Raw genomic sequence first — 54,624 nt, forward strand, 5'->3', positions numbered from 1 at the left:
TCGCGTCCACTGCGACCGGGATCGCCCGGCTTTCCAGACAGTTCCGGCGCAATGCGCTGCCATTGCGCATCGTTCAACATCAATCGAATCAAGGCTGCCCTCCAGTTTTCAGCCTTGAATCAAATTTCCGATGATTTGGGAATCGTCCCAGCTACTATGATTGTAAACAGGCCTTAGTCGAGCGCGATCACCTGGCCGGTGATGGCGCCTTCGACGCTCTTCACATAAGCGAAGCCGACCCGCTCGGAGGACACGGGCACGTGGCCCGGGAAGAAGCCCTCATATTTCTTGGCCGAGGCCTGGAGCACGGTGGGGCTCACCACATTGATGCGGATGCCCCGCTCGAGCTCGACCGCAGCACTCATGGCGAAGGCGTTGAGCGCGCCGTTCACCGCCGAGGCATTGGCGCCCTTGCGGATCGGATCGCGGTCGAGGACCCCGCTAGTCAGGGTGAACGAGCCCCGGTCATTGATGAGCGACTGGCCGATGAGGACGATATTCACCTGGCCCATCAGCTTGTCCTTGAGCCCGATCATGAACTGGTCTTCGGTCATGCCGGCGAGCGGCCCGAAATAGGCATGCCCGGTGCAGGTGACGACGGCATCGAGCGCGCCCGCCTTCTTGTACATGTCGGTGATCGATCGGCGATCGAGCAGGTCCACCGCCACATCGCCCAACGAGCGTCCGGCGGTGATGATCTCATGCCGGTCCTTCAGCGCCGCGACGGCGGCCTGGCCCAGCGTGCCGTGGGCGCCGATGATCAGTATACGCACTATTCGTTCTCCGACGGCGCCTTCAGGCCCTTGAGCTTGGCGAAGACGGAATCGGCGTCATATTCCTCCTCTTCCGGCTTCTTCGCGGGCGCCTCCGCCTCGCTGGGCGGTGCGACGGGCTCCGGCGCCACGCTGGCGGCGGCCGGGATCAAGGTGCGGACCGGCTCGGCATCGGGGGCGATGCCGCGGCCCAACTTGCGCGCGGCCTTCTGCACGGCGAAATCGAGGTCGATCTGCGAGCACAGGCCCAGCGACACCGGATCCACCGGCTTGATGTTCGGCGTGTTCCAGTGGGTGCGGTCGCGAATGGCCGCGATCGTCGTCTTGGTCGTGCCGACGAGCTTCATGATCTGGCTATCGGAGAGTTCCGGGTGATAGCGCAGGAGCCAGGCGATGGCGTCGGGACGGTCGCCGCGCTTCGAGACCGGCGTATAGCGCGGTCCCTTGGTCGCCTTCTGCACCGGAATGTTGACCTTGGGCTCGAGCAGCTTGAGCCGGTAGTCCGGGCTCTTCTCGCCCTTCTCGATCTCTTCGCGGGTGAGCTGGCCGCCGGTCACCGGATCGAGGCCCTTGATGCCTTGCGCCACGTCGCCATCGGCGATGCCTTTGACTTCGAGCTCGTGCAGGCCGGCAAAATCGGCGATCTGCCGGAAGGTGAGCGCGGTGTTCTCGACCAGCCAGACGGCCGTCGCCTTGGGCATCAGGGGTGCGCGTGACATAGGTTAAAACTCCTTCAGAACCAGTGGCTCTGTGATCTCAAAGATCAAAAATCGATGGAATGCCGGTTATATAGGCGCGCCGCCCCTCAGGGCACAAGCATAATCTTGCCTACATGGGCGCTCGATTCCATGAGCCGATGCGCCTCGGCGGCCTCGGCGAGCGGGAAGGTTTTGTAGATCTGTGGCCTGATCTTGCCTTCAGCCAACAGCGGCCAGACCTTGGCCTCGAGCGCGCGGGCGATTTCGGCCTTCTCGGCCACGCTGCGGGGTCTCAGCGTCGATCCGGTGAGGATGAGGCGCTTCAGCATGATCGGCAGAAGATCGACCTCAACCTTGGAGCCCTTCAGGAAGGCGATGTTGACGATGCGGCCATGCATCGCCGCCACGGCGAGATTGCGCCCGACATAGTCGCCGCCCACCATGTCGAGGATGACATCGGCACCCTTGCCCTGGGTCGCATCCTTGACGATCTGGACGAAATCCTCAGCTCGATAGTCGATGCCGCGCTCGGCGCCGAGCTTTTCGCAGGCCCGGCATTTCTCGGGCGAGCCCGCGGTGGCGAAGACGCGGGCGCCCAGGTGATGCGCCATCATGATGGCGCTGGTGCCGATGCCGCTCGATCCGCCATGGACGAGGAACGTCTCGTTGGGCTTGAGCCCGGCGCGCTCGAAGACATTGGTCCAGACGGTGAAGAAGGTCTCAGGAATGCCGCCCGCCTCGCTCATCGAGAGGCCCTCGGGGATCGGCAGGGCATTGTCCTCGGCCGCGGCGCAATATTCGGCATAGCCGCCGCCCGGCACGAGGGCCAAGACCGCATCGCCTTCCTTGTAGCGTCTGGCCGATGCGCCTCCGGCGACGACCTTGCCGGCCACTTCGAGGCCGGGCGTCGAAGGAGCACCTGGCGGCGGCGGATAGCCGCCTTGCCGCTGCAGCACGTCCGGCCGGTTGACGCCCGCCGCCTCGACCTTGATCAGTATCTCATGGTCCTTGGGCACCGGCACGGCGATCCGCTGCGGCTTGAGGACGTCCGGCCCGCCGGGTTTCGTGATGGCGATGGCGGTCATCTCACGGGGCAGCGCGGTCATCCAGGGCTCCTCGAGGTTGCGGGGATCCGAGGAGAGTGAAGCGTTTATGCCGGCTTGTCGAGTTTACAATCCGAGTGCCGATTTGACGACCGGCAGTGCCTCTTTCCCGTCGAAGGTCGAAACGCCGTCGAGCCACTTGGCGAGCTTCTCGGGGTTGCGCTTCATCATCTCGCGCGCCGCATCCTCGGGGCTCTTGCCCTCGCCGATCACCATCTGCATGCCGTGATTTTCGTAATCGAGGTCGTAGACGAGATTGGCGAAGAGTTTTGCCGCATTGGGACATTCGGCCGAATAGTTCTTGCGCGCGATGGTGCGCACCGTGGCGCCGCCGAAATTCGGTCCATATTCGACATCGCCGCCCGCGAGATAGGTGAGCTCGTAATCGAGATTCATCGGATGCGGCTCCCAGCCGAGGAAGACGATCCACTGCTTCTCCGGCACTGATTTCTTGACCTGGGTGAGCATGCCGGCCTCGCTCGACTCGATGATCTCCCAGCCGCCGAGGCCATGGCGGTTGGCGGCCACCATGTCGAGCAGCGGCTGGTTCGAGCCGGGCTCGATGGCATAGATCTTCTTGCCGAACTGGTCGCCATGCTGGGCGAGATCGGCAAAGCTTTTCACGCCCGCATCGGATACATATTTCGGCACGGCGAGGGTGAATTTGGCGCCCTCGAGATTGGTGCCGAGGACTTCGACCGCGCCCTCTTCGAAATAGGATTTGTACTGCTCGTCCTGCACCGGGCGCCAATTGCCCTGGAACACATCCATCTCGTTGTTCTTGAGGCTGACATAGGTGACGTCGAGGCCGAGAAGCGTCTGCGTCGCATCGTAGCCCAGCGCATCGAGCAGCACTTCGGCGGTGCTGTTGGTGAGCATGATATCGGTCCAGCCGAGATCCGAGATGCGGACCTTCTGGCATTGCGGCGCATCGGCGGCATGGGCCGCCGTCGTGGCGCCGGCCGCGGCAAAGAGAGCGAGGGCAAGAAGCTTACGCATCGGATTTCCTCTCCTGGTTCTGGTTGTTTTCCATGAGCCTATCCGCCCTTTGCTTTATGTCAATATAGAAAATTATATGATCGTACAAATTGTTGGTTTAGAATAAAGTAGACCGATCATGCGCAAGCGAATCGACGAAATCCGCCGCGCCGAGCTCATCGAGGCCGCACATCGCGTCTTCCTGCGGGAAGGTCTTCAGGGCCTGACCACCGCGCGCATCTGTCAGGAGGCGGGCATGTCGCCCGGTATCCTGGCCTATTACTTCAAGGGCAAGGAGGAGGTCCTCTATGCCATGGTGCGCTTCAACAATCGCCTCCTGATGGAGGACGTGATCGCCCGCATGCGCCGGGCCACGACCGCATGGGAGCGCCTGGAGGCGATCGTGGAGGGCAATTTCCCCGACCACTCTTTCACCCGCAATGTCGCCATTGCCTGGCTCTCCGTCTGTGCTGCGACCAACGTCAATCAGAATTACGAGCGCCTGCAGCGCCTGTTCTACAGCCGCCTGGTCTCCAACCTCGCTTCTGCTTTCGGCGGCCTTCTGGACAAGGGACGCCTGAGGCAAGCCTCTCTCTCGCTTGCCGCGGTGATCGACGGGCTGTGGCTGCGCAAGGCGGTCGGCCACGAGATCGGCCGCGACGAGGCGGTGGCGCTCGTCCTGCACAATCTCGTCTCCCTGCTGAGCGAGGAGGAAATAATGGCGCTGCGTCAGCAAGGTACCGGCCGCTAGGCTTGCCAGCGCGGCATGCCGGAGCCAAACTGCCTCCGGTTTTCACATCGTCAAGGGAGCAGGCCCATGGACCTCGACGACATCCGTCCGATCAAGAAGCCCGAAATCGTCATCGGCGAGGATCTCGCCTTGCTGTCGGTGGCCGAACTCGAACACCGCGTTCATCTTTTGGAATCCGAGATCGTCCGCATTCGCGAGGCGATTGCCGGCAAGCAGTCGAGCAAGGCCGCTGCCGACGCCTTTTTCCGGAGCTGACCGGCCGTTCAGACTCTTTTTGCGTTAAGCAACCGTATCGTTAACCAATCAGTAAGGGATTCGGTTGTATTTTCATCAATGTAATCCAGTCATCTGGATTCTCCGAGTGGCTCCTGTCCACTCTGTTTGACGCCTCCCTGTTAGAACCTTTAGCCGCGCTTTCAGCGCGGCTTTTTTTTGGCCCGGCACTTGCTCGTCGATGCCTGCCGCCGCCATTTTCTGTGGATAGTGGCCGAAAATGAACCAAGATTAATGATCCGTTAATCCCGCTTCGCTGAGGGTGCGATGGAGAAAAGAACGAAAGAATCGATTCTCATGAAGGCTACAGGGGACAATTCCGGAAATGACCGCAGTGAGAGCCTGGTCGATTTCCTTGCACGCTTCACCGCGTCTGACCAATTTGCCGGAATATTCAAGGAGGGCATGGGCTTAGTCGAGGAAACGGCGAATTACCTGGATGGCCCCGGCCGCCAGGACGCGAGGCTCCTCGACCGCACCGGCGCCATCGCCTATGCGACCGAGAGCATGCGGCTCACGACCAGGCTTATGCAGCTCGCCTCCTGGCTCCTGCTGCAGCGCGCGGTGAGTGCCGGCGAAATCTCGCTCGCCGACGCCTCCAAGGAGAAGCACCGTATCAACCTGACCGAGATCGGCGCCGGCCACACCTTGACCGGCTTTGAACAGCTCCCGCCCGCCCTCAAGGACCTCGTCGACCGCTCCTTGCGGCTCCACGAGCGCATCCAGAAGCTCGACAAGATGCTCTCCGCCAAGGCCAAGTTCGTGAGCCCTCAGCCAAGCCCGGTCAGCCACCAGATCGACCGGCTGGCCCAGGTATTCAAAATGGCACGCCGCTAAGGCCGGCCGCGCCTTACCGGATGATCGAGCGTCAATTCGAGACGTGTGCTCTCGTTGGAGACCACCCAGCGCCGGCTCGTGATGATGAAGTCATGCGGCCGGTCCCTGGTCTCGAGCGAGACGAGATCGCCCGTCAGGCTCTCTGGGCCGAGTTCGATCTTCGCGAGCTCTTCCTCCACCTGATGCCGCGCCGCATAGCGCTCGGCGCTGTCGGTGAGGCGGATCGTGCATTTGCGCATTAGTCCCGTTTCGTCTTGAGCGTTATCATCATCGGGCGAATCGTCTGGGGGAGTTTCTGCCATGACCGTCCGTCTTTCCAAGATCATCATGTGCCTGTGCCTGGCGGCTTTCGCCTTTCTGGTGACTTTCGGCAACATCACCGATTACGGCTCGAACTTCGCCTTTGTCCAGCACGTGCTGAGCATGGACACGACCTTTCCCGGCAACCAGCTGATGTATCGCGCCATCACCAACGCGACTTTGTGGAACGCCGCCTATTGGTTCATTATCGCAGGCGAGGCGCTGACCTGCGTGCTGTTTCTCATCGGCGCCTTTCATCTCTGGCAGGCGCGCCAAGCGACGGCGGCAGCCTTCAATCAGGCCAAGCGTTTCGCCGTCATCGGCGCCACCATGGGCTTCCTCGTCTGGTTCTTCGGCTTCATGGTGGTCGGCGGCGAATGGTTCGCGATGTGGCAGTCTTCGACCTGGAACGGCCAGGATGCCGCCTTCAAGTTCTATGTCGCGATCCTGGGCGTGCTGATCTATGTCAACCAGCCCGACACCGACCTGGTCCGCTAACGCATGTGTCCAAGCCACGCCGTGAGCCTTGATCTTTCCCTGACCAGGCCATCCTGATTGAAGTGGTGAACACAAAAATGCGCCCATGAATCTTGGAACGCCATTTCCATGTCGCCCGTGACCGATGTGGTGCCGAGTCCGATTTCTGCGTAGGTGAACTCGAAACTGCCACTGGGACGCGCCAGCGCAATATGGAATGGCTGACCGGTGAACTCGTTGATCTTCGGCCTGCCGCGGCTGCGCATGACACCGGGTATCTCCACTCTCGCGGTTCTGTGTTCCAGGTCCGCTTCGAGATCGATCGGCAGGAACAGCGTGTGGCAAAATTCCGAACAGGTGGACGCGAATACGGCGAAGAGATTGCTCAGCGGCTCGCATGCCCCGCCCGAAACGATCGTTTCGAGCGCAGTCCGTTGCGCTTCATCCGCACGCTTGTCGATGACGATCTGGCGCCGGCCGTTTCCGTCCTTGATCTCGCCGGGCCATTTGTACAGCGCCGCCCAGTTCAGGCCCGCGAGCGGCGTATCGTTAAAGTGCCCCTCGACGATGTTGCCGACGAAGGCCGACTGGCAATAACCGTGGGTACTCGGCAGGTTGAACTGGCAACCGCAATTCATGGCACAACTGCAGTTGTCGTAGGTCTCGCTCTTGAACAGCCATCGATGAGCCATTTCACCGCACCCCTAGCGAATTGATGATCTAGTGTGCCGAGCTTCGTATCCAGCACACTAGCACAAAGACCGGGCGTCGTGCGATTCCAGCTAGCGATCCGTGTGGCCCAGGTCGCGCTCGGGGGCGACCTTGTCGCGCACCAGCTGCTTCAGCGTCTTGACATCCGGGAAGCCGCCGTCGCGCTTCCTCTCCCAGATCAGCGCATCGTCGCAGGTGATCTGGAAGACGCCGCCGGTGCCCGGTATGAGGGCGACTTCAGCGAGATCGGTGGTGAAGGTCGAAAGCAGCTCCTGCGCCATCCAGGCGGCGCGCAGCAGCCACTGGCACTGGGTGCAATAGGTGATGGCGATGCGGGGCATGATCGTGTCTCCACTAAGCAGGCTCCCGAAAAAGTTGCAGACTTTTCGGGACAAAGCCTGCGTCTTGTAATGAAAAAACCCGGCGCGACGGCCGGGTTTCGATGCTCGTTCGGGCTTCTGGCTTACTTGTTGAGGAAGCCGAATTTCTGCTTGAACTTGCTGACCCGGCCGCCACGGTCGATAAGCGTCTGCTGGCCGCCGGTCCAGGCCGGATGCGACTTGGGGTCGATGTCGAGATTGAGCGTGTCGCCTTCCTTGCCCCAGGTCGAGCGGGTCTGGAATTTGGTGCCGTCGGTCATGACCACATTGATCGTGTGGTATTTGGGATGAATATCCTTTTTCATGGCGTAAACTCTCTTGAGGCGCGCGTCCCGGCGCCGGAAAACTGCAAATTTAAGGGTTTCGGGCGGCGTCTATACAGGAGGGGGCCCCAGCTTGCAAGTGCGGCGGCTTGGCCCCTTCATAGGCCCCGGAGCCTGGTCTACAGCATCGGCCCGAAAAGCTTGTGGCCGGGTTTAACCCGGCCATCCCAGCTTTCGGATAAGTCGATGCGCAAATAACTGGAGCGCGATGGCCCGTTCATCCGAAGATACCGCCCCACCCCGGCCGGCCGGCAAGAGCCTCAAGCCGCTCAAGCGCTTCCTGCCGCTCCTCGGACGCTACCGCCTGCCCGTCGCTCTGGCCTTCCTGGCCTTGGTCGTCGCGGCCGTGGCCACGCTCATCGTGCCGCTGGCGGTCCGCCGCGTCATCGACCACGGCTTTTCCGCCGATGGCAGCACCCTCATCAACCAGTATTTTGCGGTCATGCTGCTGGTCGTCGCCGTGCTGGCTTTGGCCTCCGCCGCCCGTTTCTATCTCGTGACCTGGCTCGGCGAGCGCATTGTCGCCGACACGCGCGACCTCCTCTTCACCCACCTCCTCGCGTTGAGCCCGGCCTTCTTCGAGGCGAACCGCTCGGGCGAGATCGTCTCCAGGCTGACCGCCGACACCACCCAGATCAAGTCCGCCTTCTCGACCTCGGCCTCGATCGCGTTGCGAAATCTGGTGATGCTGGTGGGGGCTGCCGTCATGATGGTGGTGACGAGCGTCAAGCTCTCCTGCCTCGTGCTTCTCGCCATACCGCTGATCGTGCTGCCGCTCATCTTCTTCGGGCGCCGGGTGCGCTCGCTGTCGCGCAGCGCCCAGGACACGCTCGCCCATTCGGCCGCCTACGCCCAGGAACGCCTGCTCGCCGTCACGGCGGTCCAGTCCTTCCTCCAGGAGGCGACCGCGATCAAGGCGTTCCGCGACGCGACCTCGACCGCCTTCGCCGCCGCGGCGAAGCGGACGGGGGCCCGCGCCTTCCTCACCGGCGCCATCATCTTTCTCTCTCTGGGCTCGGTGACGATGGTGTTGTGGTATGGCGCGCGCGAGGTGATCTCGGGCGCCATGACGGCGGGATCGCTCAGCCAGTTCGTGCTCTATGCCGTGCTTGCCGCGAGCGCGCTCGGCGAGCTGTCGCAGGTCTGGGGCGAGATCCAGCTCGCCGCGGGTGCGGCCGAACGCATCGCCGAGCTGCTCGATGAGAAGCCGGCCATTGCCGCACCGCCGTCGCCCGTCCGCCTGCCCTCACCACCCAGAGGCGAGATCGCTTTCGATCGCGTCAGCTTCCATTATCCCACACGACCCGACGGTCCGGCTCTGGAGGGCGTCAGCTTCACCGTGGCGCAGGGCGAGACGGTGGCGCTTGTCGGTCCATCGGGCGCCGGCAAATCCACCATCTTCGCGCTTCTGCAGCGCTTCTACGATCCGCAAACGGGCCGGATCCTGATCGACGGTGTCGATGTGAAAGCGGCCGATCCCAAGGACGTGCGGGCGCGCATCGCTGTCGTGCCGCAGGAGACGGTGATCTTCTCAGGCACGGTTCTCGACAATATCCGTTTCGGCAGGCCCGAGGCCTCGCTCGCCGAGATCGGGGAGGCGGCGCGTGCCGCCCATGTCGAGGAATTCGCTGAAAGCCTGCCCAAGGGCTATGACACCGAGGTCGGCGAGCGCGGCATCACGCTTTCGGGCGGCCAGCGCCAGCGCATCGCGATTGCCCGCGCCATCCTGCGCAACGCGCCCATCCTGCTGCTCGATGAAGCGACGAGCGCGCTCGATGCCGAAAGCGAGGCTTTGGTCCAGGAAGCGCTCAAGGAGCTCACCCAGAACCGCACCACGCTCGTCATCGCGCATCGCCTGGCGACGGTGCGTAGCGCCGGGCGCATCCTGGTTCTCGATGAGGGAAAGCTGGTGGCGCAGGGCGAGCATGGCGAGCTCACCAAGTCCAACCCGCTCTATTCGCGCCTGGCCGAGCTCCAGTTCAGCGCGCAGTCCGCCTGAAACCCGTCAAGCTCCTGGGGTGAGCCGAGCCGCGTCACGGCTTTGCCCTGCGCCTCCTCGGCCGCGACCATGGTGCGGATCTCGGGCATCCACTCCTGATCGACGGTCCAGATCGTCTCGAACAAAGCGTCCATGTCGGGCATTTGGGCGATACCCGCCGGCGGATGGGCGAGCCGGCCCGAGGCCCAGTCGAGCTGCCGCCGGGCGGCGAGCGAGAAATGCCGCCATAGGGGCATGTCGATGAGGATGATGCGCGTGGCCCTGGCGAGACGCGCCGGTATGGATTCCAGCCGCCCCAGCCCGTCGATGATCCAGCTCTCCTCGGCGAGAAGCCGGTCATGCTCGGCCCCGTAGATATCCGCAGGCGTGAGGATCCAGCCCGGCTCCCACAGCAGGGCATCGACCTCGCGATAGGGCAGCCCAAGCTCCCGCGCAAGACCGCGCGCGAGCGTCGACTTGCCGCCACCGCTATTGCCGATGACCGCGATCCTCATCATGGCAAAATCCGTTTCTCATGCCGATATGTTGACATGCGGCGGCCGCCAAGTCGAACCGGCTGCCGTGCAGACGAGGAGAAGGAAATGATCGCACGTACATGGCGCGGCCGCGCCACAGCCGCCAAGGCCAATGACTATCATCGTCATTTCACCACCGAGGTGGTGCCCAATCTCAAAAGCATCGCCGGGCACAGAGGCGCTTATTTGCTGCGCCGCGAAGTCGAAGGCGGTGTCGAATTTCTTGCCGTCACGCTGTGGGACTCGCTTGCAACCATCAAGGCCTTCTCAGGCCCCGATCCGGAAGTTGCTCATATCGAGCCCCAAGGCCGCGCGGCGCTCTCGGATTTCGATGAGTTCGCGCGCAACTACGAAATTGTCGTCAATACGATCGAGGTTTAGCGCTCGGTCAGCTTGAGCTCGATGCGGCGGTTGCGTGTCTTGGCCTCTTCGCTGTCGCCGGGATCGAGCGGCTGGAATTCGCCGAAGCCCGCCGCCACCAGGTGCTTGGGGTTGACGCCCTGGCTGATCAGGTAGTTGACGACGGCGATCGCGCGCGCCGACGACAATTCCCAGTTCGACTTGAAGGCGTCCCGGATCGGCACGTTATCGGTATGGCCGTCGACACGAAGCACCCAGGCGATATCGGAAGGAATTTCCGCTTCGAGTTCCTTGACCGCGGAAGCGAGCTTGTCCATTTCCAATAGACCGGCCGGCTGGAGATCGGCCGAACCTGTCGGGAACAGCACTTCCGACTGGAAGACGAAGCGGTCGCCCACCACCAATATGTCGGAGCGCTGGCTCAGGATCTTGCGCAAGCGGCCGAAGAATTCCGAGCGATAGCGGGTCAGCTCCTGCACCCTTTGCGCCAGCGCCGAATTGAGCCTCTTGCCGAGATCGATGATCTGCGCCTGGTCGGTCTTGGAGCGCGACTCCGCATCGGCCAGGAGCCCGTTGAGGGTGGCGATCTGCCGGCGCAAGGCGGCGAGCTGCTGATTGAGAAGCTCGACCTTGGCCAGCGCTTCGGAGGAAATCTGCTTTTCCTCATCGAGCTGGGTGCGCAGGCCCGTGATCGTCGTGCCGGCGCTTTCGCCCTTGGCGTTCTCGCCCTCGAGCTGGAGCGCCAGATTGGCCGACTTCGCCTTCTCTTCATTGAGATCATCGCCCAATGTCGAGAGATTGAGCTCGAGCTCGGACTTGGCCGATTTCTCGAGCGCCAGCAATTCGGTGAGCTCGGCGATCTGCGAGCGCAATTGCCCGAGCGCGCTGTCCTGGCCTGAGATCTCGCGCGCCAGGAGGAATTGCGCGACGATGAACACCGAGAGCAGGAAGGTGATGACGAGCAGAAGCTGCGCCATCGCATCGACGAAGCCCGGCCAGTAGGGCGCCTCATAATGCCGCCGGCGGCGGGCAAGGGCTTGCGCCATGATTTATTCCTCGTCTTCGACGGCGGCGGCCTGGCTGAACCGGGTGGTCGAGCCCGGCACTTGCTTGGTGGTGCGCAGGATGAGCTTCTGCATCTCGTTCTGCTGCACCTGCTGGGCTTGCGCCCATTGCCGGACGATCTTCTGCTCCTCGCGCATCTGCTGGACGAGGCTCGCCACCGCATCGGCGAGCTTCTCCATCGATTCACCGTCCTGCGCCGAGATACTGGGCAAGCCGGTCGCGGACGCCGGTGCGGGCCCCGGCACGTCGGCCGTCAGCGCGTCGTCGAGCGTCTGGTTGATACGCTCGATGCCCTTCTGCAGGCCGGCGATATCGACCCTGAGATGGCCGGGCACGGCGAACGAGCCGCTGTCGCCCGCCTGGAGATCGGTGATCGTCGACAGCCAGTCCTCGAGATCGTTGTAGAAGCGGTTCTGCGCCTGGCTTGCCTGCAGCTCGAGGAAACCCAGGATGAGCGAGCCGGCAAGGCCGAAGAGCGAGGACGAGAAAGCGAGGCCCATGCCGGAGAGCGGCGCTTCGAGACCGGTCTTGAGCTGGTCGAAGACGGTCGCCGACTGGGCCGAGGAGACATCCAGGGCACGGATGGCATCGCCGACCGAGGTAACGGTCTCGAGCAGGCCCCAGAAGGTGCCGAGGAGACCCAAGAAGATCAGGAGGCCGACCAGGTAGCGCGAGATGTCGCGGGCCTCATCGAGGCGGGAAGCGATCGAATCGAGCAGCGAGCGCATCGAGAGCGGCGATAGAACCGTCCGGTTGGGCCGGTCGCGGAACAGGGTGGCCATCGGCCCCAGCAGCTTGGGCGTATGGGTGAGCTCGAGGCCCGGATTGACGATTCGGAAGCCATTGACCCAATTGATCTCGGGCCACAGCCGCCAGACCATGCGGAAGGAGTAGATCACCCCCAGGAACAGCGCCCCGATGATCACCCCGTTGAGGCCCGGATTGGCCATAAAGGCCCGTTGCATATGGGGAAACAGGACAACCGCAAGGATGCTCACGACCAGCATGAACACGAGCATGCGGACGAGATAGACTTTCGGCAGTTCGAGGACAGTATGCTCTTTTGCGTCGGCCATGGTCGCCTTCAGAACCCTCAAGCGGCGGTAAATGGCGTCAAATCTAGACGATTGCGTGGCGGGTTAACAGCGAGACGGTGAAGCCTGCCGATAACCTGATCGCCGCCCTGCCAAAATGGCAGATTTTACCCATGATACAGGCGGCGATGCCTATGACTCAACTGCCTCTTTCGAAATCGGGGAGCCCCTGCCACCGGTCGGGAGCTGGAAGACCCCGTCCCCTGCTCCCATATTAGCCCGGGCCTGATTGGTCCCGGGGCGAAAAATGGCGACGATTGCCGATTGGCTTATTCTCGCGGGTGTCGCTGGGCTACTCTCAGGTGAACCTCCGCCAGAGGCAAATGCCGAAGGCTATATCCGGGCACTTATCCCCGAGCAGCGGCTGGTATTCATCGTCAAATACGCGGCTGCGGCGTGGACCTATTCAGGATTCATAAAATTCCGGCAACCGCCCGCGATCTATCTTCGCTGCCCGACTACCGGTTGCGATCCTCATCCTTTGCGCATTCTCGATGACCTGCGATCCCGCGTGCCGGGGGCCTATGGAGCCCGCGGCGCCGAGCCCGACACCGCCCAGATCGAGATATATGTCGCAACGGACCCGGTGGAATTCGACAAGCGCGACCTCGAGGTCGACAAGGCGCTGCATATTGATGCCCATATCGGATCGAAATTTCTTCTTCCACCACGGCCGGCGCCCTGCCGCACGACGATCTACTTCGATCAGAAGCGCTCGACCATAGAGAAGACGATGATCTTCATCGACAGCGACGCATCGCCCCGAATGCAGTCTCTCTGCATGGGATTTGAGCTGGTGCGCGCGATCGGCGCAATAAATGTCGCTGGCCCGCTCTTCTATCACGAGTTCGAGAAACACTCCGGCTACGATCCACTACCTTATCTCGCCGCAAATGTGTTTCTTCACACATCCACCGAGATCCACGCCGGCGATCCTGTGGAAAAGGCACTCGCCATCTTCAAAGACCGATACGGCCTGCAATAGCGGCCTTATACATCGAGCGCCCAGTCGAGCCCGTCCGGCAATTTGCCGAAGCAATAATCGACATGCAGCACCCGTCTTCGGCGCGGTGATTTCGAGGCATCGCTGGCGTGGAGCGTCAGCGCCTTCATCGCGAGAATGCCGCCCGCCGGCGCGGCGCAGATCATGGCCGGACCACGCGCCGCGGCCTCGCGCACCTGCGCATCGCTCAGCCTTCCGAGGCGATGACTGCCGCGGATCACTTTCAATGCGCCATTCTCCGCATCGCAGTCGTCGATATGAAGGCGCAGGTTGAACATCGTCTCGAGCAGGCGCGCGGGTGCCTCGACATGCGGCTGGCCGTTCTTGACCGTCCAATTTCCGTAGTCCGCCAGATCGATGCGGCGCTTGACCGCGATCACCCGATCCTGATGCCAGGGCAGATGCCAATTGGCCTCCGGCCGCTTGTCGAAGGCCAGCACCCGCACCGGGCGCGCATCTGCACACGCCCATTCTTTCGCCTTCCGCGTGAGGATGCCCTCCGGCATGACGAGCTGCCTGATGACAGGCGACAGAGCAAAGGGACGCGCGCCCACGCGCACGCCCGCCTCATCGAACTCTTCCGCAAGCTTCTCCAGGATATCGACGCCGACGACCCCGGGGCTGAGCGCTACGCCATCACGCTCGTAATCGAGCATCGCCTCACATCGCCTTGACGATCTCTTCCGTCATCTTCTTGGCGTCGCCGAACAGCATCATCGTATTGTCGCGGTAGAACAGGCCGTTGTCGATGCCGGCATAGCCCGACGACATGCCGCGCTTGATGAACATCACCGTGTTCGCCTTCCACACTTCGAGCACCGGCATGCCGAAGATCGGCGAGGCCGGGTCGTCCTTGGCGGCTGGATTGGTCACGTCATTGGCGCCGATGACGAAGGCGACGTCGGACTGCGCGAACTCGGAATTGATGTCCTCGAGCTCGAACACCTCGTCATAGGGCACATTGGCCTCGGCGAGGAGCACGTTCATGTGGCCCGGCATGCGGCCCGCCACCGGATGGATGGCGTATTTGACCGTGACGCCAGCCTTCTTGAGGTGGTCCGCCATCTCGCGCAACGCATGCTGCGCCTGCGCCACCGCCATGCCATAGCCCGGTACGATGATGACCGAGCCCGCATTCTTCATGACGAAGGCGGCATCATCCGCCGAACCCTGCTTCACGGGCCTGGCCTCCGCACCACCCGCCGCAGCCGCCGTCTCGCCGCCGAAGCCGCCGAGGATGACGCTGATGAAGGAGCGGTTCATGCCCTTGCACATGATGTAGGAGAGGATCGCGCCCGATGAGCCGACGAGTGCCCCGGTGATGATGAGCGCGGTATTGGCAAGGGTGAAGCCGATGCCCGCCGCCGCCCAGCCCGAATAGGAATTGAGCATCGAGATGACGACCGGCATGTCGGCGCCGCCGATCGGCACGATGAGCAGGAAGCCCAGCACGAAGCTGATGACCACGATCATCCAGAAATCGAAGGCGCTCTGGCTGGCGAAGAAGCCGTAGATGAAGAACAGGAGCGCGAGGCCTAGCGCGATATTGATGTAATGCCGGCCGGGGAGGATGATCGGCTTGCCGCTCATCCGCCCGTCGAGCTTGAGGAAGGCGATGATCGAGCCGGTGAAGGTGAGGGCGCCGATGGCCGCGCCCAGCGCCATCTCGATGCGGCTCTGGGAATGGATCTCGCCATTGGTGGCGATGCCGAAGGCTTCCGGCGAATAATAGGCGGCGGCCGCGACGAAGACCGCGGCGAGGCCGACCAGCGAGTGGAAGGCGGCGACGAGCTGCGGCATGGCCGTCATGGCGATGCGTCTGGCGGTGACGGCGCCGATGGCGCCGCCGATGGCGATGCCGGCGATGATGAGGAGCCAGGCGAGCCCGCTCGAAGGTGCCGAGAGGAGCAGCGTCGTCACGATCGCGAGCCCCATGCCGATCATGCCGAAGAGATTGCCTTGCCGCGATGATTCGGGGCTCGACAGGCCGCGCAAGGCCATGATGAACAAGGCGCCGGCGATCAGATAGAGAAAGGCAGCGAGTGAGGCCGACATGCGCCTACTTTCCCTTCTTCTTGTACATCGCCAGCATGCGCTGGGTGACGAGGAAGCCGCCGAAGATGTTGACGGAAGCGAGGATGAGCGCGAGGAAGCCGAAGATCATGGCGAGCGTCGAGCCCGAGGCAATGGCCCCGGCGCCGACGGCAAGGAGCGCGCCCACCACGATCACCGAGGAGATCGCATTGGTGACCGACATCAGAGGCGTGTGCAGCGCCGGCGTCACGTTCCACACGACGTAATAGCCGACGAAGACCGCCAGCACGAAGATCGCGAATAGCGAGACGAAAGGATCGATCGCATGTTCCATGGGGAGGTCCTCAAGCCTTGAACATCTTGTGCACCAGCTCGCCGTCCTTGGCGACGAGCGTGCCGGTGATGATCTCATCCGCCCAGTCGATTTTCAGCGCCCCGTCCTTGATCAGGGGATCGAGGAAGTTCTGCAGGTTCCTGGCATAGAGCGGCGAGGCATTGCCGGCGAGCCTTCCGGCGAGATTGAGATTGCCCATGATGGTGACGCCGTCATGGGTCACGATCTCGCCCGGCTTCGACAGCGGGCAATTGCCGCCGCGCTCGACCGCGAGATCGACGATCACCGAGCCCGGCTTCATGGTTTCGACCATTTCCTTCGTGACCAGCACCGGCGCCGGCCGGCCCGGAATGAGGGCGGTGGTGATGACGATGTCCTGGGTCTTGATGTGCTCGGCGATCAGCGCCGCCTGCTTGGCTTTGTCTTCCGCTGACAGTTCCCGCGCGTAGCCGCCCGCGGTCGCCGCATCCGCCACGTCGGCGAAGACGAATTTGGCGCCGAGGCTCTTGACCTGCTCTTCCGTCGCCTTGCGCACGTCGGTCGCCGACACGATGGCGCCGAGCCGGCGCGCCGTGGCGATGGCCTGGAGGCCGGCGACGCCGACGCCCATGATGAAGACCTTGGCCGGCGGCACCGTGCCCGCCGCCGTCATCATCATCGGGAAGGCGCGGCCGAACTGGCCCGCGGCATCGATCACCGCCTTGTAGCCGGCGAGATTGGCCTGCGAGGAGAGCACGTCCATCGACTGCGCGCGGGTGATGCGCGGCATGAGCTCCATGGCGAAGAGGGTGAGCCCTTGCTTGGCCAGCGTCTCGAGCCCCGGCCTGTCGCCATAGGGGTCGAGAATGGCGGCGACGACGGCGCCTTTCTTGAGGGCCTGGGTGGCTTTGGCCTCGGGCCTTCGGACACTGAGAAGGATATCGGCGTCGTGCAGCGCCGCATCGCCCTTGCCGATCTTGGCGCCGGCCCCGGCGAAGGCGTCATCCGATATGAAGGCTCCTGCCCCGGCGCCCGCCTCGACGGCAACCTCCAGCCCCTTCTTGACGAAAGCCTTGATCGTGTCCGGGGTCACCGCAACGCGGCTCTCGCCCGGGTGAGTTTCGGCTGAGACCGCGATCTTCATATGGCGAAGGCCCTAACCGACGCTGATGGCGGTGATCAGTCCGAACAGCACGAGGACGCCCACCGACAGGAGCCAGCGCTGCGATCCCGATCGGGCATCGATCATGACGGCGATGATGCCGATGATGAGACCGGCGAAGCCCGTGAACACGTGGAGCGTGTGGCCGAAGGCGAAGGCGCACAAAGCGACGAGGACGAAGGCGCAAATCAGGCCCAGCGCCACCGAGCCGCGCACGAAATTCGCGTAGGTGCTGCGATGCGCCGCGATGTCCAGGTGATGGTCGACCGTATGCTCCGCCATGTCGGAAATCCCCTCGAAAGCCTTAGAATCCAAGGAGCCTAACTAGCCTAGAGGCTCCCCTGCCGCAAGGACTGAGGGCCGGCGCGGCGATGAGTCTCAAGGCGCCTTCAAATTCCCGCAAAGCCAGGGCAAAATCCCTATCGCTTCCCGCGCTTTGGACGGCTCATGCGACGGCGACCGGCAGTCTTCTGGCTTGCACTTGGCCTGTGGCTCACGGGTTCGGGCACCCTGTCTCTAGCCCAGGACGCATCGCCCCCGCCCGATATCCCCGGCCTCACGCAGCGTGCCGAAGCGGGTGATGCGGAAGCGATGATCGCCCTCGGCGAGGCCTATCTGGACGGCACCGGGGTCAAGCGCGACCTCGACATGGCCATCAGGCTGTTCACGCCCGGAGCTCAGGCCAATGACGCCAACGCCCTCTATCTGCTGAGCTTTACGCTTAGGGAAAGAGCCAAGCCGGGCGATCTCGACCAGGCCTTGCTCCACGCCGTGGCGGCGTTGAGCCTCGCGAGGCAGAGAAAAGGATTGGAGTTCGTCGAAGCCAATATCCAGTCGCAACTCGGCTTCATCTACGAAAGATTTGGCCGTTTCGAAGAGGCCGTCGTGGCCTATGAAGCGGCACGCCGGATTTTCGAGCGGAAGCTGAGACAAAAGCATCCGCAGGTCGCCGGCGCCTATATGAATCTTGCCAACGGTCTCGCCGGCGCGGGACGCCAGGAGGAGTCTCTTGCGGCAACGGAAAAGGCTCTGCAGCTTGTCGTCCGGCTGATGGGCAATGACAGCGAGCTGACGGCCAACCTCCACCAGAACAAGGCCATCAGCCTCATCAGTCTGGCACGCTACAGCGAAGCGTTGAATGCCCTGGATCAAGCCCAAGCCATCTATCTGAAGCTGGGTGGCCCTGAGTCCATGCGGATCGCCGACATCCTCAGGAACAGAAGCCGCGCCTATAATCTTCTGGGGCGCAATCAGGAAGCGATCGAGGCGGCGCAGTCCGCTCTCTCGCTCTACAACAAAGCCCCCTCACCCGATCAACGCACGCTCGCAGCGGCGCATGGAATATTGGGTCTCGCCTATCAGGGTCTTCGCCATTATGACGACGCCCGCAGAGAATACCGCGCCGCTGCTGAGATACTGGAAGGCCAGTACGGCGCCAACCACATCGAGATGATGCACCCGCTCATCAATCTGGGGAATGTGGATGACGATCTCGGACAGTTCGAGAACGCTCTGACGAACTATCAGAAGGCGTTCAAGATTATCCTCGATGCCTATGGTCCCGATCACCTCGAAGCCGCCAGTATGGTCGGCCGCCTCGGCAACACGTCACGCAAGCTCAAACGCTATGACATCGCTCTCGATTACGGCCTTGAGGCACTGCTCATTCAAACGGGTGCGACAAACGCCGATCTCGACAATCAGCGTTATACTTTCCGCATGCTGGCGCGCACTCTCCAGGCCAAGGGGAAAAGGGCAGCAGCCGTCTTCTTCGCCAAACAAGCCGTCAATGCGCATCAGGAAGTCCGCGCCCGCAACAGCAGCCTTTCGGATGAACTGCGCGCCACGCTCGGCCAGAGCTTTCAACCTTCCTATTACCTCCTCTCAGAGCTACTGCTGGAGGACGGTCAATTTTCTGAAGCGCAATTTGTAGGCAGCCTGCTCAAGCAGCAGGAGTTTTACGAATTCACTCAGAAGGGAAATGGCCGGTCTCCGGAAGATCCGGAAATCGAGCCGGGCAATATTCGTCTCACCGAGGCGGAGCTGAAGTTCTGGACGGAGATGCAGGCCTCCATGGCGCCTGCCCTCAAGATCGCTTCGGACATGCGCAACTTGATGGGCGCGAGGGAGACGACGGGAACGCTCTTGCCTGACCAAAAGGCGCGGCTGCAGGAACTGAAGGTCAAACGCGATCAAGCCGTGGCGGAATTCATCACATCTGCCCATGGTCTCATCGACCGCGCCGAGTCTGAAAATCTTCTGGCGCGCAAGATGGCATTCGATTCCGGACAACGCTATGCCGAGAAGATCCAGGTGGATTTGCGCGCCATGGGCCCCAACACCGCGCTCTTGCAGATCATGAGTCTCGAAGACGGACTGTATTTCTTCGTAAGCGCGGCTGGGCGAGATACGGTGCAACGCAAAGTGCCGGTGAGCCGTTCAGAGCTCGCCAGAAAAGTGTCCGCAGCCGTCAATGCTGTCAGAAACCGCGGAGATGACGCGATCCCGCAGCTGGCGGGACTCTATGATCAGCTCATCAGGCCGGTTCGGCCGGATCTCGATGCTGCAGCGACGCGCAATGGCGCTGAGGTCCCGGTCCTCCTCCTCGATCTGTCGGGCTTCCTGCGCTACGTTCCCTTTGCGGCGCTTCATGACGGCCGGCATTATCTCGTCGAGGATTTCGCCCCGGCGCTCTACAACCCTGCCAATCCGACGAAATTCACGCCGCTGCGCCGCGGCAGGATCAAAGGCGCTGGTTTCGGCGTTACCCGAGAGCATCCGGGTTTCGCAGCGTTGCCCGGCGCAGCCCGCGAGCTCACCGCCGTCCTGGATATCGTCGGCGGCAAGCCCAAGCTCGATGACGCCTTCAACGAAAAGAGCCTGGCCCAGGCCCTCTCGGCGAAAATCCAGATACTCCACATCGCCAGTCATTTCCGCTTCCGTCCCGGCAACGAAACCAATTCTTACCTGCTTCTTGGAAATGGCGACGGCCTCACTCTGAAACAGCTGCGCACGCAACGACAGTATCGTTTCCGCGGTACTGATCTTATTACGCTCTCGGCTTGCGAGACGGCGCTGGGAGGCGGAGCGGAAGGCGAGGAAATCGAAAGCTTCGGCATGCTTGCGCAAGCCAAGGGCGCCTCGGCGGTCCTGTCGACGCTCTGGCAGATCGCGGACGACTCGACCGCCGTGCTCATGACGGATTTCTATGACGGGCTCATCAAACAGGGCCTGGACAAAGCCCGCGCCTTGCGGATCGCCCAACTCGAGTTGATCCGGGGAAAGGCGGAGCCCACGCTTCAAGCCAGCCGGGCGATGACGGTCATCGATGATGCTTCTGGAGAAACGGCCGCGGTGCCGACCGCACATCCCTATTATTGGTCTGCCTTCATCCTGATGGGGAACTGGATGTAAGCCCCGCCGTTGCGAGCGCCGCCTCTTGCCGCGCCGCGACGCCGTCGACCGAAAAGCCTTCCAGCGCCTCGTTGAACAGGCGGTAGAAGTTGAGCTCGGCGCGCAGATGGATGAACACCCCGCCGAGGCCGATCGCGGCGCGGTCCATGAACACGAATTCGCGCGGCACCTTGACCGGTCCCTTCTCCTTCAACGCCTTGTGCACGGCGAAAGCCTGCTTGCGGCCATATTCGGCGGGCGAGACGTCGCCGGCGATGGCACGCACCCGGTCTTCCATCAAGGGGCCGTAGATGAAGCGCGCCCAGATATTGAGAATGTCGATCAGTTCGTTGCTGAGGCCCTCGAAGCCCCAGATCTCGTAAGCATGGACGATGCGCGCCCGGTCGTTTTCCATGAGGCCGCGATAGAGATCGACGACGCCTTCGACGAAACGCGGCGGGAAGATGCGGATGCAGCCATAATCGAGAAGATTGAGGCCTTTGGGCCGGCCCGTCGGATCGAGAGCCGCCGAATAATTGCCGAGATGGGGATCGCCATGGATCACGCCATGGCCGCAAAAGGGCGTCCACCAGGCCTCGAACAGACGCTGCGCCAGGAGATTGCGGGTGTCGAGATCATGCTCCTTGAATTCGAGCAGCTTGCGGCCTTCGAGCCAGCCCATGGTGATGAGCCGGCGCGTTGACAGTTCGGGCTCGACCACCGGCACATGGATGCCCGGGTGATCCTTCAGTATTTCCGAATAGAGCCGGATGTGCTTTGCCTCGCGGACATAGTCGAGCTCTTCGCGCAAGCGTGCCGCGATCTCCTGGGCGATCTCGCTGGTGTCGATCACCGGGTCCATGCGCTTATGCAAGGCGAAGACGACATTGAGCTGCCGGAGATCGGCCTCGACGGCCGAATCCATGTCGGGATATTGCAGCTTGCAGGCGAGCTGGCGGCCATCGAGCGACGTCGCCTTGTGCACCTGCCCCAGCGAAGCCGCATGCGCGGCTTCATGCGTGAAGTCGCCGAAGAGCGTGCGCCACTGCGGCCCGAGCTCGGCCGCCATCCGTCTTTTCACGAAGGCCCAGCCCATCGGCGGTGCCTGCGACTGCAGCTGCGCCAGCTCCGCCGCATAGCCGGCCGGCAGCGCATCGGGAATGGTGGCGAGAAGTTGCGCCACCTTCATCAAGGGACCCTTGAGATTGCCCAGCGCCTCGGCAAGGAGCTGCCCCTCCGCCGCCGATCCCTTCTCGGCGCCCAGGAACCGCCCGGCGGCAATGCGGGCGACCGCGGTGCCGACGCCGGTCCCGACATTGGCATAGCGCAGCAATCGACCGGTCAGGCTGTTCTCGTCGTCGGCCACACGATCCTCACTGCTTCCCCTCTCCCCCAACGGGGGAGAGGGGATTTTTATGCGGTTTCCATCGCTTCGAGCTCGTCGATGAAGCCTTCGATGACCTTGAGGCCCTTCAGCCAGAAGGTCGGATCGCTCGCATCGAGGCCGAAGGGTTCCAGCAGCTCCTTGTGATGCTTGCTGCCGCCGGCCTTCAGCATGGCGAAGTACTTCTCCTGGAAGCCTTCGGCGCTCTCGCGGTAGCGCGCATAAAGCGAATTCACCAGGCAGTCGCCGAAGGCATAGGCATAGACATAGAAGGGCGCGTGGATGAAATGCGAGATATAGACCCAGAAGGTCTCATAGCCTTCCGAAAAGGCGATGCCGGGGCCCAGACTTTCGCTTTGGACCTCGAGCCATATCGCATTGATCTGCTCGGCGGTGAGCTCGCCTTCCTTGCGCGCGGTGTGGATCTTGCGCTCGAAGGTGTAGAAGGCGATCTGGCGCACCACCGTGTTGAGCATGTCCTCGACCTTCTGGGCGAGCATGGCCTTGCGCTTCTTGGGATCCTTGGCCTCCTTGAGCAGCGCCTGGAAGGTGAGCATCTCGCCGAAGACCGACGCCGTCTCGGCGAGCGTCAGCGGCGTCTGCGCCATGAGCGCGCCCTGATCGGCGGCGAGCACCTGATGCACGCCGTGACCCAGCTCATGGGCGAGCGTCATCACGTCGCGCGTCTTGCCCATATAGTTGAGAAGCACATAGGGATGCGCCGAGGGCACGGTCGGATGCGCGAAGGCGCCTGAGGTCTTGCCGGGCCTGACCGGCGCATCGATCCATCGCTTGTCGAAGAAGCGCCCGGCGATCTCGGCCATTTCCGGCGCGAAGCCTCGATAGGCGTCGAGCACGATCGTCCTGGCGTCGTCCCACTTGACTTCGCGCGCGTCCTCTTGCGGCAAAGGCGCGTTGCGGTCCCAGTGGTCGAGCTTCGCCTTGCCGAGCCATTTCGCCTTCATCCGGTAATAGCGATGCGACAGGCGCGGATAGGCCTGGCGCACCGCTTCGACGAGGGCGGCCACGACTTCAGGCTCGACCCGGTTGGAGAGATGGCGGGCATCGGCGATGTCCTTGAAGCCGCGCCAGCGGTCCGAGATCTCCTTGTCCTTGGCGAGCGTGTTGGTGATGTGGGTGAAGAGCCTGAGATTCTTCTTGAAGCTCTGCGCCAGCGCTTGCGCTGCGGCCTTGCGCTTGGCCTCTTCAGGCGCCATCAGGAGCGTCAGCGTCGGCTCGAGCGACAGTTCCTCGCTATCGACAGTGAAACGCATTTCGGCGAGGCTCTCGTCGAAGAGACGGTTCCAGGCCGAATACCCGGTCTGCGATTTCTCCAGGAACAGCTCCTCGCTCTTGTCGTCGAGCTGATAGGGTTTTTCCTTGCGCAGATTGTCGATCCAGGGACCGTAATGCGCCAGCGCCGGTACTTTCAGTTTCAGCGCCAGCTCGTCATCCGCGATCTTGTTGAGCTCGAGCTCGAAGAACAACAGGATCGCCGAGATGTCGGTCTGCTTGGCGCTGACATCGCCGTAGAATTTTGCACGCGCTGGGTCGGTCGTGTTGCCGACATAATAGAGCTGCGCATAGGAGCCGGTGCGGCCGAGAAGATCGCCCAAGGCCTCATAGGCCCTGATGGCTTGCGCCAGATCCTCGCCCGAAAGCCCTGAGAGCTTGCCTTTGTAGGTTTCGGCGAAGCGTCTCGCCTCCTCCTCGCCGCGCTTCATGTCGGCGGCGAAGGCCGGATCATCGGGCGCGGCATAGAGATCGGCGAGATTCCATTCGGGAAGGGAACCGAGTTTTTTCGAGAGGGCGGCAGTGTCCATGGAAAAGGCATCCGGTCTGAGGTTTGTGCTCATATGGCCCATGCCCCCTCTGGCGGCAATAAGGGATGAAAAAGCCCCGCAGTGACGTAAGGCCAATTGACGAGGCGCTGGACAGGGGACGAAACTGTCCCCATTCTCGCCAGGTCCTTAATTGCCTCTTTACCCTTCTTTGTCACAGTCGGCCGCGAATGGGGGAGAGGCCACGGTGCGGCTGGGCGGCGCGCCTGAGGCAGCTTTCACCCCGAGCGGCCAAACAGCTGAGTGGTATCGGTCAAGCATGACAGCGCGCGTCCTTATTGTTGAAGACGACCCAGCCCAGCGGCGCATACTGGAAGAGATGATGAAGCGGTTCGGTTTCGATGCGGCAAGCGTCGAAAGCGGAACCAAGGGCCTCGATATATTGGCCGGCGCATCCGGCGGCCAGATCGAGCTCGTCATCCTCGATCTCATGATGCCGGGCATGGACGGGCTTGAATTCCTCGAGCGCATGGCGGGCGTGCGCGGCCACATCCCGGTGATCGTGCAGACCGCGCAAGGATCGATCGAGACCGTCATCAAGGCCATGCGTGCCGGCGCCGACGACTTCGTCGTGAAGCCGATCTCGCCCGAGCGCCTGCGCGTCTCGGTGCAGAATCTCCTGAAGGTGAACGCCCTTACCGAAGAGGTCAAACGCCTCAACAAGAAGGTCGGCGGCGCCCTTACCTTCGAGGATCTCATCGCCTCCTCGGCGGCGATGGCGGGCGTCATCCGGCTCGGCCGGCGCGGCGCCCAATCCAACATCCCGATCCTGATCGAGGGCCAGTCGGGTGTCGGCAAGGAGATCATCGCGCGTGCCATCCATGGCGAGAGCGAGCGGCGCGGCCGCTCCTTTGTCGCCGTCAATTGCGGCGCCATCCCGGAAAACCTGGTGGAAAGCATTCTGTTCGGCCATGAGAAGGGATCCTTCACCGGCGCCACGTCCAAGCATATCGGCAAGTTCCAGGAGGCCGACGGCGGCACGCTCTTCCTCGATGAGGTGGCCGAGCTGCCTTTGGACATGCAAGTCAAGCTGCTGCGCGCCATCCAGGAAGGCGAGATCGATCCGGTGGGCTCGCGCAAGCCCGTGAAGGTCAATATCAGGCTGATCTCGGCCACCAACCGCAACATGATCGAGATGGTCAAGGCTGGGCAGTTCCGCGAGGACCTCTATTACCGCCTCAATGTCTTCCCGGTCATGGTGCCGCCGCTCAAGGAGCGCAAGGACGATATTCCGGCTCTGGTCAATCATTTCATCACCCGCTTCGCCGCCGAGGAAGGGCGAAAGGTGCATGGCATAGACCCCAGGGCGCTCACCATGCTGCAGGCCTATAGCTGGCCGGGCAACGTCCGCCAGCTCGAGAACACCGTATTCCGCGCCATCGTGCTTTGCGAAGGCGATAGTCTCGAAATCCAGGATTTCCCCCAGATCGCCTCGCTGGTCGAAGGCTATGAGGTGAAGATCCCGGAATTGCCGCCTCAGCCTCAGGCTCAAGCCACGCCCGCCGCTAGCTCGGCGGCGCGCTCGAGCGGGACGGTCATCTCAGATGGCATGGCGCTCGGAATCCCGGCCGTCACCGATGGCGGCCACATCCGCAAGCTCGAGGAAATCGAGGCCGACATGATTCGACTGGCCCTCCACCGCTATCGCGGCCAGATGTCGGAAGTGGCCCGCAAGCTCGGCATCGGCCGATCGACGCTCTATCGCAAGATGCGCGATCTGGGCCTCGAAGATACCGAAAATGGACGCTCGACGGCCTGATTTTTGCCAAGCTGCGCCGGAAGTTGCGGCAAAAACGTTACACTCCCAGTTTAATGTGACGTTAAGGATGCGGGTACCGTTGAAATGCCACGAAGCCGCGGTTAGCTATGGTGTGACCATGGGAGTAGACCGACGATGCGGCTGACGCGGGGATTGGCGGGCACCTCTGCGCTCGTTCTGGCTTTGTTTCTGCTGGGCCCCACGGCGCAGGCGGAAACTGACTGGTTCGCGCCGCGTCACGACCCGGCGGCAAAGCGGTCCGGCTCGATATTCGAATATTTCAAGCGCAAGCGCTATGAGCGCCGTCAGCTGGAGCGCAGCCGGGAAGTCCGCCGCTACCGCCAGCCGGGCCCGCGCATCCAGAACGCGCCGGCGATCGAAAAGGACGTGCCCGAGGCGCCGCTGGTCTATCGGGCCGAAAAGCTGCAGACCTTGCAGGTCGACAGCTTGGCCGAAGCCCTGCCTCAGGAACCGCTGCCGGCGGCCATCTATCGGGAATTGCTGAACAAGGACACGACGCTGCGCGTCACGCCAGACGAAAAGGCAGCTATTCTGGACGTTTACCGCACGAGCGGCTTCAAGCCCTTATGGACGTCGGCCGACGGCCTCGACCGGCGCGGCCGGGACGTCCTGGCAGTGCTGGCGAAGAGCGCGGATGAGGCCCTGGAGCCCTCCGATTATCTGCCGCCGGTGCTCGGCTCGTTCACCGACGGCCCTGAGGTCTTCAAGGACGACATGATTCATCTCGCCCGTCTCGATCTTGGCCTTACCGCCATGACGCTGAAATATGCCCGCCATATCTCGGGCGGCCGCCTCGTTCCCAATCGCCTGACGAAATACAACGACATCACGCCCGACCCGGTGAATCCGGCCGCCGCCGCCAAGGTCCTCGCCTGGTCGCCCTTCCCGCTCGAATATCTGAAGAGCCTCGAGCCCAAGCATCCCGCTCTCGAATTGTTCAAGGCGGAGCTCGCCAAGAAGCGCGCGCTTTTGCATGTCGCCGAGAGCGAGGCGATCCCGCCCGGCAAAAGGGTGAAGCCCGGCGATGCCGATGATCGGCTCTCGCTGGTTCGCCATCATCTCGAAAGGCTGGGCTATCTCACGGCCGAGCCGTCGGCGAGCGGGGACACGGGCCCGCTCCTCGATCCGCAAATGTCGGAAGCGCTCAAGGCCTTCCAGGACGAGGCCCAGCTCAAGGCTTGGGGCGGTCTCGACCAGGCGACCGTCAAAGCCCTCAATGACCGCACCGAGGAGCGCAACGTAGCCAAGCTCGTCTACAATATCGAGAGGCTGCGCTGGCTGCCGAAGGATCTCGGCAGCAAATATGTCTTTGTGAATCAGGCCGCCTATCAGCTCGAGGTCGTCGCCGGCGGCCGCGAGGTCTGGCGCACCAAGGTCATCATCGGCAAGCCGCTCACCCAGACGGTCGCTTTCCACGACCGGATGGAAACGGTGGTCTTCAACCCGTCCTGGGGCGTGCCGCCGTCGATCATCCGCAAGGAAATGCTGCCCATCCTCAGGCGCGACCCCTCCTATCTCGACCGGCTGGGCTATCGTGTGGTCAGCAGGAACGGTCAGATCGTGCGCTCAAGCTCGGTCAACTGGTCGGCCTACAGCAAGGGCGTGCCCTATTCCATCCAGCAGCCGCCGAGCGACGACAACGCGCTCGGCGAGATCAAATTCCTGTTCCCCAACTCGCACAGCATCTATTTCCACGACACGCCGGCGCGCTCGCTTTTCGCGCGCTCGGCCAGGGCCTTCAGCCATGGCTGCGTGCGCGTCGAAAATCCACGCATTTTCGCTGAAACATTGCTCGGCTTGAGTTCCGAGGAAGTGGCCAAGCGCATCGACAGCGGCAGGAGCCAGAGCGCCAAGGTCAGGGGCGACATCAAGGTCCACATCACCTACTTCACCGCCTGGCCCGATGAGAATGGCAAGATCGTCTATTATGACGACGTCTATGGCCGCGATCAGCGCATGGAAACGGCGATTTCGGCAACCGCCGTGGCGGCGAGATAATCTGGATCGCTTGCGCTACTTGGTGGACGGATACTGGTCCATCGACGCCTCGAAGCTCATGAGGGGCGCGATGATGGTTCCATCCTTCTGTTTCTCTCCGCCGAGCGGGTCGACCGGCTGAATGAGGAAGGCGTCCTGTCCCGGATCGAGATTGGAAATGATGACGTCAAATGTCGTGGCACTCTGAGTTTCCGGCGTGAACCAGTGGATGTTGTCTATTGCCGTCGTCATCGGGGCGGCGCCCCCGGGACCAGTAACGTGATCGCCCGTCGGTCGGATGATCAGAGCACCATCCTTCTCGCCCACGCGGTCGAAGGTTCTGACACGGACCTTCCCGTCGATCACCATATGCGCGCTCGCCATATGCTTATGGCCATGCGGGGTAATGACGTGCGATGGATCGAACGTGAAAGTCGCAGCGGTGTAGGCAAGTTTCATGGGCATCCCGTTCTCGTCCCTGAAACGGATTTTCCGTTTGATGGGATCCCCCATGAAGCGCTGGCCGGCCGGCTTCACGCGCGCCCGCCTGATCTCGGCAACCAGAGAGGCGATATCGACCTCTTTCGCAAGCCGATTGACTTCATCGTGCCAACTCTTTTCTGAAACAGCGCCGGAACGCAGGCCCTGCGCCAGCTCCTCCTGGCGGTCGATCCATTGCCGAGCCGGAAGACGGCTGTCGAGGGCTGGAGCGGCGGCCCGCGCTTCATGCACAAGAGCGTAGACGGAAAACGCGCCGAGCATGCCGGAGACGAGCATCCGGCGACGGTTCATGAGTTGCCGCAGCAGCGGGTCATCGCAATCGACCGGAAAATCATCAGACAGATCTATGTGATGATGATCTATCATCGACGCCTCCCACAGGCTGGCCCTCTCGATCAAGGGTGACACCTGGCGGTGACAGAAGCATGCCATTTGCCGCTGCACGTGACAATCGGGGGGGCAAAAACCGGCTCCGGCGCATGGAATCGGGCTTTTGGCAACAGCTGTGTCGACAAGGTGACCTTGGGGCTTGTCCTAGAGTGAAAGGTATTTTTTACTTAAGCCCCTGTTAATCATGGTGATTTAGGATGGCTTTCGACAGGCGCTGCCTAAGAGTGGCCGTATTCTTGTCGCAAGGATGGAAGTGGTGTAAGCCGTCAGGGACGGACGGGTGCATCGTTTCGGGATAATAGTAGGGGAACCGGGGTTCCGGTCTAAAAGTAAGTTATGGGTTTGCTGGCCGCTGAAAACGGACACCACGCATCATTAGCCTCGCGCGCGAAGCGGATCGCCCTCTCCACGGCTTTGGCTGGCGCCTTGACGGCCGGCCTGTGGTTCGGGTTCGGTCACGATGCCTCCGCCGGCGGTGAAACCCGCACCCTCTCGCTCTATCACGTTCACACCAAGGAAAGCCTCACCATCACCTACAAGGTGGATGGCCGCTACATCCCCTCCGCTCTCGAGAAGATCAACTATCTGATGCGCGATTGGCGCCGCAAGGAAGTGATCCGCATCGATCCCAAGACCATCGACCTCATGTGGGAGCTGCATGCCGATTTGGGCTCGACGCGCCCCATCCACATCATCTGCGGCTATCGCTCGCCCAAGACCAACTCCTTCCTGAAGCGCATCGGGCGCAATGTGGCGAAGAAGAGCCAGCACATGATCGGGAAGGCCATTGACCTCTATTTCCCTGATATATCGACCGAAAAGCTGCGCAACAGCGCGCTTGTCCGGCAAGTGGGCGGCGTTGGCTATTACCGTTCGTCAGGCCCCAGCGGCTTCGTCCATATCGATTCGGGCAAAGTGCGCGCCTGGCCGCGCATTGCACCATCGCAGATGGCCCGGATTTTCCGCGACTACCGCAAGACGATCGGCGCGCGCATCAATCGCGATGACCAGATCCTGGTGGCTTCGGCCGAGACCGACAATAATGCGATGAACGCGAAACTCGCCAGCATCGCCTCGACCGACTATGACGAAGAGGACGCCGAGGAGACGGCGGCTGAGACCACAGCCCAGGTGGAAACGAAACCGGCGCCGACCCCGCGGGTGAAGCCGGCGCAGAGGCCCGTCGAGGTGGTCGACGAATATCCGGTCCCGCTGCCCAGGCCCAAGCCGATCGAAGTGCTCATGATGGCGGCCGCCAACATGCAGATCTCCCCTGCCGCCGCACCGCCGGCCGATGTCCAGACGAACTTCAAGTCGCGTTTCGATTCCGAGTCGCTGGGCGTCATCGCCGGCGCCGAATCGATGGCCGAGGAGCCGGACGTGACGCAAACGGCAAATGTCTCCGCCAAGGGCAGCTTCGCCGATTCGCTGCGTGACGGGACGGCTGACAATGTCCCGCTGATCAAACCGTTGAGCACGGCCTCGGCCGCCAATGACGATCTCTTCTGGTGGCCGAAGCAACTGACCTTCAGCCCTGAGCAGGCCATCCGCCGTGACGGTGCGCCGCAGGAAGTGGTGCCGGACGACAGCGAGACGATCGCCGAGATGGCCGCCCCGCAATTGTCCTCGTCGAGCACCTTGATGGTCGCCCAGGCCAATGCCGCGCTCCCGCCGAAGATGCCCGCGCTGCAGAGCGTGTCGAGCGGCAAGGGTGATCTCCTCGAGGTCAATCGGTCGACCAAGGGCAGCATGCTCACGAACGAACCGGTCGCGATGCAGAAGAAGCGCCAGTCGCTCGGCCAGTTCATCGAAGACGTCACCGACAGCAACTGATCGGCCGCCCGTTCCTATTTGGGAGCCGGAGAGCGGATGAGCACCTGCTTTCGGGAGAGGCGTTGAGCTTGCACTGCCCGCCCTCCGGCCGACTGCCCCGGGCTGGGACCAGGACAGGTGGCCGCGAGATAACCGGGGGCCGTCCGAAGATCAATCGCAAGCCTGTCGGAAGCGGCGGATTTCCTCCCCTCTGTGGTTTTTCTACAACAGAAAAAGCCCTTTTAATTCAGGCATTTCGTTCTGATCGAAGAAAGGGTGCGGCAGGAGCAAGATGGGGCGAGCGGTTGATTCTGTCATATAATCAGACTACGGATGATCAGTTCTGGATCAGCTCTGGTCCACGCTCTCGATCCGCTGCTCCGCGAGGAGTTGGTGCTCGGCGAGTGACAGACAGGCCGCCTGCCGCTCGATCGTCCTGGTGTCATGGCCGTCGGGAATTTCGACCCAGCCTGCGGTCGGATCGTCACGGACAAGCAGCTCTTTCGCTCGCGTCAAGATCAATCGCGCGCGCCTGTCCATCGCCTGGCTGTCTGGGCGGCTCTTGTTTCCGGAGGGGGTCATCGGACTGAGGTTGACCTCATCCGTCGCCCGGACGCTCGCTCACGCCAGACCGAGGATCTTGAGCGCCGGCAACACGATCAGGAGGCCTACGGTCAGGCCGCCGCCGGTCATCCGCAACAGCATTTCAAGGAATTCGGCTTTTTCGAAGGTGGGTCGGCTCAACGGATGCTCTCTCATGGTCGGGCCCTCGGATTTCCACTCGCCAACAATGCGCAAATACCGGACTGGTTCCCGGCGATTCACACCTATCCACAATTTTTTTCAGGAATCTGACGAACGGCCGGCATCGGGAATTTCTCCCTCGGCGGAGGCGCGCCCGACTTTCGCTCCGCTGAGCGTCAGCCGGCATTCAATGTCTTTCGTTGCGCGCCGGTATCGTCCGAAAAACGGTTCGTGATTTTTCACTTCGGCGCGCCAAGCGAACCGGGAGACTTTCGTTCAGCTCCGCGCCACCGGTCGGCGCTTGTGCAAAGCCTATCTCAGGCCGCTTCTTCCGCCGGCAGCATGCCCAGCGCATTCAGATAGAGATCGAGTATCGCCTCCTCTTCCTCGCGCTCATGCCGGTCCTTCTTGCGGATGGCAATGACCTTGCGCAGGATTTTGGTGTCGAAGCCATTGGCCTTGGCCTCGGCATAGATCTCCTTGATGTCACCCGCGATGACCTTCTTCTCCTCTTCCAACCTTTCGATGCGCTCGACGAGGCTCTTGAGCTGGCCTTGGGCGAAACTGGTCTTGGTATCCATGGCGGGTTCGGTCCTGGCTAGTGCTTGTGGGTGGATTTGAATTGGGCTTCCTGGACCGGGCTTGCTTCGCGCTGATATTTGGCCTTCCAGTCGGCATAGGGCATGCCATAGACATGGGTGCGCGCATCCTCGCGCGCGATCGCGAGACCCTTGGCCTTGGCGGCTTCCTCATACCAGTTGGACAGGCAATTGCGGCAGAAGCCGGCCAGGTTCATCAGGTCGATGTTCTGAACATCGGTGCGCTGGCGCAAATGCTCGACAAGGCGGCGGAAAACCGCCGCTTCGAGCTCGGTCTGGGTCTTCTGGTCGATCATCATGAACCACCTTTCATAAACGCTTCGAGGATCGGCGCCAGCCGCGAGATCCATTCATCCACACCTGTTTGCCGGGCGATCAGGTCCTGGCGGATCTCGATGAGGCCGTGCCTTAAGTCCCGGCGCGTCCCATGGGTATATAGGGTGTCGCCTTCGAGCGCGCCCGAATAGGGCTCGTTGTCGCCGACATGGAGATCGCCCTTTGCCCGGAGCGCGCCAAGCAGATGGGCCGCGAAACGGTCGTCCTGGTCCCACAGGATGCCCACATGCCAGGGCCGGGAGATGCCTTTCCAAGTGGGTGTGAAGCTGTGGATCGAGACCAGGAGCGGAGCCGTGCCTTCAGCCAGGGCGGCGTCGATCTCGGCCCTGATGGCGGCGTGATAGGGCCGGTGGAACCGGGCGAGGCGCTTCTCCCGTTCCTTATCGTCAACCAGGGCGTTTCCCGGGATGACGGCCCCGTCCGAGACCCGCATGATGAGGGTCGGATCATCGGCGCCGCGGTTGGGATCGATCAGGAGTCGTGAAAACGCCGCCAGGAGCGCCGGACAGCCGAGCGCCAAAGCCAGACCGCGTGTCACCGCCTCGACCCCGATATCATAGGCGATGTGCCGCTCGAATTGCTCGAGCGGCAGGCCGAGCGACCCGTATTCCGCCGGCAAGGAATTTCTGGCGTGATCGGCAATGAGGATGATTCCCCGCTTCAAATCTCCGGGAATCCGGGCAAAACTCTCATCGCGGCTTGTATTAAGGCTTGTTTCAAACATTGCGGGTCTTATAGGGGGTCCGAAATGACCAGTCATCATCTTGCCAAACTTGACGGCAGGACTAGTTGTGGCACAACGCGGGTGCGCCTGGAGGCCTGCCGGCGGTTGACGCCTGTTCATTGACAGGGAATGTTATGATCGATTCGATAGTATCTCTGGAGGCCACGGGACGAATGTCACAATGGTCGGCAACAATGGCTGCCGCGTTTCTGGCTTTGGCCTTCATGACCCAAGGCGCCAAGGCCGATCTCAAGCTGTGCAACAAGACGGAGAGCCGTGTGGGCGTGGCGCTTGGCTATAAGGACAAGGAAGGCTGGGCCTCCGAAGGCTGGTGGAATATCGGCGCCAATAACTGCGAGACCTTGCTCAAGGGCCCGCTCATCGCCCGCTATTACTATATTTTCGCCGTCGACTATGACAAAGGCGGTTCATGGGGCGGCAAGTCGATGATGTGCACCAGGGACAAGATCTTCACCATCCGCGGCATCGGCAACTGCCCCGAACGCGGCTATCAGAAAACCGGTTTCTTCGAGGTCGACACCAAAGAGGAAGTCGACTGGACGATTTCGCTTTCAGGTGAAAAGACCGCGACCGGTAATCAACCCCAGTGAGACGCAATCGCAGCGTCAAGGTCATCGCCACGCTCGGGCCTGCCTCCTCCAGCCCGGAGATGATCGAAAAGCTGTTCCTGGCGGGTGCGGACGTGTTCCGCATCAACATGAGCCATACCTCGCACAAGCTGCTCGAGGAGCTGCATGGCGCGATCCGCCAGGTGGAAGCCAAGCTCAACCGGCCGATCGGCATACTGGCCGATCTTCAGGGACCGAAATTGCGCATCGGCACCTTCAAGGACGGCGAAGCGCGCATCAAGGCCGGCCAGATCTTCACTTTCGACACCGACCCGGCGCCTGGCGATGAAGCCCGCGTCTATCTCGGCCATCCGGAGATCTTTTCCGCCGTCAAGCCGGGCGACAGCCTGCTCGTCAATGACGGGCGTCTCAGGGTCGAGATCACCGATGTGAAGCCCGACCGCCTGGTCACGACCGTGGTCTTCGGCGGCGTCCTGTCGGACAAGAAGGGCCTCAATTTGCCGGACACGATCCTGCCTATCCCGGCCTTGACCGAGAAGGATCGCGCCGATCTCGATTTGGCCGCCCATATCGGCGTCGACTGGATTGCGCTTTCCTTCGTGCAGCGCCCGGACGATGTCGCCGAGGCCCGCAAGCTCATCGCCGGGCGTGCCGGCGTCATGGCCAAGATCGAGAAGCCCTCGGCGCTCAATGCGCTGCAGGAAATCCTCGAGATTTCGGACGGCATCATGGTGGCCCGCGGCGATCTCGGCGTCGAACTGCCGCTCGAGACCGTGCCGGCGCGCCAGAAGCAGATCACCCGCGCCGCAAGGCGCGCCGGACGACCCGTCGTCGTCGCCACCCAGATGCTGGAATCCATGATCGTCGAGCCGGTGCCGACGCGGGCTGAGGTTTCCGACGTCGCCACCGCCGTCTATGAGGGGGCCGATGCCATCATGCTGTCGGCCGAAAGCGCCACCGGCAAATGGCCCGACAAGGCGGTGGCCACTATGGACGCGATCGCCCAGTCGGTCGAGAACGACGCCTTTTATCGCGGCATCATCACCGCGCAGAGAAGCGAGCCGGAGCCCACGAGCGCCGATGCGATCTCGGCCGCCGCCCGCCAGGTCGCCGAGACGCTCAATCTCGCGGCCATCGTCTGCTACACCGCTTCGGGCTCGACCGGCATTCGCGTCTCGCGCGAGCGGCCCGACGTGCCGATCATCGCGCTGTCGCCCATCACCGCGACGAGCCGCCGCCTGGCTCTGGTCTGGGGCCTGCATTGCGTCTTGACCGACGATGCGCATGATCTCGACGACATGGTCTCGCGCGCCTGCAACATCGCGCAGGCCGAAGGCTTCGCCGATCCGGGCGAGCGCATCATCATCACCGCCGGCGTCCCGCTCGGCACGCCCGGCGCCACCAACATGCTGCGCATCGCCTATCTCAGCCGCGATTGAGATCCCTTGCCGTAGTGCAAGGCGCAAGATGCCAGTTCGTTGTTCTCAACTCTTCATCTCCAACGGTGACGACAAGCCCGCCGTCAGTCAGCCGATTGGCTCGAGCCGGCCCCACGACATACTGCCCCTGAGGTGGTGACCAGATCGGCCGCAGTTTGTCTGCGACGATCTCGTAAATACCGTGTCTCCTGACAATCGCTGGCGTGCCGTTCGGCATCGTCACGGCATGGAACCAACCGGGATCGGATCTGTCTTCGGGAACGAGCTCGAACAGCGCAAGTTCGCCATGACGCGTTCCACGAATTTCATAGAGCCGGCCGCCGCCGTCAACAAAAGTACGCTCGCTCTCGATGGGACGGTTCATCCAGCCCCAGCCGAAAGGCGCGATGGCGGGCCCGTCAAGCTGTTCGACGGTTCGTCCGTCATACGAGAAGAGATGTCCATGCGCGTCGCTCATCAAAGCGGTGCCTGACGTCGTTACATCACCGTAGTGGCGGCGCATCCCAGTCCCCGGAATTGGGGAAAATACGCCATCAACCAGTTTCTCTTGATCACCGAGAAAGAGAATGGCGCCTAGCGCCGGGCTGACCCGGCGATCGCCGATCTTTGCAACCACGCGCGTTATGTTGTGCCGTTTTTTCAGCTCGGCTTGAATGCGCTGTCATATTGCGCTCCAACGCCATAGAACCAGCCATTGGGCAGGACCAGTAGATTGAGCCAGCCCATATAGTCGATTCCCGACATCGGGACCGGCAGGTTGCTGATGCTGCCATCGGCGCCGATGACCCGCATTGCGTTACTATCGAGTTCGATCCTTAGGCCGAGCGACGCCACATCCGTCACCAAAGGATGAGCCTCGGGCCGCCACCACGGCGGATCGCGATATTCCTGCTCCTTTGCCGTCGCTGGCACTGACGCGAGTTGCGTTGTGCAGTATTCCGCGGCTTCAGTCTCGCAAGCCGAAACCAGCGCGAGAACGATCCCAGTCACGATGGATGGTGCGCGGGTCATGATGGCTGGCGCTGATTCATTTTCCAGTAAAGTGAGAGAAGCCCGAAGTTGGACTAGATCGGGCGCTCTTCGCTCTCGATCTCTTCGAGCGCGCGCTTGGCCCCATCCATATGCGGATTGAAGCCGAGCGCTTCTTCGAAGGCGGCGCGCGCCGCGCCGAGATCGCCCTGCTGGCGCTTGATCATGCCGCGACCGGAAAGGGCGCCGAAATGCCGGGGCTCGAGCTCCAGCACCTTGTCGATGTCGCTGAGCGAATCATTGTAGCGGCCGATGATGAAATAGACTGTCGCCCGCTTGTTCCAGGCTTCGGCATAATCGGGATGCACCTCGATCACATTGTCGAGGATCGAAAGTGCGGCAGCGGTCTCATTCGCGGCGGAAGCCTTCATCGCCTGCGCGAGAAGCGCATCGGCCGTCGGGCTGTCCGACGTCATCCACAGCGACCAGATCGATTGCTCTATACGCTGGGCTTCCGCGTCATCGGCGCTCTTGATCAGGCGGGCGAAGAGCTTGTCGAGCTGCTCGGCCCGGATTTCCGCCGGCTTGAGCCGCGCCACCGCCGGGATGGGTTGGGGACTGTCGTCACGCCCCGACTGGGCCTCGGCACCGGAGGCGAAGAGGAGAGCGGCAGATAGGACGAGAAGACCGCGCCTAAGCGTCATGGTCCCATTATACAATGCGCCAGTGCGGCAACAAAATGATCACCGCCGCCGTGGCCCGGCGGCGGTGATCACAAAACCGTGGACGATGAGGCCTCAGCCCTGGCGGGCCTTGAAGCGCGGATTGGTCTTGTTGATGATGTAAATACGCCCCTTGCGCCGCACCAGACGATTGTCACGGTGGCGTTTCAGGAGCGATTTCAACGAGTTACGGATCTTCATGACAATCACCAAATAAATCGCACCCACCCCTTTGGGAAGGGTGCCTCTTTCGGAGGCGGGACCATAATGATATGGACCTTCCCTGTCAATTCCGGCTGGATCCGTTGCGATGCTCAACCCGCATTTCCTCATGACCCTCCTGGTGCTGGTGGCAGCACTTGGGGCTATTGCCCGGATGGTCGTCTTGGAGAAACGTCCGCGCGACGACCTCAATCCCCGCCTCATTCCGACGACGCCAGTCCTGCTCGTCAGCGGCTTCGTGGCCTTATTGGCCTTCATTCATCTGGTCAATCTCGTCGGCGTCCACACCGGCCGGTAACGCATGCGAAAGGCGCCCGTGCGGATGCACGGACGCCCCTTAAGTTCAACAATCGGACGCTGATTAAGCCGCCTTCTTGCTCTCGATCACCTTGGGCTCGCTCTTGCCGCTGGTGACGGCGATCGTGCGCGGCTTCATCGCTTCCGGGATTTCGCGCTTCAGCGCGATGTGGAGCAAGCCGTTGTCGAGTTCGGCGCCCAGCACCTGCACGAAATCGGCAAGCTGGAACCGGCGCTCGAAGGCGCGCTGGGCGATGCCCTGATGCAGGAACTCGGTCTTCGCTTCGGTCTTGTCGGCCTTCTTGCCGCTGACCGTGAGCGTGTTCTGCTTCACTTCGACCGTGATGTCGTCCTGGCCGAAACCGGCGACCGCCATGGTCACACGATACTCGTCATTGCCGACGCGCTCGATATTGTAGGGCGGATAGGCCGGGACCTCGAAGCTTCCGGCATTGTCGAGAAGCTGGGCCAGACGATCAAAGCCGACAGTCGAACGATAAAGGGGGGAAAGATCAAACATTGTGCACATCCTCCTTGAGCAAGGTGCAGTTGCATTGGCCCGCCAGAATGACCGGGCCGTTCACGTTGCGGACCCGCCGAAGCGGCGCCCGCACAACTCAAATAATTTTTTTGCGCGCGTTTTCAAGAGGTCAGCCCGGCTTAGATTCTTACAAATAAAACAAAAGCTTACCGGGCAAGCGGCGCGGCTTCGAATGAATGCAGAATGAACGCGGGCTTCGCATGCCGTTCAGTTACGAGGCCGTAATGTCGCGCCCATCGATGGCGAAGGCCATCACCCCGAATGATCGGTCAAGGAGAGATCAATGTTCAAGATTCTTGTCGCTGCTGCTGCGCTGACGGCTGCGGTTGTCACGACCGCGCCGGCTCAGGCGAAGACCAATATCGACTTCAACCTCGGTATCGGCGTCGGTGTCGGCGGCTATTATGGCGGCGGTTATTACGGTGGCGGCTATTACCCCGTCTATGGCGGCTATTATGACGGCATCAGCTGCTGGAAGGCCAAGAAGATCGTGCAGAACCACGGCTTCTACAAGGTCTACGCCATCGATTGCCAGGGCAAGCACATGCGCTTCAAGGCCAAGAAGAAGGGCACCCCCGTCATCGTCACGGTCAACCGGTGGGGCAATATCGTCGGCGTCAACTACATCTAATCCAAGCTTCAGTAGGAAGGGCGCTCTTCGGAGCGCCCTTTTTCTTTGACGGCGCGAACCTACATAAGAAGTGAACCGTGAATGAATTCCAGCGTGGGACGCGGTTCAGATGCAGTCTGACATGTTTGTGCGCAGACTGAGTATCGACGGAGCCGTTATGACTGCCAAATTGCGTTACACTTTTCTCCTCGCCGCCTTGTCACTACCGGCGGCGATCTCTTCCGCGGCCCATGCGGACTCCCAGAAAGGCGGTTACACTTGGCCGTCCACTTATGACTTCTTCATGCCCTATGGCACGAAGGATGGCGGCCCGGTCTATGCCAAGCCTGGATATGCCGGCGCGAGCTTGACCCTCACTTGCAAGGAAGCCACGGGCATTCTCAAGATGCGCGGCTATCGGGATATCGCGGAGCTCAGCTGCTCGGGCAATGTCTACCGCTTCGAGGTCAGCCGCGTGGAAGGCCGTTTCATCATCGACCTCGATCCGCGCACGGGCGACATCGTCAAGCGTCAGCAGATTTAGTCCGCGGGCCCCGATTCGGGCGGGAACTTTATCGAAAGCCCTGGATTTTCTCCAGCCTGTTCATGCCTTGAGAAGGCTTCGGGCCGCCGCATTTTCTTCATGATCCGCGCGCAACTTGGCGCCGTCCCATGGAGAAGTGCGTTGTGGTTGAGGAGAGGGGCATGCTTAGAACAATAATGGCGGCAGGGGCCTTGTCCCTTGGCCTGGTAGTGGCCAGCCCCATGCGTCAGGCGCGCGCTGATTCGTGGCGACTGCGACGACGACAGTGATGACTATCGAGAAGAATATGCGGGGAGTGGCGACGCTCTCGCCTTTTGAGGAAATATTGCCATGCTGATCAGGCTCGGACTCATCGCGGCAGCTTTGGTATCCATGACGGTGGCCTTCGCGGCCAGCGCGGATGCCGGCCAGCGCTGGAAGATGAGATATTACTCTTACGATCCGGACTATGATTTCTATTACGGTCCTGAATACGTGCCGCAGCCGCGCTACTACCGTTACTTGCGCGACCGTCCCGCCTACTACGAGGAAGACGAGGACGATTATGCCTATGAACCGGACTATTACGAGCCGGAATACATACCGCCGCGCAAGAAGCGCAAATCCTACGCCCGGCCGCAGATCGAGACGAAGCCTGCCCAAACGCGGCCCAAGACGCAGGCCGCCAAGAAGAAGCCGACCGCCATCTCCTGCGCCAAGGCAGGTCAGATCGTCTCGGGCTATGGTTTCAAGGGCGTCGAGCAGGTGAGCTGCAAGGGCCAGGTCTATGCCTTCAATGCGACCCGCGACGGCAAGCCTTTTTCGGTCAAGCTCAGCGCCGCCTCGGGCGAGCTGACCGAGGTCAAGAAGCTCAAACAATAATCTCGAGAGCAAGGAACGGAGCCCGCTTCCGTTCCTTGCCGCCGTGCCCGGCATCATGTAAGCGCTGTTGGAGGCCATGAACGAGCACCAGCGCTTGGATCAGATTCTGAAAGCCCCTTTGATTCCCTTGACCCCCCTTCCCGGCAACGGCCTGCCGGAAGGCCTGGTGAGTTCCACCGTCACCGCCAAGGACGGCCGCAAGCTCAGGGCCGCTTACGTCATACCGAGCTCGCCGAAGGGCACGGTGGTGCTGCTCTGCGGGCGCGGCGATTTCATCGAACGCTGGTTCGAGACGATCGCGGATTTCATCCGCCGCGGCTTTGCCGTCGCCACCTTCGATTTTCGCGGCCAAGGCGGATCGGAACGCGTTTACACCGACCGCTATCGCGACGGCGTCAAGAACTTCGCCGAATATGACGACGACTTCGCTTCCTTCATGACGCAGGTCGTCCTGCCCGACTGCCCGCCGCCCTTCTTCGCCGTCGGCCATTCGACCGGCGGCCTCATCCTGCTCCAGGCGCTGACGCGGCGCACCTGGTTCGAGAGGGCGGTTCTTTCCGCGCCCCTGCTCGGTGTCGATGTCGGCATCTGGCCCTTGCCGCTGGTTCGCTTCCTGTGCTGGACTTTTCCCAAAGTGGGCCTTGGCCGCCTCTTCCTGCCCGGCCAGAGCAAGCGACCGCTCGCGCCGCAGAATTTTCCCGGCAATAATCTGACCAGCGATCAGCGCCGTTTCCAGCAGTCGACGAAGACGCTGGTGGAACAGCCCGACCTCGGTGTCGGCGGCCCCACTTTTTCCTGGCTCCATGCGGCGCTCAAATCGATGGACCGGATGGCCGCCGAAGGCGCCAAGGCGACATTCCGCGCGCCGATCCTCATCGTGGCGGCGGGACGCGACCGCGTCGTCGACAATGAGGCGATCCGCCGGTTCTGCGCGGCGGCCACCGGCGTGTCGCTCGCCTTCATTCCGGAAGCCCGCCACGAGATCCTGTTCGAGCGTGACAGCATCCGCGAGCAGTTCTTCGCCGCCTTCGAAGCCTTCACGACTGGATAAGCGCAAGCGCCTCTTCGTGAAGGGCGTGCGAGCTGGCGGCGACCACATTGCCGCCCCGTGCCGCAGGACCCCGCTCCCATGTCGTGACGATGCCGCCTGCTCCTTCGATGATCGGAATCAAGGGCGCGATATCATAGGGCTGCATATGCGCATCGAGGGCGAGATCGGTCTGGCCGGCGGCGAGCACGCAGAAGAAATACGCATCGCCGCCATAGCGCGTGAACCGCGTGGCCTCGGTCAAGCGCTTCAGCACGGCTTTCTCGGCGGCGCTGCGATAAAGCTCGGGCGCGGTCGTGGTGAAGGTCGCTTGCGACAGGGGCCGCGCCGCGCGGGTGTTGAGCTTGCGGGACGTGCCCTGATGCAGCGACCATGCGCCTTGCGGATTGCCGTAGAAGGTCTCGCCCACAAAGGGCTGATTCATGACGCCGACCATGGGCCTCTCCTCGAAAGTGAGACCGATCAGCGTGGCCCAGGTCGGCATGCCTGAGATGAAGGCGCGCGTGCCGTCGACCGGATCGAGCACCCAGGTGAAGCCTGACCGGGCAGGCTTCAGCCCATATTCCTCGCCGTGAATGCCGTGATCGGGATAGCGCTCCTCGATCATGGCCCGCATGATTCGCTCTCCCGCCCGGTCGCCCTCGGTAACGGGGTCCCATAGCGCGCCGGATTTGACATCGATCTCTATGTCTTGGCGAAAGAAGGGAAGAATCGCCTCTGCGGAGGCGCGGGCGAGTTCGAGGGCGAATTGGGTGAGGTCGGTCCAGTTCTGCGCGGTCATGGCGGGCTCTGTTTCGGCGCTTTCGCTAAGCTTATGAATTCGATCAGTTTTATGGAGTTAGTACAAACTGGGGTCGGGTCCTTGTGATCTACGGGAACCCGGTCGATGGCTCAAGCGGTGAAGTTTTGCTGCGACGCAGCAGAATTATCCCCTGTCTCAGGCATGCATTACCCGCATATCCTTTATCCAAAGATGTATGGATATTTCCCGGAATAAGTAAATTTATGCAATTAAAACAAATAGATAACTCATATTTTGCCGATCTGCATTTTCTTAAAGATGTATAAGATTATTCACTTCGATTGACTCTTTCGCTTGAAATTTCGCTGCTGCACTGCCAAATAGACTGCGTGAGACGGAGACGTCTCGCATGCCCTTCCTGGGCGTTTCCTCCCTAGACTTGGGCCGGTTCACGAAAGTGATACCGGCCTTTTTTCTTGGCCTTTTCTGCTCCGCTCTATTCAGCCGCCTGCCGGCGCGGCTGCATGATGTCGGGCAAGGCGGCGAGCAGCCCGGCGAAGACCCGATGCAAGGTGAGCTTGACGGCGGCATAGCCGCGGCTGCGCTCGAGTGTCCGCTCGTCGAGATACAATGCCCGATTGATCTCGATCTGCAGCGCGTGCCGCTGATGCGCCGGCGAACCGTAATTCTGGGTGATGAAGCCGCCGGAGTAAGGCTTGTTGCGCAAGGTTCTCAAGCCCTGGCTGCGCATCAGCTCCTCGAGCGTGGAGACGATCTCATCGGCGCAGGCTACGCCATGCCGGTCGCCGATGACGATATCGACCCGTCCCATTGGCGAGGGTGTGACATGCGAGCAAGCGGTGGAGGGCATGGAATGGCAGTCGACCAGGAGCGCATAGCCGAAGGCCTCGCGCGCCCGGTTGATGAGATCGGCAAGGGTGCGGTGATAGGGCCGGTAGATGGTTTCTATGCGGGCGATGGCGTCGGTGAGCCGCAAGGGTCCCCGGTAGATCTCATCGCCCTCGCTGACGATGCGGGGAATGGTGCCGAGCCCGCCCGCCACGCGCATGGAAGAGACATTGGCAAATCCCGGCAATTCCTCGCGGAACATGCGCGGATCGAGCTCATAGGGCTCGCGGTTCACATCGAGATAGGCGCGCGGGAAATGGGCGTGCAGCAAGGGGGAGCCCAGATCGGCGACGAAGGCGAAGAGCTCGTCGATATAGCAATCTTCCGATTTCCTTAAGGCGTGCGGGTTGAGGCGCGAGGCGGCGAGGAAATCCTCGGGATAAGTGCGGCCACTGTGAGGTGAGTTGAAGATCACCGGCCGGGTCCATTGCCTGGGGGCGATGATGGCGAACGGCTCCATCTCAGAGGGTCTGCCCAATTCGCATGGCTCCTTGTGGCTGCATCATGGGCGAGTATCGCGGTCAAAAGCGCCGTTGTCCACAAGCAAGACGGGCTTTATAGGACATTTACCTGTCCGGCCTAGGCTGGCGGGCCGAAGACGCATGACAGAGCAAATCCCGCCAAAGGCCTGCCCCGGACCCGGGGTTGAAGACTTTGGCGATAAGGATTTACTCCAGGATATTGATTTGGCGCGAATCCTTTCGGCGAAGTGCTTCCACTTCGCCGGGATGCGCGCTAGTGAAAAGAGCCTCCAGGGACCCGGGACAACATGGCCAAGATCGTTTTGGCTGAGGATGATGAGGATATGCGCCGGTTTCTGGTGCGGGCGCTGGAGCGCGCCGGCCATGTCGTCATCTCTTTCGGCGAAGGCGCCAGCGCTTTCGAGGAGATCAAGCAGACGACCTTCGATCTGCTGCTGACCGATATCGTCATGCCGGAGATGGATGGCATCGAGCTGGCGCGCCGGGCGGCCGAGCTCGATCCCTCGCTCAAGATCATGTTCATCACCGGCTTCGCCGCGGTGGCGCTGCACCCCGATTCCCGCGCCCCCAAGGAGGCCAAGGTGCTGTCCAAACCCTTCCATTTGCGCGAGCTCGTGGCCGAGGTCGACCGCATGATGGCGGCCTGAGGGGGCAGCGCGCACCCCGGCGAGTAGTCCGGGGCAGGTTTTGGCGGGATTTGCTCTATGTCACAGGACTTGCGCCCGGGCCCGCTTCCCGATATACCCGGCCCGCTTCAGGCAAATGGCAAGGGCGGTTAGCTCAGCGGTAGAGCACTACGTTGACATCGTAGGGGTCACATGTTCGATCCATGTACCGCCCACCATCCTGCTTCGCACCCACGGCGCTTCGCAGGATTTGCAGAGGTTCCTCCACGAAGCAGGATGCCCTCCGAAGCTTTAGCGTAGGAGGGCTGCCCCTTCTCAGCACCCCCCATTTGATGCAGAATATGCCCACATAACGCGAGCTCGAAGAAAGAGCCGGCGGCCTAGGTGTCGCGTTCCCGAGCAGCCGGCCGTCGCGCTCAAGGGAGCAAACCATGACAGCAAAAGAAATCCGTTTCGGCGATGAAGCGCGCGAGCGCATGCTGCACGGGATCGACATTCTCGCCAATGCAGTGAAGGTCACTCTCGGGCCCAAGGGCCGCAATGTCGTGATCGACAAGTCCTTCGGAGCGCCGCGTACCACCAAGGATGGCGTGACCGTCGCCAAGGAGATCGAACTCGAGGACAGGTTCGAGAATATGGGCGCGCAGCTCGTGCGCGAGGTGGCGTCCAAGACCAGCGATGCGGCGGGCGATGGCACGACGACGGCCACCATTCTCGCCCATGCCATCGTGCGCGAAGGCGCCAAGGCGGTCGCCGCCGGCATGAACCCGATGGATCTGCGGCGCGGCGTCGAGCTCGCGGTGCGCAATGCGGTCGAGGATCTGAAAAAACGGACGAAGAAGGTCAAGGGCTCCGATGAAATCGCCCAGGTCGGCACCATCTCCGCCAATGGCGACAAGACGATCGGCGACATGATCGCCAAGGCCATGCAGAAGGTCGGCAATGAAGGCGTCATCACGGTCGAGGAAGCGAAATCGCTCGACACCGAGCTCGACGTCGTCGAGGGCATGCAGTTCGACCGCGGCTATCTCTCCCCCTACTTCATCACCAATGCCGACAAGATGATCGCCGAAATGGAGGATGCCTATATCCTTCTGCATGAGAAGAAGCTCACAGGGCTGCAAGCCATGCTGCCGATCCTCGAGGCCGTGGTGCAGACGGGCCGGGCCCTGCTGATCGTCGCGGAAGACGTCGAGGGCGAAGCGCTCGCGACCCTCGTCGTCAACAAGCTCAGGGGTGGGCTCAAGGTCACGGCCGTCAAGGCGCCGGGCTTCGGCGACCGGCGCAAGGCCATGCTCGAGGACATCGCCGTCCTCACCGGCGGCCAGGTGATCTCGGAAGAGCTCGGCACCAAGCTCGAGAATGTCACGGTGGAGATGCTCGGCCGCGCCAAGCGCGTGAAGGTCGACAAGGAGAACACCACCATCGTCGACGGACACGGCGAAAAATCCGCCATCCAAGGACGCATCACCCAGATCAGGCAGCAGATCGAAGAGACGACGTCGGACTATGACCGCGAGAAGCTTCAGGAGCGCCTGGCCAAGCTTGCGGGCGGCGTCGCCGTGATCAAGGTCGGCGGTGCCAGCGAGGTCGAAGTGAAGGAGCGCAAGGATCGCGTCGACGACGCGCTCAATGCGACCCGTGCTGCGGTCGAAGAAGGGATCGTGCCGGGCGGCGGCGTCGCCCTGCTGCGCGCCAAGAAAGCGATCGCGGCGCTCACATCGGACAATGCCGATATCCAGGCCGGCATCAACATCGTGTCGAAGGCACTCGAGGCGCCGATCCGCCAGATCGCCGAGAATTCCGGCGTCGAGGGCTCGATCGTGGTGAGCCGTGTGCTCGAGAAATCGGGCAATTTCGGTTTCGACGCCCAAGAGGAAGTGTATGGCGACCTCGTCGAAAAGGGCATCGTCGATCCGACCAAGGTCGTGCGCATCGCGCTCCAGGACGCGGCATCGATCGCCGGCCTCCTCATCACCACCGAAGCGATGCTGGCCGAAAAGCCGAAGAAGGAAACCGGCATGCCCGCCATGCCCGGCGGCGGAATGGGCGGAATGGATTACTGATCGATTCCCGGCCAGCGCTCTTTGAGAAATTCTCGGGCGCGCGTCCGTCAGCCGCTTGGCAGCACGATCAGCTCGCCCGTCATCGACGGCTGGTGGATACCACAGCGGAATTCAAACACTCCCGCCTTGTCGGCGGTGAAGGTTACGGTCGAAAGCTGGCCGCGCTTGACGGTGAAGGTGATGTCGTAGCCATCGATCACCGCCGGGTGCTCCGCGCCATTGACGCCCAGAACCTCCAGCGTGACCTCGTCACCCTGATTCACGATGATCTGGCTGGGCTCCCAGCGATAGGTCGACACTTCCCACCGCCCCTCGGCATTGGGCGCCTTGAGCTCGTAGCCCTTGCCCTCTGGCAGCGCAGTGGTGGGAAAGGGCTCTTTGTCCACTGTCGTTCCGCCCTTGGGCTCGACCGCCACCATGGTGATCGTGCGTTTCATGCCGGCAGCTTCTGCCGGATATGCCGCTGTCACGGTGAACGCCGCGGCCAGCGAAAGCATCATCGCCGGCATGCTTGTCTCAATTCCACGCCTGAACATTAGTGTATCTCCTGGTCAAGGGTATCCTCGCCAGCCAACGCGCAACGTCCCTCGACGATCCGTTGGGACGGCCACTGCATTTCAACGAAGCCGCACGCCGCAGGCCTCATCCTTTGGTGCTCTTGAGGAGGTGCGGACGATCAACGAAGATACGCCGGGGCAGGCGTGACTATTCCAGCCTTCGCTCGCGAAGCGTGCGAAGGCGGGCCTGTTTCCGCGAGCTACGGCTCGGCAAGCCATTTCCCCTAACCTCATCACCGTAAGCGTCCCCGAGCGCCCTGCCCGGCATTGGGCCATGGTCCAACTACCCGGGTCTCTCCTTTCGGGGGAGAATGCCCCGGGACGCGGGGAACCAGTGGCGGGGATGATCATGACGCGAAGCGCGGCTGCCAAGGGCTCAGCCAAGCGCTTGTTATGGGGCGCGTCCGCGATGGTGATGGTTCTCTGGAACAGCGCGGCGCAGAAAGCGGTCGCCGACGAAGGCGGCGTGAGCTTCTGGCTGCCGGGGCAATATGGGAGTCTCGCAGCGCTCCCCGGCAATCCCGGCTGGACGTTCACATCGCTCTATTATCATACCGAGCCCGAGGCCGGGGGCGGAGCCGAGTTCGCGCATGGCGGCGAAATCCGCGCCGGCCTCGCTGCCCGCGGCGATCTTGTGGCGCTCGGGCCGGGCTACATATTCGAAGAGCCGGTTCTCGGGGGCCAGTTTGCGCTGAGCCTGCTCGGCATCGTGGGCAACAGCAAGGCCTCGATCGAAGCGACGTTGACCGGACCCAATGGCAATGAGATTTCCGGCAAGCGAGAGGAGTCGCTTTTCTCCTACGGCGATCTCTTTCCCTCCGCCACGCTCAAATGGAACCACGGCACCAGCAACTACATGCTCTATCTCGCGGGCGACATTCCGGTGGGTGACTATGATCCGGACCGGCTTGCCAATCTCGGCATCGGCCATGGCGCGATCGACGGCGGCGTGGGCTACACCTATTTCAACCCCGAGACCGGCCATGAGTTTTCCTTCGTCACCGGCCTCACCTACAATTTCGAGAACGAACATACCGACTATCAGAACGGCATAGACTGGCACCTCGATTGGGGCGCCTCGCAGTTCCTGTCGCGGACAGCGCATCTCGGTGTCGTCGGCTATGCCTATCAGCAGATCACCGGCGACAGCGGCGATGGCGCGGTCCTCGGAGATTTCGAATCGCGCGTCTTCGGTGTCGGGCCACAAGTCGGTTTCCTCTTCCCGGCCTTCGGCATGCAGGCCTATCTCAATATCAAGGGCTATTATGAATTCGAGGCTGAGAACCGGGCCGAGGGCTGGAATGCATTTGTGACCTTCGCCCTCAGCCAGGCCAAGCATGAAGAACCTAATGTGAAGTAGCGTGCGGCAACCTCGGCGCGGGGAGAAACGGAATCCTCTGGTCCAAGCATCCGCCGCAGTAATTCAATCCTGCGCCTCGCGAGTGCCTGTGAGTTCGAAGATCTCGACCTTCTCCTCGCGTCCCTTGGCCTGGTGGAATCCGAGCGGCCGGAAAACGAAGCCCGCTTGCGCATGATCGCGCACTGCCCGGCTTGCCAGGATCGTCGTGCCGAACGCCTTGTTGATGCCCTCGAGCCTCGACGCGACATTCACCGTGTCGCCCATCGCGGTATATTGCAGGCGGTTCCTGGCGCCGACATTGCCGACCACGGCCGGGCCCGTATGGAGGCCGAACCGCGTGACGAGGACTGGCTTCCCCGCCGCGCGCTGGCTTTCGTTGAAGATCTCTATCCGGCGCGCCAGCTTCAAGGCGCAGAGACAGGCGTGATCGACATGCGCAGGGTCGCTCACCGGCGCGTTCCACATCGCATAGATGGAATCACCCAGATACTGGATGATCGTGCCGTGATTCTCTTCCACCGTTTCATTCATGAGATCGAAATAGCTCGACAGCCAGGAAACGACGTCCTCCGGCGGGTTGTCCTCCGAGATGGTGGTGAAGTCGCGGATATCGGTGAACAGGACGGTGACGTCCAGGCGTTCGCCAAGAGTGACCGATCCCTTGTTCGCGACGATCTTGCGCACCAGTTCGCGCGGCACATAAAGAGCGAAATTGCGGATGGCATCTCTCGCGACCGCCAGCGCATCCGAGAGGAGATTGATCTCCGTCACATAAGACGGCGAGGACGGGACCGTCCTGGTTTCGAGATCGCCGAGCTTGACCGCGTCGGCCGTCAGCCTTGAAAGCGATCGGGTGATGAAACGCGAAACGGCGATCGCCGAGGCGATGCCCGCCAGCAGCAGCGCCAGGGACAGGCCGACGCCCTGCGCAAGGAGGCGCTCGCTCTCCGCCGTGAAATCGCGCAACGGCGCCGCGATAGCGAGGACGTTGCCCTGGAGCAGCGGCGAGAAGGCGATCCGCGATGCGCTCACCAGGTATTTCTCTGGCGGCGCCGTGCCGCCGCCGACCGTCTCGATGCGGGCCTCGGAACCGGTTTCGGCTTTCTTCACGACCTCGAGCAGGCGCTCGTCCTCGGGCGACGGCGGCCCGGCACCGGTCGACTGGATCACCGGGTTTCCTTGCGCGTCGAGGACGAAGGCCTTGCCGCCCGGCGAGATCCGTTCCTGCGCCAGGAATTCGGCGATGGTGTCGAGCCTTATATCGGTGCCGATGACGATGCGTCCGTCCTGCGCATGGCTTTTGGCGATGGTGACGGCGAGCGACTTCGTCGTCGCGGTGACATAGGGACCATCCGCCACGATGCCCGGAACGGCCGAGGCGAGCTTGTACCAGGGCCTCACCCGCGGATCATAGTCGGCTTTTGACGGCGCCGCGGCGGCGATGGCCTGGCCGGCCTGGTTCAGGAACTGCCATCGCGAGACCCGATTACCCGCGTCAGTTGTCTCTATGATCCGGAAGGCGAAAAAGGCCTCTCCCGGCGCTGCGAGGGTCTTGCGCCAGGCGCCGCCCTCCTCGAGGCGGACAAGATGTACGAAGCTGCCATCGGGATAGGCGCAATAGATGCCATCGAGATGGGAGGCATCGGCGAGCGCCGCGACGAGCATGTCGCGTCGGGCGGTCAGTGTTTCGGGCGAGACCCTGGCGGTCGCATCCGCCGCCGACAGCACATTGAGGATCGGCACGGCATCGGCGAACAGCAGCCGGTAGCGGTCCATCGTCCGCTCGCTGAGCGCCGTCATCTGCCGGTTGGCATCGGCGATCGCGGCGGCCTGGCCGCGCTGATAGGACAGCCAGATCAACGGCCCGGAGATGCCGACCAGGAGCAGGATGATCAGCAGGCTGAGATGGAGCTTGAGCGGGCCGGACGGCCCATGCGACCTCAATCAGCGACCTCGTCCCAGCTCTCGTCCGGATTGAACCGTGTGATCCGCTCGGCGAGCTTGGCCGTGTCGGGGCCCAGATCCTTCTGGTAGATCGTGCCGTGATGGCTGACCAGGAAGGTCTGGATGCCCGTCTCGCCATAGCGCGCCGGCCAGGCGATGAGCGCGTATCCGGCGATCATGTTGCCGTTGATGACGTAATCATACTGACCGCCGGCGATATTCTTGCCCTGCCCCTTCAGGATGCGGAAGCGATAGCCGAAATAACCCTGTTCGGGGGGCACGCCCTGCTGCAGCTTCGCCTCGACGACGAAGGGACCGGCCGGGCTCTCATCGCCATCGACCGCCGGCCAATAGAGACCGTCATGGCTGCCTTCCGTGCTCATCAGCTTTTGCGCAAATTCGAGCACATTGTCGTCGTCGCGGTCGTCGCTCGCATAGGCCTGCTGCGCCGCAATGTAGTTGCGGCAGGTGTCGATGGCTTCGAGCTCGTTCTCGCCGATGCGCCGCGCCAGCACTTCCTCCAATCCGTCGACATTGTCGAAATGCCAGCCCTTGTCGGTCTTCACCAGCGGGAAGGGAAACGGCCAAAGCAGGTTGCCGAGCAGGATGATCCGGCGATCGGCGCCCGCTTCTTCGACCCCGACACGCTCTTTCGCGGCCTGCTGCAGGTTCGACAGACGATTGTCGAAATCCTCAGTGTTGGCGATCTCCTTGGCGTTGAGCCCGATCAGTTCGGCAAGACCGGGCACATCCTTGGCGATCATCTTCGCCTTGAAGGCATCGACGGCCTCCGAAGCTTCCTTGAAATTCTGCGGTGCCGAGCCCAGGAATCGCTCGATGCGATCCGCGGCCCAGGACGAAGAAACAAATGCGGCGCTGGCCAGGCAAGCCGCAGCAAGGAGAGTGAGTAAATGCTTGCGATACATAGTGTATCCTCCTGGAATGACTGCGCTGGCTGAGATCAACGCCTCCGGCCCCCACCACGACCGCCGCCGCCGAATCCGCCGCCCCTGGAGCGCTTAATGCGCTGGCCTCCACCGCCGAGCCCGCCGCCGCTGCTCATGCGGCCGCGCTGTGAGAAGGATTTGGTCTCGCGTCCGCGGCCGTAGTCGCCGAGGCCCGACACCTGCCGCGGCCGCTTGTCGACCTTGCCTGCCGGCTTCCTCGCCGGCCGGTTGGCGCTGGCCGCCTTGTTGCGGGCTGGCTTGTTGACCTGGCCACCCAGATTCTGCCCAGCCTTCCTGGTTTGACCGCCCAGATTCTGTCCAGCCTTCCGGTCGGCAACTTTTCCGCGGTCGCCGAGGGTCTGGCCTGACAGGTTCTTGCCGCCCTCGCGCCCTTTGTTCTTCAAGCCCTGCTGCACGTCGCGGCGCACATCGCGGCCGGTGATCTTGTTTCCTTGGCCGCCTAGATTGGAGAGTCCGCCACGCTCCCGGTTCGGCTTGCGGTCGAGGCGGGCGCTATTGTTGCGCCGCAGGTTGTCGGCGATCGAATCGCGGTCGAAGTTGAACTTGTCGTTGTCCCAGTTGATGTTGTTGATGTTGTTCTTGTCCCATTTGAAGTTGTTGATGTCGATGTCGTTGATGTCGATATCGATGTCATCGCCGCCCCAGGAGTGCCAGTCGTCCCAGTCGACGACCGCGCCGAAGACCGCGCCGGTGACGAAGCCCGCCCAATAGGGCGCGTAAGGATAGTAGTAGGACGGGTAAGGATCGCCATAGTAGACGGGAGGTGCTGAGGCCTCGACCACATAGGTCGGGCTGAGGATCACCGGGTCATATTGCGGCACGTAGGTCACTTCCTTCTTGGCCGGCTTGATGATCACATTGTCCTTCTGCTTCTCGACGACGACCTTGTCGTCCGACTTGATGATGTTATTGGCGACGGCCCTGTCGCGCAGCTCCTGGATCGCGACCAGCATGTCCTTTTGCTGATTGACCACGGCCTGGCCAATCTCCTCAGTCCAGTTGAGATCGTCATTCATCATCTTGATGACTTGCGGATAGTTGAGAAGCGAGATGACGCTGCCGTCCCAATCCGCATTCGGCTTGAGATTAGGCTTGCTCTTGACGTCGTCGAGATAGCGTTGGGCCTGGACGATCTGCAGCGGATAGAGCGAGCCGGCGAGAACGAGAGCTACGAGATCGTCCGGATAGAGCGCGATGCGCGCCACCAGGGTCTCGAGCTCTTCCGCCGACAGGAGCTCAGGCTGAGTTGCCGCCGCTTGCGGCGCCGTCGCCTGCTGGGTCGAGTCCTGCGCCAGGCTGGATTGAGCCGGCTGCAGCACGATCATTGCGGAAAGCGCGGCCGGCACTCCCAAGGTCTTCATCCAGGTGCTGAAGGGCATGATTACAACCTCCGAAAGTGCTCGAACCTCATGGCCGGCGAGACAGCTCCGGCCCATGGCAAATCATGTCTCGAAAAGCGCGAGGCCGGATAGTTGGACCAAGGCCCAATGGGCCTTAACCATCCGCCCTGCCGCTCTCATTCCGGAAAGAGGAAGGTGATGGTGGCGCGCGCGCCGAAGCCATGCGGCCCCGCATCGGTGCTTTCGGCCCAGTATCTGACCGTGCCGCCGATGCTGACCGGCTGATGGCCGAAATTGACGAGCTTGCTGACCGAGACATTGACGGGAACGCTCCAATTCTCCGCCTCCCAGTCGTAGGTCGATTCGGTGTTGACGCCGAAAGTCCACGCATCGGGCGTGGTGTAGCTCAGGAAGGGCTGCAGGAAGGTCGTGCTCACCGCGTCGCGGTCGTCATCGCCGGCGAAGGACCAGATATGGTTCATGAGCGCGCCGACGGTCCAGCCGTGGGATTGCCTGAGGACCACCAGCGTCGGTCCGGCGCCCCATTTTTCGGCGGACAGCAATTCGTCGGTGCCGGTCGGCACGAGGAAGACCGGCCCCGCGCCCCAGACGATGCCGCTGGGCCCCGGATGGGTGGGCGAGAAGAACAGGCTCTGGGTGATGTCGCCGAGGCCGAACTGCTCGCCTGTGGTGGGGAAGATTTCGTCCTGGTCGATGATCGGCAGGATGGTGCGCGAGATCATGTTCCAATCCTCGCCGAGCGGGATGGGCACGACCGGCTGGAAGTTGAGCTGGAAGCGCTCGCCGTCCCGCTCCGGACCGATCTCATTGTCGTAGTTGAACTGGAACGGCACGCTGATCATCGCGGCGATCGGATTGCTCAGCTTCTCGGCGAGTTCCGATGCTTCTTGCGCCCCTGCGCCCAACGATGGCACCGTCGTCAGAACAGCGGCCAGGCCGATCATTCGCCACCTCGCCACGATAGTCACCTTCCCGCCATCCCTAAGCGGGAAGGTTAATCGCGAGACATATCAGCCGATAGTTGGACCAAGGCCCAATGCCTGGCGCTCAGCCTCCCATGAGCGGCTTTGCCGCCATATCCGTGGGCTCCACCACGCCGAATCTGTCGGCCATCCGCACCAGTTCGGCGACCGAGCGCACGCCCATCTTCTTCATCATGCGGGCGCGATGCACCTTGATCGTTTTCTCGACGACATTGAGGTCGCCCGCGATCTGCTTGTTGAGGCGCCCGAGGATCACCCGGAAGAAGACCGCGCGCTCGCGCACGGTGAGCGCATTGAGCCGGAACTGGAAATCCGTCTGCGCTTCTTCCGACAGGCGTTTCTCGCCGTCGCGCGCGATCGCCTGGCTCACCGCCGCCAGCAGCACGGTGTCGTCGAACGGCTTGGTGAGGAAATCGGCCGCGCCCGCCTTCATGGCGGCGACGCTCGTCGGCACGTCGCTTTCTCCCGAGATGAAGATCATCGGCTGACAGTGGCTCGATCCCGCCAGCAAGGACTGCAGGTCGAGCCCGGTCAGGCCGGGCATCGAGACATCGAGCACGATGCAGCCAGGCACCGCGGGATCATGCTCGGCAAGGAACGATTTCGGATCGGCATAGGACTTGGCATCGAACCCGGCCGACGCCAGCAGCCGCTTCACCGCGCGAAGGACCGAAGGGTCGTCGTCAACCAGATAGACTGTGGGATGCTGCTGGCTCATCTGTCACCTTTACCGGCAAAGGTAGGTCGAAGGAAAATGTGGCGCCGCCCTCGGGATTGCTGTGCGCGAAAATCTTGCCGCCATGCGCCTGGATGATCCAGTTGCAGATCGGCAGGCCAAGGCCGAGACCCAGCGCCTTGGTCGTGTGAAACGGCTCGAACAGGCTTTTCAGGCTGTTCTCGGAAATGCCCTCGCCATTGTCGATGACCGAGATGCGCAATTTTCCCTTCTTCGTCATCTTGGTGACGATGCCGAGCCGTCTTTCGGCCGGGAGCTTGTGGCTCATGGCATCGCAGGCATTGACGATGAGGTTGAGGAGCACCTGCTGGAGCTGCACGGCATCGCCATCGATGAGGGTGCAGTCCCGGCACAATTCCCGGGTCACGGTGACGCCCTTGAGCACCAGGTCGCTGCGGGCGAGATCGAGCACGCTGGTGACGAGCTGGTTGATGTCGATCGGCGTCCGGGGCCCCTCCTCCCGCCGCAGCAAGGTGCGCAAATGGTGGATGACGTCGCCCGCCCGCTTGTCGTCGTCGACGATATCCTCGAGGATCTGCCGGATCTCCGCGATGTCGTAGGGTTTCCTGGCGAGGATCCGCCGCGCCGCCTGGGCGTTGCTCAGTATCGCCGTCAGCGGCTGGTTGAGCTCATGCGCGAGCGCGCCCGACAGGGCGCCGAGGACCGACACGCGGGTCAGATGGGTGAGCTGCTTGCGCTGCTCGATCGCCTCATGCTCGGCGAGCTTGCGCTCGGTGATGTCCATGAGCACGCCGAGAAGCCGGCCAGCTCTGCCGCCGCTCTGTTTCCTCGGGCTCGCCCGCGAGGCGAGCCATTTGATCGTCCCGTCCTTCTGGGGAAGGCCATATTCTGCTTCGCACTGGGTGCCGGTCGTCATCGCCTTCAGCATCCGGGCCACGGCGAGGGTACGATCCTCGTCCTGCAGGCAGTTCAGGAACTGCTCGCGCGGAATGATTGCGTCGTTGCCCAATCCCAGCAGCTCCCGGCAGTGCTCCGACGTCCACACCTTGTCGGTGATCGGATCCCACTCCCATAGACCCAGATTGGCGGCCGATACGGAAAGCTCGATCTTATCGCGGTTGTCGGTCGCCGTTTGTTCGGCGCGCCGGCGTTCGCGCACCTCGCGATAAAATCTCAGCACCAGGTAACAGAGCCCCAGGAACACCGCCGCGGCGCCGAGGATCACCTCCCTGTATTGGACCCAGGGCGACACAGGTTTGAAGCGGACCTCGACGCCCGGGGGCAACGCTGATTCCGGCAGGCCCCAGCGCTCGAGCGCGCGCCAGTCGACGATGAAATTGTGCGACCTGGAGAGTTCGATAGTGGGCTGGGTGGCGCCGGCCAGCTTTTTCAGCGTCATATCGCCGACCTGGCGGCCGACCGCCTCAAACGTGTCCATATGGCCGCCGACGATGCC

The 54,624-nt window shown here is 62.2% G+C and carries 59 protein-coding genes and 1 tRNA gene (1 of these 60 only partly in view); 22 read left to right on the forward strand and 38 right to left on the reverse strand.

Going from position 1 to position 54,624, the window contains the following annotated elements; all coding sequences use genetic code 11:
- Positions 1–173: 173 nt before the first annotated feature.
- The 4 genes from DS839_RS22350 to choX form a co-directional block, all read right to left on the reverse strand.
- Positions 174–773, reverse strand: coding sequence for a short chain dehydrogenase (locus DS839_RS22350; protein ID WP_119272711.1), 600 nt, complete (start codon positions 771–773; stop codon positions 174–176).
- Positions 773–1,492, reverse strand: coding sequence for a DUF1013 domain-containing protein (locus DS839_RS22355; protein ID WP_119272712.1), 720 nt, complete (start codon positions 1,490–1,492; stop codon positions 773–775). The genes DS839_RS22350 and DS839_RS22355 overlap by 1 nt, the downstream gene beginning before the upstream one ends.
- Positions 1,493–1,578: 86 nt before the next feature.
- A complete protein-coding gene (locus DS839_RS22360) occupies positions 1,579–2,577 on the reverse strand; it encodes an NAD(P)H-quinone oxidoreductase (RefSeq protein WP_119272713.1) in 999 nt (332 codons plus the stop codon).
- Between the two features lie 63 nt (positions 2,578–2,640).
- Positions 2,641–3,573: a choline ABC transporter substrate-binding protein gene (gene choX, locus DS839_RS22365; protein ID WP_119272714.1), complete on the reverse strand. Its 933-nt coding sequence runs from the start codon at positions 3,571–3,573 to the stop codon at positions 2,641–2,643.
- Positions 3,574–3,691: 118 nt separating this feature from the next.
- Between choX and betI the strand changes: the two genes are divergently transcribed.
- From betI to rcdA, 3 genes are all read left to right on the forward strand, one after another.
- Positions 3,692–4,303 (forward strand): transcriptional regulator BetI, encoded by a 612-nt coding sequence (betI, locus tag DS839_RS22370; protein ID WP_119272715.1) that lies wholly within the window; start codon positions 3,692–3,694, stop codon positions 4,301–4,303.
- Between the two features lie 66 nt (positions 4,304–4,369).
- Positions 4,370–4,558 (forward strand): DUF1192 domain-containing protein, encoded by a 189-nt coding sequence (locus DS839_RS22375; RefSeq protein WP_119272716.1) that lies wholly within the window; start codon positions 4,370–4,372, stop codon positions 4,556–4,558.
- Between the two features lie 315 nt (positions 4,559–4,873).
- Positions 4,874–5,413 (forward strand): protease adaptor protein RcdA, encoded by a 540-nt coding sequence (gene rcdA / locus DS839_RS22380; protein WP_119272962.1) that lies wholly within the window; start codon positions 4,874–4,876, stop codon positions 5,411–5,413.
- On the opposite strand, the gene DS839_RS22385 is transcribed toward rcdA, so the two are convergent.
- The gene (locus DS839_RS22385; RefSeq protein WP_119272717.1) at positions 5,410–5,652 is read right to left on the reverse strand and encodes a hypothetical protein; all 243 of its coding nucleotides are present in this window, start codon (positions 5,650–5,652) and stop codon (positions 5,410–5,412) included. The genes rcdA and DS839_RS22385 overlap by 4 nt on opposite strands.
- 61 nt (positions 5,653–5,713) lie before the next feature.
- Between DS839_RS22385 and DS839_RS22390 the strand changes: the two genes are divergently transcribed.
- Positions 5,714–6,211 (forward strand): DUF2165 family protein, encoded by a 498-nt coding sequence (locus tag DS839_RS22390; RefSeq protein WP_119272718.1) that lies wholly within the window; start codon positions 5,714–5,716, stop codon positions 6,209–6,211.
- Here the strand turns inward: DS839_RS22390 and DS839_RS22395 are convergent.
- The 3 genes from DS839_RS22395 to rpmE all read right to left on the reverse strand — a co-directional run bounded on the left by DS839_RS22395 (position 6,208) and on the right by rpmE (position 7,586).
- A complete protein-coding gene (locus DS839_RS22395; RefSeq protein ID WP_119272719.1) occupies positions 6,208–6,882 on the reverse strand; it encodes a DUF1326 domain-containing protein in 675 nt (224 codons plus the stop codon). The genes DS839_RS22390 and DS839_RS22395 overlap by 4 nt on opposite strands.
- 90 nt (positions 6,883–6,972) lie before the next feature.
- Positions 6,973–7,242, reverse strand: a complete 270-nt coding sequence (locus DS839_RS22400; protein WP_119272720.1) for an Rdx family protein — start codon at positions 7,240–7,242, stop codon at positions 6,973–6,975.
- Between the two features lie 122 nt (positions 7,243–7,364).
- Positions 7,365–7,586 (reverse strand): 50S ribosomal protein L31, encoded by a 222-nt coding sequence (gene rpmE / locus DS839_RS22405; protein WP_119272721.1) that lies wholly within the window; start codon positions 7,584–7,586, stop codon positions 7,365–7,367.
- 226 nt (positions 7,587–7,812) lie between these two features.
- Between rpmE and DS839_RS22410 the strand changes: the two genes are divergently transcribed.
- Entirely contained in the window at positions 7,813–9,603 is a 1,791-nt protein-coding gene (locus DS839_RS22410) for an ABC transporter transmembrane domain-containing protein (RefSeq protein ID WP_119272722.1), read from the forward strand.
- Here DS839_RS22410 and DS839_RS22415 read toward each other — a convergent pair.
- Positions 9,558–10,100, reverse strand: coding sequence for a P-loop NTPase family protein (locus DS839_RS22415; RefSeq protein WP_119272723.1), 543 nt, complete (start codon positions 10,098–10,100; stop codon positions 9,558–9,560). The two genes, DS839_RS22410 and DS839_RS22415, sit on opposite strands and share 46 nt — an antisense overlap.
- Before the next feature lie 84 nt (positions 10,101–10,184).
- Here DS839_RS22415 and DS839_RS22420 point away from each other — a divergent pair, with 84 nt between their 5' ends.
- Complete coding sequence (locus DS839_RS22420; RefSeq protein ID WP_119272724.1) at positions 10,185–10,499, forward strand: antibiotic biosynthesis monooxygenase; 315 nt, start codon at positions 10,185–10,187, stop codon at positions 10,497–10,499.
- Here DS839_RS22420 and DS839_RS22425 read toward each other — a convergent pair.
- Positions 10,496–11,524: a peptidoglycan -binding protein gene (locus tag DS839_RS22425; protein WP_119272725.1), complete on the reverse strand. Its 1,029-nt coding sequence runs from the start codon at positions 11,522–11,524 to the stop codon at positions 10,496–10,498. The genes DS839_RS22420 and DS839_RS22425 overlap by 4 nt on opposite strands.
- A gap of 3 nt (positions 11,525–11,527) precedes the next feature.
- On the reverse strand, positions 11,528–12,619 hold the full coding sequence (locus tag DS839_RS22430) for a flagellar motor protein MotA (RefSeq protein ID WP_119272726.1): 1,092 nt from the start codon (positions 12,617–12,619) through the stop codon (positions 11,528–11,530).
- A gap of 265 nt (positions 12,620–12,884) precedes the next feature.
- On the opposite strand from DS839_RS22430, the gene DS839_RS22435 reads away from it, so the two are divergent.
- Positions 12,885–13,622: a hypothetical protein gene (locus DS839_RS22435; RefSeq protein WP_119272727.1), complete on the forward strand. Its 738-nt coding sequence runs from the start codon at positions 12,885–12,887 to the stop codon at positions 13,620–13,622.
- Between the two features lie 5 nt (positions 13,623–13,627).
- Here DS839_RS22435 and DS839_RS22440 read toward each other — a convergent pair whose 3' ends face one another.
- The 5 genes from DS839_RS22440 to DS839_RS22460 are packed head-to-tail and all read right to left on the reverse strand — an operon-like array spanning position 13,628 to position 17,431.
- Positions 13,628–14,296 (reverse strand): phytanoyl-CoA dioxygenase family protein, encoded by a 669-nt coding sequence (locus tag DS839_RS22440; RefSeq protein ID WP_119272728.1) that lies wholly within the window; start codon positions 14,294–14,296, stop codon positions 13,628–13,630.
- A gap of 4 nt (positions 14,297–14,300) precedes the next feature.
- Entirely contained in the window at positions 14,301–15,695 is a 1,395-nt protein-coding gene (locus DS839_RS22445) for an NAD(P)(+) transhydrogenase (Re/Si-specific) subunit beta (RefSeq protein ID WP_119272729.1), read from the reverse strand.
- A gap of 4 nt (positions 15,696–15,699) precedes the next feature.
- Positions 15,700–16,008 (reverse strand): proton-translocating transhydrogenase family protein, encoded by a 309-nt coding sequence (locus DS839_RS22450; protein ID WP_119272730.1) that lies wholly within the window; start codon positions 16,006–16,008, stop codon positions 15,700–15,702.
- Positions 16,009–16,018: 10 nt separating this feature from the next.
- Positions 16,019–17,131: a Re/Si-specific NAD(P)(+) transhydrogenase subunit alpha gene (locus DS839_RS22455; protein WP_119272731.1), complete on the reverse strand. Its 1,113-nt coding sequence runs from the start codon at positions 17,129–17,131 to the stop codon at positions 16,019–16,021.
- Between the two features lie 12 nt (positions 17,132–17,143).
- The gene (locus DS839_RS22460) at positions 17,144–17,431 is read right to left on the reverse strand and encodes an aa3-type cytochrome c oxidase subunit IV (protein WP_119272732.1); all 288 of its coding nucleotides are present in this window, start codon (positions 17,429–17,431) and stop codon (positions 17,144–17,146) included.
- A gap of 165 nt (positions 17,432–17,596) precedes the next feature.
- On the opposite strand from DS839_RS22460, the gene DS839_RS22465 reads away from it, so the two are divergent.
- Positions 17,597–20,563 carry a CHAT domain-containing tetratricopeptide repeat protein gene (locus DS839_RS22465; protein ID WP_119272733.1) on the forward strand — a complete coding sequence of 989 codons (2,967 nt, stop codon included), beginning with the start codon at positions 17,597–17,599 and terminating at the stop codon, positions 20,561–20,563.
- Here the strand turns inward: DS839_RS22465 and DS839_RS22470 are convergent.
- Both DS839_RS22470 and DS839_RS22475 read right to left on the reverse strand, forming a co-directional pair.
- Positions 20,538–21,908: an ABC1 kinase family protein gene (locus tag DS839_RS22470; RefSeq protein WP_119272734.1), complete on the reverse strand. Its 1,371-nt coding sequence runs from the start codon at positions 21,906–21,908 to the stop codon at positions 20,538–20,540. The two genes, DS839_RS22465 and DS839_RS22470, sit on opposite strands and share 26 nt — an antisense overlap.
- A 47-nt stretch (positions 21,909–21,955) precedes the next feature.
- Entirely contained in the window at positions 21,956–23,782 is a 1,827-nt protein-coding gene (locus DS839_RS22475; RefSeq protein WP_368911836.1) for a M3 family oligoendopeptidase, read from the reverse strand.
- 244 nt (positions 23,783–24,026) lie between these two features.
- On the opposite strand from DS839_RS22475, the gene DS839_RS22480 reads away from it, so the two are divergent.
- Together DS839_RS22480 and DS839_RS22485 are read left to right on the forward strand one after the other, a co-directional pair.
- Positions 24,027–25,526: a sigma-54-dependent transcriptional regulator gene (locus DS839_RS22480; RefSeq protein WP_119272736.1), complete on the forward strand. Its 1,500-nt coding sequence runs from the start codon at positions 24,027–24,029 to the stop codon at positions 25,524–25,526.
- A 135-nt stretch (positions 25,527–25,661) separates the two neighbouring features.
- Positions 25,662–27,545: a L,D-transpeptidase family protein gene (locus tag DS839_RS22485; protein ID WP_119272737.1), complete on the forward strand. Its 1,884-nt coding sequence runs from the start codon at positions 25,662–25,664 to the stop codon at positions 27,543–27,545.
- Positions 27,546–27,560: 15 nt separating this feature from the next.
- Here DS839_RS22485 and DS839_RS22490 read toward each other — a convergent pair whose 3' ends face one another.
- Complete coding sequence (locus DS839_RS22490) at positions 27,561–28,391, reverse strand: cupin domain-containing protein (protein ID WP_162918728.1); 831 nt, start codon at positions 28,389–28,391, stop codon at positions 27,561–27,563.
- Between the two features lie 450 nt (positions 28,392–28,841).
- On the opposite strand from DS839_RS22490, the gene DS839_RS22495 reads away from it, so the two are divergent.
- Positions 28,842–30,248, forward strand: coding sequence for a peptidoglycan L,D-endopeptidase MepK (locus tag DS839_RS22495; RefSeq protein WP_162918729.1), 1,407 nt, complete (start codon positions 28,842–28,844; stop codon positions 30,246–30,248).
- Positions 30,249–30,575: 327 nt separating this feature from the next.
- On the opposite strand, the gene DS839_RS22500 is transcribed toward DS839_RS22495, so the two are convergent.
- The 5 genes from DS839_RS22500 to DS839_RS22515 form a co-directional block, all read right to left on the reverse strand.
- Complete coding sequence (locus DS839_RS22500; RefSeq protein WP_162918730.1) at positions 30,576–30,749, reverse strand: hypothetical protein; 174 nt, start codon at positions 30,747–30,749, stop codon at positions 30,576–30,578.
- Positions 30,750–30,848: 99 nt separating this feature from the next.
- Positions 30,849–30,971 (reverse strand): hypothetical protein, encoded by a 123-nt coding sequence (locus tag DS839_RS36990; RefSeq protein ID WP_368911837.1) that lies wholly within the window; start codon positions 30,969–30,971, stop codon positions 30,849–30,851.
- Between the two features lie 317 nt (positions 30,972–31,288).
- Complete coding sequence (locus DS839_RS22505; protein WP_119272741.1) at positions 31,289–31,552, reverse strand: DUF2312 domain-containing protein; 264 nt, start codon at positions 31,550–31,552, stop codon at positions 31,289–31,291.
- Between the two features lie 17 nt (positions 31,553–31,569).
- The gene (locus DS839_RS22510) at positions 31,570–31,869 is read right to left on the reverse strand and encodes a DUF1244 domain-containing protein (RefSeq protein ID WP_119272742.1); all 300 of its coding nucleotides are present in this window, start codon (positions 31,867–31,869) and stop codon (positions 31,570–31,572) included.
- The gene (locus DS839_RS22515; protein ID WP_368911838.1) at positions 31,866–32,570 is read right to left on the reverse strand and encodes an N-formylglutamate amidohydrolase; all 705 of its coding nucleotides are present in this window, start codon (positions 32,568–32,570) and stop codon (positions 31,866–31,868) included. Before DS839_RS22515 ends, DS839_RS22510 begins: the two co-directional genes overlap by 4 nt.
- A gap of 254 nt (positions 32,571–32,824) precedes the next feature.
- Between DS839_RS22515 and DS839_RS22520 the strand changes: the two genes are divergently transcribed.
- Both DS839_RS22520 and pyk read left to right on the forward strand, forming a co-directional pair.
- Positions 32,825–33,241, forward strand: coding sequence for a DUF1036 domain-containing protein (locus DS839_RS22520; RefSeq protein ID WP_368911839.1), 417 nt, complete (start codon positions 32,825–32,827; stop codon positions 33,239–33,241).
- The gene (gene pyk / locus DS839_RS22525) at positions 33,238–34,659 is read left to right on the forward strand and encodes a pyruvate kinase (RefSeq protein ID WP_119272745.1); all 1,422 of its coding nucleotides are present in this window, start codon (positions 33,238–33,240) and stop codon (positions 34,657–34,659) included. The genes DS839_RS22520 and pyk overlap by 4 nt, the downstream gene beginning before the upstream one ends.
- On the opposite strand, the gene DS839_RS22530 is transcribed toward pyk, so the two are convergent.
- From DS839_RS22530 to ykgO, 4 genes are all read right to left on the reverse strand, one after another.
- Positions 34,646–35,275, reverse strand: coding sequence for a hypothetical protein (locus DS839_RS22530; protein WP_119272746.1), 630 nt, complete (start codon positions 35,273–35,275; stop codon positions 34,646–34,648). The two genes, pyk and DS839_RS22530, sit on opposite strands and share 14 nt — an antisense overlap.
- A 23-nt stretch (positions 35,276–35,298) precedes the next feature.
- The gene (locus DS839_RS22535) at positions 35,299–35,670 is read right to left on the reverse strand and encodes a hypothetical protein (protein WP_119272747.1); all 372 of its coding nucleotides are present in this window, start codon (positions 35,668–35,670) and stop codon (positions 35,299–35,301) included.
- 53 nt (positions 35,671–35,723) lie between these two features.
- Positions 35,724–36,332 carry a tetratricopeptide repeat protein gene (locus DS839_RS22540; protein WP_119272748.1) on the reverse strand — a complete coding sequence of 203 codons (609 nt, stop codon included), beginning with the start codon at positions 36,330–36,332 and terminating at the stop codon, positions 35,724–35,726.
- 93 nt (positions 36,333–36,425) lie between these two features.
- Positions 36,426–36,551 (reverse strand): type B 50S ribosomal protein L36, encoded by a 126-nt coding sequence (ykgO, locus tag DS839_RS22545; protein ID WP_119272963.1) that lies wholly within the window; start codon positions 36,549–36,551, stop codon positions 36,426–36,428.
- Between the two features lie 109 nt (positions 36,552–36,660).
- On the opposite strand from ykgO, the gene DS839_RS22550 reads away from it, so the two are divergent.
- Positions 36,661–36,870, forward strand: a complete 210-nt coding sequence (locus tag DS839_RS22550; RefSeq protein ID WP_119272749.1) for a hypothetical protein — start codon at positions 36,661–36,663, stop codon at positions 36,868–36,870.
- 63 nt (positions 36,871–36,933) lie between these two features.
- On the opposite strand, the gene DS839_RS22555 is transcribed toward DS839_RS22550, so the two are convergent.
- Complete coding sequence (locus tag DS839_RS22555; protein WP_162918731.1) at positions 36,934–37,389, reverse strand: Hsp20 family protein; 456 nt, start codon at positions 37,387–37,389, stop codon at positions 36,934–36,936.
- A 304-nt stretch (positions 37,390–37,693) separates the two neighbouring features.
- Here DS839_RS22555 and DS839_RS22560 point away from each other — a divergent pair, with 304 nt between their 5' ends.
- The 4 genes from DS839_RS22560 (at position 37,694) to DS839_RS22575 (ending at position 40,476) form a co-directional block, all read left to right on the forward strand.
- The gene (locus tag DS839_RS22560; RefSeq protein WP_119272751.1) at positions 37,694–38,041 is read left to right on the forward strand and encodes a hypothetical protein; all 348 of its coding nucleotides are present in this window, start codon (positions 37,694–37,696) and stop codon (positions 38,039–38,041) included.
- A 157-nt stretch (positions 38,042–38,198) separates the two neighbouring features.
- On the forward strand, positions 38,199–38,564 hold the full coding sequence (locus DS839_RS22565; RefSeq protein WP_119272752.1) for a hypothetical protein: 366 nt from the start codon (positions 38,199–38,201) through the stop codon (positions 38,562–38,564).
- Positions 38,565–38,894: 330 nt separating this feature from the next.
- On the forward strand, positions 38,895–39,425 hold the full coding sequence (locus tag DS839_RS22570) for a hypothetical protein (protein WP_119272753.1): 531 nt from the start codon (positions 38,895–38,897) through the stop codon (positions 39,423–39,425).
- Positions 39,426–39,552: 127 nt separating this feature from the next.
- A complete protein-coding gene (locus tag DS839_RS22575; protein ID WP_162918732.1) occupies positions 39,553–40,476 on the forward strand; it encodes an alpha/beta fold hydrolase in 924 nt (307 codons plus the stop codon).
- On the opposite strand, the gene hisN is transcribed toward DS839_RS22575, so the two are convergent.
- Positions 40,463–41,254: a histidinol-phosphatase gene (hisN, locus tag DS839_RS22580; protein WP_119272755.1), complete on the reverse strand. Its 792-nt coding sequence runs from the start codon at positions 41,252–41,254 to the stop codon at positions 40,463–40,465. The genes DS839_RS22575 and hisN overlap by 14 nt on opposite strands.
- Before the next feature lie 457 nt (positions 41,255–41,711).
- Complete coding sequence (locus DS839_RS22585; RefSeq protein WP_119272756.1) at positions 41,712–42,584, reverse strand: N-formylglutamate amidohydrolase; 873 nt, start codon at positions 42,582–42,584, stop codon at positions 41,712–41,714.
- A gap of 309 nt (positions 42,585–42,893) precedes the next feature.
- On the opposite strand from DS839_RS22585, the gene cpdR reads away from it, so the two are divergent.
- The 3 genes from cpdR to groL all read left to right on the forward strand — a co-directional run bounded on the left by cpdR (position 42,894) and on the right by groL (position 45,298).
- Positions 42,894–43,253, forward strand: coding sequence for a cell cycle two-component system response regulator CpdR (cpdR, locus tag DS839_RS22590; RefSeq protein ID WP_119272757.1), 360 nt, complete (start codon positions 42,894–42,896; stop codon positions 43,251–43,253).
- A gap of 122 nt (positions 43,254–43,375) precedes the next feature.
- Positions 43,376–43,450 (forward strand) — tRNA-Val (locus tag DS839_RS22595).
- Positions 43,451–43,663: 213 nt separating this feature from the next.
- Positions 43,664–45,298, forward strand: coding sequence for a chaperonin GroEL (gene groL, locus DS839_RS22600; protein WP_119272758.1), 1,635 nt, complete (start codon positions 43,664–43,666; stop codon positions 45,296–45,298).
- A gap of 47 nt (positions 45,299–45,345) precedes the next feature.
- Here the strand turns inward: groL and DS839_RS22605 are convergent, their stop codons facing one another.
- Positions 45,346–45,807, reverse strand: coding sequence for a cupredoxin domain-containing protein (locus DS839_RS22605; protein ID WP_119272759.1), 462 nt, complete (start codon positions 45,805–45,807; stop codon positions 45,346–45,348).
- Between the two features lie 397 nt (positions 45,808–46,204).
- On the opposite strand from DS839_RS22605, the gene DS839_RS22610 reads away from it, so the two are divergent.
- Complete coding sequence (locus DS839_RS22610) at positions 46,205–47,215, forward strand: SphA family protein (protein ID WP_119272964.1); 1,011 nt, start codon at positions 46,205–46,207, stop codon at positions 47,213–47,215.
- A gap of 63 nt (positions 47,216–47,278) precedes the next feature.
- On the opposite strand, the gene DS839_RS22615 is transcribed toward DS839_RS22610, so the two are convergent.
- From DS839_RS22615 to DS839_RS22640, 6 genes are all read right to left on the reverse strand, one after another.
- Positions 47,279–49,159: an adenylate/guanylate cyclase domain-containing protein gene (locus DS839_RS22615; protein ID WP_119272760.1), complete on the reverse strand. Its 1,881-nt coding sequence runs from the start codon at positions 49,157–49,159 to the stop codon at positions 47,279–47,281.
- Positions 49,156–50,085: a DUF2950 domain-containing protein gene (locus tag DS839_RS22620; protein WP_119272761.1), complete on the reverse strand. Its 930-nt coding sequence runs from the start codon at positions 50,083–50,085 to the stop codon at positions 49,156–49,158. The genes DS839_RS22615 and DS839_RS22620 overlap by 4 nt, the downstream gene beginning before the upstream one ends.
- Positions 50,086–50,120: 35 nt before the next feature.
- On the reverse strand, positions 50,121–51,506 hold the full coding sequence (locus DS839_RS22625) for a DUF3300 domain-containing protein (protein WP_368911841.1): 1,386 nt from the start codon (positions 51,504–51,506) through the stop codon (positions 50,121–50,123).
- 137 nt (positions 51,507–51,643) lie between these two features.
- On the reverse strand, positions 51,644–52,432 hold the full coding sequence (locus tag DS839_RS22630; RefSeq protein WP_119272762.1) for a transporter: 789 nt from the start codon (positions 52,430–52,432) through the stop codon (positions 51,644–51,646).
- Positions 52,433–52,535: 103 nt separating this feature from the next.
- A complete protein-coding gene (locus DS839_RS22635; RefSeq protein ID WP_119272763.1) occupies positions 52,536–53,189 on the reverse strand; it encodes a response regulator transcription factor in 654 nt (217 codons plus the stop codon).
- Positions 53,155–54,624 carry the 3' portion of a sensor histidine kinase gene (locus DS839_RS22640; RefSeq protein ID WP_119272764.1) on the reverse strand. Its footprint extends 720 nt past the window's final position, so only the last 1,470 of its 2,190 coding nucleotides appear in the window; its start codon lies beyond the right edge, outside the window — the gene reads right to left on this strand; it ends in the stop codon at positions 53,155–53,157. Before DS839_RS22640 ends, DS839_RS22635 begins: the two co-directional genes overlap by 35 nt.

This window comes from Taklimakanibacter deserti (assembly GCA_003574785.1).

Excerpts from the sequence above, each read along its gene's own strand:
- DS839_RS22585 (WP_119272756.1), bottom strand. The coding sequence starts at position 42,584 with ATGGAGCCGTTCGCCATCATCGCCCCCAGGCAATGGACCCGGCCGGTG.
- DS839_RS22475 (WP_368911836.1), bottom strand. The coding sequence starts at position 23,782 with ATGAGCACAAACCTCAGACCGGATGCCTTTTCCATGGACACTGCCGCC.
- DS839_RS22535 (WP_119272747.1), bottom strand. The coding sequence starts at position 35,670 with ATGACCCGCGCACCATCCATCGTGACTGGGATCGTTCTCGCGCTGGTT.
- DS839_RS22620 (WP_119272761.1), bottom strand. The coding sequence starts at position 50,085 with ATGTATCGCAAGCATTTACTCACTCTCCTTGCTGCGGCTTGCCTGGCC.
- DS839_RS22635 (WP_119272763.1), bottom strand. The coding sequence starts at position 53,189 with ATGAGCCAGCAGCATCCCACAGTCTATCTGGTTGACGACGACCCTTCG.
- DS839_RS22450 (WP_119272730.1), bottom strand. The coding sequence starts at position 16,008 with ATGGAACATGCGATCGATCCTTTCGTCTCGCTATTCGCGATCTTCGTG.
- DS839_RS22400 (WP_119272720.1), bottom strand. The coding sequence starts at position 7,242 with ATGCCCCGCATCGCCATCACCTATTGCACCCAGTGCCAGTGGCTGCTG.
- DS839_RS22625 (WP_368911841.1), bottom strand. The coding sequence starts at position 51,506 with ATGCCCTTCAGCACCTGGATGAAGACCTTGGGAGTGCCGGCCGCGCTT.
- DS839_RS22440 (WP_119272728.1), bottom strand. The coding sequence starts at position 14,296 with ATGCTCGATTACGAGCGTGATGGCGTAGCGCTCAGCCCCGGGGTCGTC.
- DS839_RS22430 (WP_119272726.1), bottom strand. The coding sequence starts at position 12,619 with ATGGCCGACGCAAAAGAGCATACTGTCCTCGAACTGCCGAAAGTCTAT.
- DS839_RS22555 (WP_162918731.1), bottom strand. The coding sequence starts at position 37,389 with ATGTTTGATCTTTCCCCCCTTTATCGTTCGACTGTCGGCTTTGATCGT.
- DS839_RS22390 (WP_119272718.1), top strand. The coding sequence starts at position 5,714 with ATGACCGTCCGTCTTTCCAAGATCATCATGTGCCTGTGCCTGGCGGCT.
- DS839_RS22410 (WP_119272722.1), top strand. The coding sequence starts at position 7,813 with ATGGCCCGTTCATCCGAAGATACCGCCCCACCCCGGCCGGCCGGCAAG.
- rcdA (WP_119272962.1), top strand. The coding sequence starts at position 4,874 with ATGAAGGCTACAGGGGACAATTCCGGAAATGACCGCAGTGAGAGCCTG.
- DS839_RS22415 (WP_119272723.1), bottom strand. The coding sequence starts at position 10,100 with ATGATGAGGATCGCGGTCATCGGCAATAGCGGTGGCGGCAAGTCGACG.
- ykgO (WP_119272963.1), bottom strand. The coding sequence starts at position 36,551 with ATGAAGATCCGTAACTCGTTGAAATCGCTCCTGAAACGCCACCGTGAC.
- DS839_RS22455 (WP_119272731.1), bottom strand. The coding sequence starts at position 17,131 with ATGAAGATCGCGGTCTCAGCCGAAACTCACCCGGGCGAGAGCCGCGTT.
- DS839_RS22540 (WP_119272748.1), bottom strand. The coding sequence starts at position 36,332 with ATGACGCTTAGGCGCGGTCTTCTCGTCCTATCTGCCGCTCTCCTCTTC.
- DS839_RS22630 (WP_119272762.1), bottom strand. The coding sequence starts at position 52,432 with ATGATCGGCCTGGCCGCTGTTCTGACGACGGTGCCATCGTTGGGCGCA.
- DS839_RS22375 (WP_119272716.1), top strand. The coding sequence starts at position 4,370 with ATGGACCTCGACGACATCCGTCCGATCAAGAAGCCCGAAATCGTCATC.
- DS839_RS22385 (WP_119272717.1), bottom strand. The coding sequence starts at position 5,652 with ATGCGCAAATGCACGATCCGCCTCACCGACAGCGCCGAGCGCTATGCG.
- DS839_RS22560 (WP_119272751.1), top strand. The coding sequence starts at position 37,694 with ATGTTCAAGATTCTTGTCGCTGCTGCTGCGCTGACGGCTGCGGTTGTC.
- DS839_RS22565 (WP_119272752.1), top strand. The coding sequence starts at position 38,199 with ATGACTGCCAAATTGCGTTACACTTTTCTCCTCGCCGCCTTGTCACTA.
- betI (WP_119272715.1), top strand. The coding sequence starts at position 3,692 with ATGCGCAAGCGAATCGACGAAATCCGCCGCGCCGAGCTCATCGAGGCC.
- DS839_RS22510 (WP_119272742.1), bottom strand. The coding sequence starts at position 31,869 with ATGATGATCGACCAGAAGACCCAGACCGAGCTCGAAGCGGCGGTTTTC.
- DS839_RS22480 (WP_119272736.1), top strand. The coding sequence starts at position 24,027 with ATGACAGCGCGCGTCCTTATTGTTGAAGACGACCCAGCCCAGCGGCGC.
- DS839_RS22360 (WP_119272713.1), bottom strand. The coding sequence starts at position 2,577 with ATGACCGCGCTGCCCCGTGAGATGACCGCCATCGCCATCACGAAACCC.
- DS839_RS22610 (WP_119272964.1), top strand. The coding sequence starts at position 46,205 with ATGACGCGAAGCGCGGCTGCCAAGGGCTCAGCCAAGCGCTTGTTATGG.
- DS839_RS22550 (WP_119272749.1), top strand. The coding sequence starts at position 36,661 with ATGCTCAACCCGCATTTCCTCATGACCCTCCTGGTGCTGGTGGCAGCA.
- DS839_RS22355 (WP_119272712.1), bottom strand. The coding sequence starts at position 1,492 with ATGTCACGCGCACCCCTGATGCCCAAGGCGACGGCCGTCTGGCTGGTC.
- DS839_RS22570 (WP_119272753.1), top strand. The coding sequence starts at position 38,895 with ATGCTGATCAGGCTCGGACTCATCGCGGCAGCTTTGGTATCCATGACG.
- DS839_RS22445 (WP_119272729.1), bottom strand. The coding sequence starts at position 15,695 with ATGTCGGCCTCACTCGCTGCCTTTCTCTATCTGATCGCCGGCGCCTTG.
- DS839_RS22520 (WP_368911839.1), top strand. The coding sequence starts at position 32,825 with ATGGCTGCCGCGTTTCTGGCTTTGGCCTTCATGACCCAAGGCGCCAAG.
- rpmE (WP_119272721.1), bottom strand. The coding sequence starts at position 7,586 with ATGAAAAAGGATATTCATCCCAAATACCACACGATCAATGTGGTCATG.
- DS839_RS22485 (WP_119272737.1), top strand. The coding sequence starts at position 25,662 with ATGCGGCTGACGCGGGGATTGGCGGGCACCTCTGCGCTCGTTCTGGCT.
- groL (WP_119272758.1), top strand. The coding sequence starts at position 43,664 with ATGACAGCAAAAGAAATCCGTTTCGGCGATGAAGCGCGCGAGCGCATG.
- DS839_RS22395 (WP_119272719.1), bottom strand. The coding sequence starts at position 6,882 with ATGGCTCATCGATGGCTGTTCAAGAGCGAGACCTACGACAACTGCAGT.
- DS839_RS22465 (WP_119272733.1), top strand. The coding sequence starts at position 17,597 with ATGCGACGGCGACCGGCAGTCTTCTGGCTTGCACTTGGCCTGTGGCTC.
- DS839_RS22435 (WP_119272727.1), top strand. The coding sequence starts at position 12,885 with ATGGCGACGATTGCCGATTGGCTTATTCTCGCGGGTGTCGCTGGGCTA.
- DS839_RS22425 (WP_119272725.1), bottom strand. The coding sequence starts at position 11,524 with ATGGCGCAAGCCCTTGCCCGCCGCCGGCGGCATTATGAGGCGCCCTAC.
- DS839_RS22505 (WP_119272741.1), bottom strand. The coding sequence starts at position 31,552 with ATGGATACCAAGACCAGTTTCGCCCAAGGCCAGCTCAAGAGCCTCGTC.
- DS839_RS22605 (WP_119272759.1), bottom strand. The coding sequence starts at position 45,807 with ATGCCGGCGATGATGCTTTCGCTGGCCGCGGCGTTCACCGTGACAGCG.
- cpdR (WP_119272757.1), top strand. The coding sequence starts at position 42,894 with ATGGCCAAGATCGTTTTGGCTGAGGATGATGAGGATATGCGCCGGTTT.
- DS839_RS22420 (WP_119272724.1), top strand. The coding sequence starts at position 10,185 with ATGATCGCACGTACATGGCGCGGCCGCGCCACAGCCGCCAAGGCCAAT.
- choX (WP_119272714.1), bottom strand. The coding sequence starts at position 3,573 with ATGCGTAAGCTTCTTGCCCTCGCTCTCTTTGCCGCGGCCGGCGCCACG.
- DS839_RS22460 (WP_119272732.1), bottom strand. The coding sequence starts at position 17,431 with ATGGCGGAGCATACGGTCGACCATCACCTGGACATCGCGGCGCATCGC.
- hisN (WP_119272755.1), bottom strand. The coding sequence starts at position 41,254 with ATGACCGCGCAGAACTGGACCGACCTCACCCAATTCGCCCTCGAACTC.
- DS839_RS22490 (WP_162918728.1), bottom strand. The coding sequence starts at position 28,391 with ATGATAGATCATCATCACATAGATCTGTCTGATGATTTTCCGGTCGAT.